This is a genomic window from Peptoanaerobacter stomatis (genome assembly GCF_000238115.1).
Lineage (GTDB): Bacteria > Bacillota > Clostridia > Peptostreptococcales > Filifactoraceae > Peptoanaerobacter > Peptoanaerobacter stomatis.
In genome coordinates this window covers 1-57,671 of record NZ_JH414554.1, presented here as the reverse complement: position 1 = coordinate 57,671, position 57,671 = coordinate 1, and the positions used below count along the sequence as shown (strand labels likewise).

General features: G+C 29.9%; 53 protein-coding genes and 1 pseudogene. 39 read left to right on the top strand and 15 right to left on the bottom strand.

Features of this window, described 5'->3' with window-relative positions:
* The first annotated feature begins 203 nt into the window (after positions 1-203).
* The 9 genes from HMPREF9629_RS06960 (at position 204) to HMPREF9629_RS06920 (ending at position 10,009) form a co-directional block, all read left to right on the top strand.
* The gene (locus tag HMPREF9629_RS06960) at positions 204-1,307 is read left to right on the top strand and encodes a metallophosphoesterase (protein ID WP_009525672.1); all 1,104 of its coding nucleotides are present in this window, start codon (positions 204-206) and stop codon (positions 1,305-1,307) included.
* Positions 1,308-2,008: 701 nt separating this feature from the next.
* Positions 2,009-3,079, top strand: a complete 1,071-nt coding sequence (locus tag HMPREF9629_RS06955) for a YcjF family protein (RefSeq protein ID WP_009525671.1) — start codon at positions 2,009-2,011, stop codon at positions 3,077-3,079.
* Positions 3,080-3,342: 263 nt separating this feature from the next.
* Complete coding sequence (locus tag HMPREF9629_RS06950; RefSeq protein WP_009525670.1) at positions 3,343-4,293, top strand: helix-turn-helix transcriptional regulator; 951 nt, start codon at positions 3,343-3,345, stop codon at positions 4,291-4,293.
* 223 nt (positions 4,294-4,516) lie between these two features.
* Positions 4,517-5,026 (top strand): hypothetical protein, encoded by a 510-nt coding sequence (locus HMPREF9629_RS06945; RefSeq protein WP_009525669.1) that lies wholly within the window; start codon positions 4,517-4,519, stop codon positions 5,024-5,026.
* Positions 5,027-5,554: 528 nt separating this feature from the next.
* Positions 5,555-6,409, top strand: a complete 855-nt coding sequence (locus tag HMPREF9629_RS06940; protein ID WP_009525668.1) for a hypothetical protein — start codon at positions 5,555-5,557, stop codon at positions 6,407-6,409.
* 11 nt (positions 6,410-6,420) lie between these two features.
* Positions 6,421-7,875, top strand: a complete 1,455-nt coding sequence (locus HMPREF9629_RS06935; protein ID WP_009525667.1) for a hypothetical protein — start codon at positions 6,421-6,423, stop codon at positions 7,873-7,875.
* 19 nt (positions 7,876-7,894) lie between these two features.
* On the top strand, positions 7,895-8,395 hold the full coding sequence (locus HMPREF9629_RS06930) for a YcjF family protein (RefSeq protein WP_009525666.1): 501 nt from the start codon (positions 7,895-7,897) through the stop codon (positions 8,393-8,395).
* Positions 8,396-8,597: 202 nt separating this feature from the next.
* Positions 8,598-8,912 carry a hypothetical protein gene (locus tag HMPREF9629_RS06925; protein ID WP_009525665.1) on the top strand — a complete coding sequence of 105 codons (315 nt, stop codon included), beginning with the start codon at positions 8,598-8,600 and terminating at the stop codon, positions 8,910-8,912.
* A gap of 89 nt (positions 8,913-9,001) precedes the next feature.
* Positions 9,002-10,009 (top strand): YARHG domain-containing protein, encoded by a 1,008-nt coding sequence (locus HMPREF9629_RS06920; protein ID WP_242822025.1) that lies wholly within the window; start codon positions 9,002-9,004, stop codon positions 10,007-10,009.
* A 420-nt stretch (positions 10,010-10,429) separates the two neighbouring features.
* On the opposite strand, the gene HMPREF9629_RS06915 is transcribed toward HMPREF9629_RS06920, so the two are convergent.
* Genes HMPREF9629_RS06915 through HMPREF9629_RS06895 form a run of 5 tightly spaced genes read right to left on the bottom strand, consistent with a single transcriptional unit; the run spans position 10,430 to position 14,893 of the window.
* Positions 10,430-11,530 carry a pyridoxal phosphate-dependent aminotransferase gene (locus HMPREF9629_RS06915; RefSeq protein ID WP_009525663.1) on the bottom strand — a complete coding sequence of 367 codons (1,101 nt, stop codon included), beginning with the start codon at positions 11,528-11,530 and terminating at the stop codon, positions 10,430-10,432.
* A 12-nt stretch (positions 11,531-11,542) separates the two neighbouring features.
* Complete coding sequence (locus tag HMPREF9629_RS06910) at positions 11,543-12,673, bottom strand: THUMP domain-containing class I SAM-dependent RNA methyltransferase (protein ID WP_009525662.1); 1,131 nt, start codon at positions 12,671-12,673, stop codon at positions 11,543-11,545.
* Complete coding sequence (locus HMPREF9629_RS06905) at positions 12,666-13,394, bottom strand: hypothetical protein (protein ID WP_009525661.1); 729 nt, start codon at positions 13,392-13,394, stop codon at positions 12,666-12,668. Before HMPREF9629_RS06905 ends, HMPREF9629_RS06910 begins: the two co-directional genes overlap by 8 nt.
* On the bottom strand, positions 13,387-14,193 hold the full coding sequence (locus HMPREF9629_RS06900; protein ID WP_009525660.1) for a Nif3-like dinuclear metal center hexameric protein: 807 nt from the start codon (positions 14,191-14,193) through the stop codon (positions 13,387-13,389). Before HMPREF9629_RS06900 ends, HMPREF9629_RS06905 begins: the two co-directional genes overlap by 8 nt.
* Positions 14,162-14,893 (bottom strand): tRNA (adenine(22)-N(1))-methyltransferase, encoded by a 732-nt coding sequence (locus tag HMPREF9629_RS06895; protein ID WP_009525659.1) that lies wholly within the window; start codon positions 14,891-14,893, stop codon positions 14,162-14,164. Before HMPREF9629_RS06895 ends, HMPREF9629_RS06900 begins: the two co-directional genes overlap by 32 nt.
* 626 nt (positions 14,894-15,519) lie before the next feature.
* Between HMPREF9629_RS06895 and HMPREF9629_RS06890 the strand changes: the two genes are divergently transcribed.
* From HMPREF9629_RS06890 to HMPREF9629_RS06845, 11 genes are all read left to right on the top strand, one after another.
* On the top strand, positions 15,520-15,828 hold the full coding sequence (locus HMPREF9629_RS06890) for a hypothetical protein (RefSeq protein WP_009525658.1): 309 nt from the start codon (positions 15,520-15,522) through the stop codon (positions 15,826-15,828).
* Between the two features lie 39 nt (positions 15,829-15,867).
* The gene (locus HMPREF9629_RS06885) at positions 15,868-17,946 is read left to right on the top strand and encodes a V-type ATP synthase subunit I (RefSeq protein WP_009525657.1); all 2,079 of its coding nucleotides are present in this window, start codon (positions 15,868-15,870) and stop codon (positions 17,944-17,946) included.
* A complete protein-coding gene (locus tag HMPREF9629_RS06880; RefSeq protein WP_009525656.1) occupies positions 17,939-18,430 on the top strand; it encodes a V-type ATP synthase subunit K in 492 nt (163 codons plus the stop codon). Before HMPREF9629_RS06885 ends, HMPREF9629_RS06880 begins: the two co-directional genes overlap by 8 nt.
* Before the next feature lie 48 nt (positions 18,431-18,478).
* Positions 18,479-18,625 (top strand): hypothetical protein, encoded by a 147-nt coding sequence (locus HMPREF9629_RS12230; protein WP_009525655.1) that lies wholly within the window; start codon positions 18,479-18,481, stop codon positions 18,623-18,625.
* A 31-nt stretch (positions 18,626-18,656) separates the two neighbouring features.
* Positions 18,657-19,076, top strand: coding sequence for a hypothetical protein (locus HMPREF9629_RS06875; protein ID WP_009525654.1), 420 nt, complete (start codon positions 18,657-18,659; stop codon positions 19,074-19,076).
* Between the two features lie 14 nt (positions 19,077-19,090).
* Positions 19,091-20,056, top strand: a complete 966-nt coding sequence (locus tag HMPREF9629_RS06870) for a V0D/AC39 family V-type ATPase subunit (RefSeq protein ID WP_009525653.1) — start codon at positions 19,091-19,093, stop codon at positions 20,054-20,056.
* Positions 20,049-20,369 carry a V-type ATP synthase subunit F gene (locus HMPREF9629_RS06865; RefSeq protein WP_009525652.1) on the top strand — a complete coding sequence of 107 codons (321 nt, stop codon included), beginning with the start codon at positions 20,049-20,051 and terminating at the stop codon, positions 20,367-20,369. Before HMPREF9629_RS06870 ends, HMPREF9629_RS06865 begins: the two co-directional genes overlap by 8 nt.
* A 25-nt stretch (positions 20,370-20,394) precedes the next feature.
* The gene (locus HMPREF9629_RS06860) at positions 20,395-22,167 is read left to right on the top strand and encodes a V-type ATP synthase subunit A (protein ID WP_009525651.1); all 1,773 of its coding nucleotides are present in this window, start codon (positions 20,395-20,397) and stop codon (positions 22,165-22,167) included.
* Complete coding sequence (locus HMPREF9629_RS06855; RefSeq protein WP_009525650.1) at positions 22,167-23,537, top strand: V-type ATP synthase subunit B; 1,371 nt, start codon at positions 22,167-22,169, stop codon at positions 23,535-23,537. Before HMPREF9629_RS06860 ends, HMPREF9629_RS06855 begins: the two co-directional genes overlap by 1 nt.
* Positions 23,538-23,576: 39 nt before the next feature.
* On the top strand, positions 23,577-24,233 hold the full coding sequence (locus HMPREF9629_RS06850; RefSeq protein ID WP_009525649.1) for a V-type ATP synthase subunit D: 657 nt from the start codon (positions 23,577-23,579) through the stop codon (positions 24,231-24,233).
* Positions 24,234-24,491: 258 nt separating this feature from the next.
* Positions 24,492-25,907, top strand: coding sequence for a diguanylate cyclase domain-containing protein (locus HMPREF9629_RS06845; RefSeq protein WP_009525648.1), 1,416 nt, complete (start codon positions 24,492-24,494; stop codon positions 25,905-25,907).
* A gap of 109 nt (positions 25,908-26,016) precedes the next feature.
* Here HMPREF9629_RS06845 and tnpA read toward each other — a convergent pair whose 3' ends face one another.
* From tnpA to HMPREF9629_RS06800, 9 genes are all read right to left on the bottom strand, one after another.
* Positions 26,017-26,475 (bottom strand): IS200/IS605 family transposase, encoded by a 459-nt coding sequence (gene tnpA, locus HMPREF9629_RS06840; RefSeq protein WP_009525647.1) that lies wholly within the window; start codon positions 26,473-26,475, stop codon positions 26,017-26,019.
* A 321-nt stretch (positions 26,476-26,796) separates the two neighbouring features.
* Positions 26,797-28,185 (bottom strand): NAD(P)/FAD-dependent oxidoreductase, encoded by a 1,389-nt coding sequence (locus HMPREF9629_RS06835; RefSeq protein ID WP_009525646.1) that lies wholly within the window; start codon positions 28,183-28,185, stop codon positions 26,797-26,799.
* Positions 28,186-28,478: 293 nt separating this feature from the next.
* Positions 28,479-29,177 (bottom strand): acylneuraminate cytidylyltransferase family protein, encoded by a 699-nt coding sequence (locus HMPREF9629_RS06830; protein WP_009525645.1) that lies wholly within the window; start codon positions 29,175-29,177, stop codon positions 28,479-28,481.
* A complete protein-coding gene (neuC, locus tag HMPREF9629_RS06825; protein ID WP_009525644.1) occupies positions 29,174-30,346 on the bottom strand; it encodes a UDP-N-acetylglucosamine 2-epimerase in 1,173 nt (390 codons plus the stop codon). Before neuC ends, HMPREF9629_RS06830 begins: the two co-directional genes overlap by 4 nt.
* Complete coding sequence (gene neuB, locus HMPREF9629_RS06820) at positions 30,343-31,341, bottom strand: N-acetylneuraminate synthase (protein WP_009525643.1); 999 nt, start codon at positions 31,339-31,341, stop codon at positions 30,343-30,345. The genes neuC and neuB overlap by 4 nt, the downstream gene beginning before the upstream one ends.
* A 98-nt stretch (positions 31,342-31,439) precedes the next feature.
* Positions 31,440-32,081 (bottom strand): acetyltransferase, encoded by a 642-nt coding sequence (locus HMPREF9629_RS06815; protein WP_009525642.1) that lies wholly within the window; start codon positions 32,079-32,081, stop codon positions 31,440-31,442.
* Positions 32,074-33,120 (bottom strand): sugar phosphate nucleotidyltransferase, encoded by a 1,047-nt coding sequence (locus tag HMPREF9629_RS06810; protein ID WP_009525641.1) that lies wholly within the window; start codon positions 33,118-33,120, stop codon positions 32,074-32,076. The genes HMPREF9629_RS06815 and HMPREF9629_RS06810 overlap by 8 nt, the downstream gene beginning before the upstream one ends.
* A gap of 33 nt (positions 33,121-33,153) precedes the next feature.
* Positions 33,154-34,320, bottom strand: a complete 1,167-nt coding sequence (locus tag HMPREF9629_RS06805; protein WP_009525640.1) for a LegC family aminotransferase — start codon at positions 34,318-34,320, stop codon at positions 33,154-33,156.
* 12 nt (positions 34,321-34,332) lie between these two features.
* The gene (locus HMPREF9629_RS06800) at positions 34,333-35,313 is read right to left on the bottom strand and encodes an NAD-dependent 4,6-dehydratase LegB (protein WP_009525639.1); all 981 of its coding nucleotides are present in this window, start codon (positions 35,311-35,313) and stop codon (positions 34,333-34,335) included.
* 678 nt (positions 35,314-35,991) lie between these two features.
* Between HMPREF9629_RS06800 and HMPREF9629_RS06795 the strand changes: the two genes are divergently transcribed.
* The 12 genes and pseudogenes from HMPREF9629_RS06795 to HMPREF9629_RS06745 all read left to right on the top strand — a co-directional run bounded on the left by HMPREF9629_RS06795 (position 35,992) and on the right by HMPREF9629_RS06745 (position 46,691).
* On the top strand, positions 35,992-36,492 hold the full coding sequence (locus HMPREF9629_RS06795; protein ID WP_009525638.1) for a GNAT family N-acetyltransferase: 501 nt from the start codon (positions 35,992-35,994) through the stop codon (positions 36,490-36,492).
* 306 nt (positions 36,493-36,798) lie between these two features.
* The gene (locus HMPREF9629_RS06790) at positions 36,799-37,203 is read left to right on the top strand and encodes a YbgA family protein (RefSeq protein ID WP_009525637.1); all 405 of its coding nucleotides are present in this window, start codon (positions 36,799-36,801) and stop codon (positions 37,201-37,203) included.
* The gene (locus HMPREF9629_RS06785) at positions 37,187-37,555 is read left to right on the top strand and encodes a TIGR02328 family protein (protein WP_009525636.1); all 369 of its coding nucleotides are present in this window, start codon (positions 37,187-37,189) and stop codon (positions 37,553-37,555) included. Before HMPREF9629_RS06790 ends, HMPREF9629_RS06785 begins: the two co-directional genes overlap by 17 nt.
* 17 nt (positions 37,556-37,572) lie before the next feature.
* A complete protein-coding gene (locus HMPREF9629_RS06780; protein WP_009525635.1) occupies positions 37,573-38,043 on the top strand; it encodes a GNAT family N-acetyltransferase in 471 nt (156 codons plus the stop codon).
* 73 nt (positions 38,044-38,116) lie between these two features.
* Positions 38,117-38,389, top strand: a pseudogene (locus tag HMPREF9629_RS12670) (Lsa family ABC-F type ribosomal protection protein); the annotation flags it as partial.
* Between the two features lie 103 nt (positions 38,390-38,492).
* Positions 38,493-39,119 carry a class I SAM-dependent methyltransferase gene (locus tag HMPREF9629_RS06775; RefSeq protein WP_009525634.1) on the top strand — a complete coding sequence of 209 codons (627 nt, stop codon included), beginning with the start codon at positions 38,493-38,495 and terminating at the stop codon, positions 39,117-39,119.
* Positions 39,120-39,125: 6 nt separating this feature from the next.
* Positions 39,126-40,499, top strand: coding sequence for a B12-binding domain-containing radical SAM protein (locus HMPREF9629_RS06770; RefSeq protein ID WP_009525633.1), 1,374 nt, complete (start codon positions 39,126-39,128; stop codon positions 40,497-40,499).
* A 1-nt stretch (position 40,500) separates the two neighbouring features.
* Positions 40,501-41,823, top strand: a complete 1,323-nt coding sequence (locus HMPREF9629_RS06765) for a B12-binding domain-containing radical SAM protein (RefSeq protein ID WP_009525632.1) — start codon at positions 40,501-40,503, stop codon at positions 41,821-41,823.
* 53 nt (positions 41,824-41,876) lie between these two features.
* On the top strand, positions 41,877-42,953 hold the full coding sequence (locus HMPREF9629_RS06760; protein ID WP_009525631.1) for a hypothetical protein: 1,077 nt from the start codon (positions 41,877-41,879) through the stop codon (positions 42,951-42,953).
* Positions 42,950-43,897 carry a hypothetical protein gene (locus HMPREF9629_RS06755; protein WP_009525630.1) on the top strand — a complete coding sequence of 316 codons (948 nt, stop codon included), beginning with the start codon at positions 42,950-42,952 and terminating at the stop codon, positions 43,895-43,897. Before HMPREF9629_RS06760 ends, HMPREF9629_RS06755 begins: the two co-directional genes overlap by 4 nt.
* Positions 43,897-45,297 (top strand): B12-binding domain-containing radical SAM protein, encoded by a 1,401-nt coding sequence (locus HMPREF9629_RS06750; protein ID WP_009525629.1) that lies wholly within the window; start codon positions 43,897-43,899, stop codon positions 45,295-45,297. Before HMPREF9629_RS06755 ends, HMPREF9629_RS06750 begins: the two co-directional genes overlap by 1 nt.
* The gene (locus HMPREF9629_RS06745; RefSeq protein ID WP_009525628.1) at positions 45,294-46,691 is read left to right on the top strand and encodes a B12-binding domain-containing radical SAM protein; all 1,398 of its coding nucleotides are present in this window, start codon (positions 45,294-45,296) and stop codon (positions 46,689-46,691) included. The genes HMPREF9629_RS06750 and HMPREF9629_RS06745 overlap by 4 nt, the downstream gene beginning before the upstream one ends.
* 128 nt (positions 46,692-46,819) lie before the next feature.
* Here the strand turns inward: HMPREF9629_RS06745 and htpG are convergent, their stop codons facing one another.
* Positions 46,820-48,703, bottom strand: a complete 1,884-nt coding sequence (gene htpG / locus HMPREF9629_RS06740) for a molecular chaperone HtpG (protein ID WP_009525627.1) — start codon at positions 48,701-48,703, stop codon at positions 46,820-46,822.
* Between the two features lie 387 nt (positions 48,704-49,090).
* Here htpG and cbiE point away from each other — a divergent pair, with 387 nt between their 5' ends.
* From cbiE to miaA, 7 genes are all read left to right on the top strand, one after another.
* Positions 49,091-49,702 (top strand): precorrin-6y C5,15-methyltransferase (decarboxylating) subunit CbiE, encoded by a 612-nt coding sequence (gene cbiE / locus HMPREF9629_RS06735; RefSeq protein ID WP_009525626.1) that lies wholly within the window; start codon positions 49,091-49,093, stop codon positions 49,700-49,702.
* A 277-nt stretch (positions 49,703-49,979) separates the two neighbouring features.
* Complete coding sequence (gene hrcA, locus HMPREF9629_RS06730; RefSeq protein WP_009525625.1) at positions 49,980-51,014, top strand: heat-inducible transcriptional repressor HrcA; 1,035 nt, start codon at positions 49,980-49,982, stop codon at positions 51,012-51,014.
* 76 nt (positions 51,015-51,090) lie between these two features.
* A complete protein-coding gene (grpE, locus tag HMPREF9629_RS06725; RefSeq protein WP_009525624.1) occupies positions 51,091-51,648 on the top strand; it encodes a nucleotide exchange factor GrpE in 558 nt (185 codons plus the stop codon).
* 77 nt (positions 51,649-51,725) lie between these two features.
* Positions 51,726-53,573: a molecular chaperone DnaK gene (gene dnaK, locus HMPREF9629_RS06720; RefSeq protein ID WP_009525623.1), complete on the top strand. Its 1,848-nt coding sequence runs from the start codon at positions 51,726-51,728 to the stop codon at positions 53,571-53,573.
* 213 nt (positions 53,574-53,786) lie between these two features.
* Positions 53,787-54,947: a molecular chaperone DnaJ gene (gene dnaJ, locus HMPREF9629_RS06715; RefSeq protein ID WP_009525622.1), complete on the top strand. Its 1,161-nt coding sequence runs from the start codon at positions 53,787-53,789 to the stop codon at positions 54,945-54,947.
* A gap of 366 nt (positions 54,948-55,313) precedes the next feature.
* Positions 55,314-56,645, top strand: coding sequence for a magnesium transporter (mgtE, locus tag HMPREF9629_RS06710; protein WP_009525621.1), 1,332 nt, complete (start codon positions 55,314-55,316; stop codon positions 56,643-56,645).
* 65 nt (positions 56,646-56,710) lie between these two features.
* A complete protein-coding gene (gene miaA / locus HMPREF9629_RS06705; RefSeq protein WP_009525620.1) occupies positions 56,711-57,625 on the top strand; it encodes a tRNA (adenosine(37)-N6)-dimethylallyltransferase MiaA in 915 nt (304 codons plus the stop codon).
* Positions 57,626-57,671 lie beyond the last annotated feature (46 nt).

The following is a 57,671-nucleotide window of genomic DNA, read 5'->3' as shown; positions in this document are numbered from 1 at the left end:
GAGAAATTTTAAAATTTTTTAATATCTTTCAGGAAAAATAAAAAAAATTTTTTTAAATGACAAAATCTGTCCAATTTAAAAGGTATAATAAAAATATAAGCGATATTGAACAACATTACAAAATATAAATGCTTTTATAATAGATTGTAAATTGATTTTTGATATTGCAGTAATATTATAAAAATAATAGAGAGGTGCTCAAAATGTTCAACATAACATCAGATATACACATAGATATGTATTATCATACAAATATTCCAAAATTTAAACAATATGATTATATCATGGGCAATACGGACGCATTGTCTGAAAAATTGAAAGATACAGTACGAATGAATGTAGATAATTATATTTACAGTATGATAAAAAACACAGATGAGATTGAAGACACTCTAATAATATCAGGAGATATAGCAAACAACAACACATATTCAAAAGAATTTTTAATAAAAGCGTCAAGCATATGGAAAAATGTTTGGTATACAGACGGAAATCACGAATATTATTTTCAAGATAAAGATTCAGGTGACAACAGACTGTACAAATTAATAGAAGACTTAAAAGATTATCCTAATATAAAGTATGTGGCAAATACCGTGCAAGAGATAAAAAATAAAGAAAAAACGCTTAAAATAGGTTTTTTACCTTTAATGTACAATATGAACAATCCCAAAGTAAGATATGCTTTCAATCATTTCATGAACGATGAACATTTTATAACAGAAGACTATCTATATGAATCGTATAGAAAAGGATATTCATTTTACACAAAAGAAATCTACGGCAAATGTGATATATGCGTAAGCCATGTACCTGTTTTAAAATTAGAAGGAACAAGAGGAAAGGAAACAACATATTTTACAAAATTAAAACTTGACCCCAATATAATATATTTTTTCGGACACACACATGAAAATGAAGAAGTTACGAATTATATAACACAAGAAGACGGAACGAAAGCAAGTGTAAAAGGATATAATATAGGTGTAGGCTATCCGCCTGATTATGGCAGAGGAGTAGGTATTCCGCATCTAAGAACATTTAAATGGCTTGAAAAAGAAAATAAACTTACAGAAATAAGCTGCAATATAGAACAAAATAAAACAGATTTAGAACGAGAGAACAATGAACTTATGAAAAAGTATGCAAGAAAATTTATACGCCTTTATAATTTGGAATACGACGGAGATGTAAATTATTCTCATGTCTATCGTAATAAAACAGATTTAGAACGAGAGATTAAAGAACTTGTGAAAAAGTATGTAGGAAAAATTAAGGCTTTTGACATTTTAAACAAAAGAAAATAAAAATACTATAAAAACTGTAAATTATAGAAATATCTAATTAAATTAGTCATATAAATAAAAAGCACTAAATTAAATGTATTTTGATTAGGATTACTTTTAACTACGATATCGTTAGCAATCGCCTTAATCAAACAACATTAAAATACTTTTTTGTATTTTAGTGCTGTATCTTATTTTAAATAGCTTACGGTATGAATTTACATTTTACTTAATGATATGATTTATCTATAGAAAATAATAAAATTATTAATAAGTGTTGATTTCTATAGGGGGGGGGGTGATATAATAGACCTACTATATGAGTGACATCGCTTCGCCCTAACTAAAAAAATCAGCACTTACATTTTCTTTAGATTGTATGATTTTTTATATTATTTATTTTTACAATCAACAGAAATTTAAGGCATTAAGTGTTTTTCAAGAATATAAAAACAGCAAATATTTGAAAATTATTGGGTTATTTATCAATGCGATGTAAATCAAATTATGGGAAAATGACATTTTTTTGAAATTATATTTTACTTGTTGGAATATGATTAAGGCTAAATTTGACAGTATTTTTAACATAGAATTTTGAATTTTTAATTAAGAGAAGTATGGTGTAAAAGCCTTTATCATAGAAACAATCAGTTTTATTGAAATTAGGCTAATTTTAAGTATATTTATTTAATACTGCCGTATTTTTAATGGAGGTTATTGATATGATTAACTATTATAAAAAAATAAATGAAGAAAAAAGTAAAGAAGCAAGGGGTATTATGTCTGAATATGAATTTGATAAGTGCAGAGAAATTATACATGATGCAAGTATTTTGGCAGGAGTTGCCGGGGCAATTCCTATACCGATTGCAGATGCTATACCGATATCGGCAGCACAAATTACGATGGTTATATCTCTTGGGAATGTATTTGGAGAAAAAATTGAAGAATCGGTTGCAAAATCTATGGTTACAGTAGTAGCAACTACATTTATCGGCAGACAAATAGTAAAATTTATTCCCATAATAGGATGGGGATTTTCCGGTATTGTTGCAGCAGGTATAACTGAAGCTGTAGGCTGGATTATTGCTATGGATTTAGTAAAATCGAAAAAAATGAAATACGATAAAGAAATAAATGAAATTAAAAAAGGAGTATATTTAAATAATAAACATGAAGATATAGAAGAATCGCTTAAAGAATGCCTAAATAGACCTATGTACATTCGAAAAGAAATAAGAAATATAGAAGAAAATGTGTTAGATTTAAGCGAACAGGATTTATTGGATGGAGAAGTTTGTGCACATGTATTCGAGATTGGCTGTTACAAAATTCGTAGTGCACGAAGATTGTATTTAAGAGGTGTAGACGGAAGGGTACCGGCTGGTGAAGAATTAGTTAAAAATTATAAAGAAAAAAATTTTAGATATAACTTACTTGGCAACGAAGTATTTGAAGGATTTGGATATATAAGTGATGAAGTTTTTAGTGTTAATGAAATATCAGCTAAACCTATTAATAATACCACTGACGAATGGAAAACAGTTTGTTCAGTCGAGAGTGGAGGAGGCTGGGTAGAAACACTTAAAATTATAGCTACTGTAAGTGAAAACTCGTCTACTGATGAATCAGATGACAGTCTTGTTATATTAAAAGAATGGGTTGGAATTACTTATACATCTTATTATTGGCATATTTTAAAATCAGACGGAACTTTTAAAGTATATAGTAAAGGTGCTTTTGATGACACTTTTAAAGAGTGTGATGGAATTATACATAGTGTTCATTTTTAAATTTCCAAATTAAAAAAACTTATGTATTTATATAATTACTATAAATTATTTTTCTACATGAAAAGAATATTTAAAACATTGATATTTTAGTATAGTTGATAGATATAATATCATACTTGATATAGTTTTTTTGTTATCTTAATTTTTTTATAAAGATAGATTGTCAAGTTAAGTGCAACACTTTTATAAAATTACTTATAAATTATCTATTATTCTATGTTGAATCAATATAAAAAATATAGTAAATAAATGGAGATGATGAATTGGAAAAAAGTACAGCCAAAGTTTTGAGAGTATTGGAAATATATACCAAACTTATGGACGGAAAAATTGTGAACAAGAGTGAAGAAGCACAAAATCATAACGTAAACGAGCGAAGCATAGACAGAGATATAGGAGATATAAGATATTTTTTTGACAGAGATACCTCATCATCTGCATATGCAAACACAATAGTGTACGATAGAGAGAAAAAAGGTTATAAATTAGAACAAATATATAATATAAAACTTACAAATCCTGAAGTTTTGTCAATATGCAAAATATTATTGGAAAGCAGAGCCTTTATCAAAGAAGAAATGCAACAAATTTTGGACAAGCTCATATCATGCTGTGTACCAAAAGAAGATAGGATGATGATTAAAGAGCTTATACAAAATGAAGAATTTCACTACATAGAGCTGAAACATAAAACATCATTTATGGATAATTTATGGACTATAGCACAAGCCATAAAAAAAGGAAAAATTATAAACATAGACTACTTTCGTCTCAAAGACAAATCAGTAGTTACAAGAAAAATAAAACCGTTGGCAATAATGTTTTCAGAGTATTATTTTTATATTACGGCATTTATTGATGACGAAAAATTAAGAGAAAAATTTGACATAATAAACGATTCATTTCCTACAATATATAGGATAGATCGCATCAAAAAAATAGAAATATTGGATGAAGATATGTACATACCTTATGCAAACAGATTTCAAGAAGGTGAATTCAGGAAAAGAGTGCAATTTATGTATGGAGGCAAGCTCCAAAAAATCAAGTTTAAGTATAACGGAGCAGATATAGATGCAATACTCGACCGCTTACCCACAGCACAAATACTGTCGGAAGAAGACGGAGTATATACAGTGCAAGCCGAGGTATTCGGAAAAGGCATAGATATGTGGATAAGAAGCCAAGGAGATATGATAGAGATGATAAGTTGAGTAAAAATGTATTTTTATAAAAAATTAATAGAAATTATTCTTTATGTTAATTATTCATTTAATTGTACTAAACAGCAATTAAAATTTAATATATGGCTAAAAAATTATATTTCTTAAAGTAGTAAGTATATAAAAGTTTTATATTTTGTAATAGCGTTTAGTATAGGCCTATATATTGACCAATAATTTTAAAATTAAAGAAAATTGAAAGGAGAATTTTGAAATGTTAAATGAATTTAATGAAAAACAAAAAGAAATGGAACTATCAGAAATGAACAAAAAAGCTGAAGATGTTGTTGAAGCAGCTGTTAAACGGACTAAAATTAATAGAGCTCTTCTTATTTGTCCCAATATGTCATTGATTAATGAACAAATAGATTTGATGATTTCAATTTGCGGAATATATGGAATAGATATAGAAAAAAATAAATTGGAAATACTTATAAATAAAGCGCTTAGTGAATGTAATTCTGAAATTATTTATAAAATTTATGGTATTCCGATGTTGATTAATAGTATTTATGTAGAGACTTCTGGAATTATAACATTATCTATGGGAAAGGCATTTATTGAGGTTTGCAAGAAAGTAAAGCTTTTTATTGAGGTTTGTGAGAAAGTAAACTTTGGAGATATAAGAGAATCAGATATTATCTCTTCAGTAGGTGAGAAAATAATGAAAGAACGGTTTAAAGAAGAAATGAAAAGAAATAATATGGACTGTTATATAAAATAAAAATATTTTTGTAATATTAACATAACAAATGTTGACATAAGAAGACTGAGTATTCGGAAAAGTATCAATGTGTGAATAAAAAGTAAAGCAGATATTACAGAGATGATAAGTTGAGTAAAAATTGATTTTAAAAGTAATTTTATAAAAAATGGAGAGATTTTTGAAATATAAATATTATAAATGAATAAAAAAATTCAAAATGCTATTGAAGTAACCGTGACATATATTATTGAAAAAGGAGTATTATTTTTTATTTAGTGTTGTACTTATATTGTAAACCTAAAATTTGAGCTATTTACAGTTATTAGTAGGTAATAGAATAGATATAATACAAAAAAGTTGTATAAAAAAATTATTTTTTCTTATACTAATTTCTAATAAAACAGTAGATAATTCATAAAATCAATAAATCTTTAAATGGTCTTTTATTTTATTGGATTTATGTAAAGTTATTTTCTATTATTATATTAGATTTTAGTATTATTTTGAACACCTTTATAGTTAAAAATATTTTAAGGAGGAAGTATTATGTTTAATAATAATTTGAAGAATGAAGCTTTAAAAATTCATGAGGATATTGTAAAAAAGTATAATGATTCATATTCTAATATGTTGGAAAATAGTGAAAAATTATATGTCATAAGAAAAAAATCGATAGAATTGATCAATTTAGTTGAGATGGTTATTAATAGTATAGCACATACACCTAAAGAGTTTGATACAAACATAGGGAAAATAGTAAAGGATATTTCACAATTCAGGGAAACAGAAGAATATGTACAAGAGGCGTATAAAAAAACAGTTAAAGTAGCTGAAAATATTGGAAAAAATACAGCATTTGCATTAGGAATAGCATCCATGGCGCCAAATGCATTTATGGCTATGGCGACTACTTTTGGTACAGCATCTACAGGAACAGCTATAAGCGCTCTTAGTGGGGCAGCTGCACAAAAAGCTGCAATAGCGTGGATAGGCAGAACATTTGCAGGTTTTTTGGTAAAAGAAGGAGCAGGAATGCTTGTAGGTAATATGTTTTTAGGCTTGATAGGTCCTATTGGTTGGGGAATTGGTGTTATAGGGATTAGTAGATCAATTTTTTCATTATCAGAAGATAATAAGAAAATAGCAGATGAAGCTGTTAAAGAAGCAAAAGAAATCTTAAAATTAAAAGAATCTCTTGATGAAACTAATGAAACAATCAGAGATTTTATTACAAAAACAAATGATTTATATAACAATTTGAGTTCACAAAAAAATATGATTTTAAGTTTTATGAATTTAGACTATAACATTATAGACGATAATGAAAAACTATTTTTAGGAACACTAGTTAACAACACTCTTAGTCTGTCAGCATTATTGAATAAAAATATAGGCAATTAAGGAGTTTATTAATGCTAAAAGATACTAAAAGAACATTAAAAAGTAGTCAAGAACAAGCAGTTGCTGCTTGGATTACACATATAAATCAGCTTAGACTAAATGAACTTATTGATAAATTAAATAGACAAGATATTAATTTAGAAGATGCATTGAAAGAACTAGCGGAAATTAAGCAATTTATAGCTGTTCCTAAGAATATTTTAGGAAGTTTAAAAACAAAACATGGCGAAATAGCAGAACATATGCAAGTTAACTTTTCCAATGCTAGAAGATTAATTAATGGATTAGATAAAAATCATACTTTTGAAGGTGTTGGAAGAACAGCGCCTGAAGATTATCTAAGAAATGGTAATCAAGTTCAATCTAAGTTTTATAATGGTCTCAAAAATACATTTTTTGGAAAAGATGCTCTGCAAGAACATATGAAAAAATATCCAAATTTTTTGAAAAATGGTGGTTCCTATGATATTCCTAAAGATCAATATAATAAAATGATTGATATTCTGGATAAATATAAGAATAATCCATCGCAGTTAAGTACTGAAGATTATAATTTAGCTAAGAAAATAGATGAATTTTTAACTAGCAAAGGTTTAGAGTTAGGAAAGGATATTAATTCGTCTATTGTAGATTATTCAGAAGTTCAGCAAGGAGTAGCAGAGGAAACTGTTAATAATGAGGAAAAGAATATAAGAAAGGAGGATAAAGAACAAAGAAAGAAAGCTTACGAGCAAGCTAAACCTAGCTTAAAAGAAGGGTTAAAAGTAGCCGGATTTAGTGCTGCTATTGAAGGTGGATTAGCATTTTGTATGTCTGTTGTAAACAAGAGAAAAGAAAAAAATTTTTCCCAATTTACTTCACAAGATTGGAAAGATATAGGCATTGATACTGGAAAATCTGCGCTGAAAGGAGGAGTAAGAGGTGGTTCCATATATATTATGACAAACTTTACAGCCACTCCTGCAAATGTAGCATCAGCATATGTAACAGCAGCTTTTGGAATAGCATTACAAGCGAAAGCACTTGAAGAAGGAAAAATAACTAAGGAAGATTTTGTGATTAATTGCGAAACTTTATGTTTAGATGTTACAGTAAGTACTATAGCATCATTAACAGGACAAGTATTAATTCCAATACCGGTACTTGGTGCTATTATTGGCAATGTAGCAGGAGAATTTGTATATAGCTTATGCAAGAAATATGGCAGTGAAAAAACTCAAGAAATAGTTACAAGATATTATGATGAAGTACGAGAATTAAATCAACAATTAGATATAAAATTCCAAAAGTTTCTCACTGAACTAAATAAAGCCTTAAAGAAATTTAAGAATCTTAAAGAATTAGCATTTGATAAAGATGTTAATATAGCGTTTACCGGATCAATAAAATTAGCTGTAGAGCTTGGAGTTTCAGCAGATAGTATATTAATATCTACAAAAAATATAGATGATTTTTTTATAAAATAATTTAGGAGGAGTTTATAATATGGAAAGAGAATTTAATGACGAATTTAAAAAAATACCGTTAGCAGAATTAAATGATAAAGCTGAAAACGCAGTAGCAGTAGCAGTAGCAGCAGCAGGAGCTACTGCATTTATCCCAATTCCATTTGCTGATGCACCAGCACTTATAGCAGAACAAGTAGTTTTGATGGGTTCAATCTGTTCAATATATGAAATAGATCTAGGAAAAGATGGTTTAAAGATGCTAGTTACTACAGCACTAATGGCAGGTGGTGCAACTATAGTAGGAAAAACGATATTTGGTAATTTATTAAAAATAATACCAGTAATAGGAACGATATCTGGCAGTTTGCTTTCAGGTGCAACTGCTGGAACTGTAACATATGCTATGGGGATGGCATTTATAGAACTGTGCAAGATGGTAAAGCTAGGAAAGTTAAGTGAATATGATATGGTATCTAACAAGGGGAAAAATGTAATGAATGAGCAATTTAAAGCTTGGATGAACAGTAGTAAGAAATAGTGTAGTGTATATATTCTAAAAAAATTAAATGTGTAGAACATAGATTGTTGCCTTTATATAATAAATTGTAATTTGAAAATTAATTATTATATATTTCAGGTATTATAATATTTTGGTGGGCAAGTAAAAAATATGGAGAATTCAATTAAAAAAATGTATAATAATTTTGGACAAAAAAATACAATTAAAAGAGATTCTCCATATGAGTAGTTATAACACAAATAAAAGATATTTTGAAACAGTTTTATCAAAAAAAGAAAATATATGTAAAATGGAAATAACACTAGATATAGCTAATATCATTAGAATACAGTGTTATCATGATATTAGCTATATAGGATATGAAGGAAAATCCACAACAAAAAGCACAATATGTAAACACTGCTTAAAAGAAATAACAAGATTTAAACAATATAAAACAACATACACAATATACGCAAAATACAACAGCAAAATAATACTACTGAAACTATCAAGTAAACCATACAAGACAGTATATAAGGAATTAATATTATGAAATTCATTAAAAAACTATCTCTTATAATTATATTTGTATTTTCATTAATTTTATTGTGTTCCTGTTCTAATAAAGATATAGGCAGTCATATGGAAAACAATATTAAAGCGGACACTCAAGTCAGTAAAACTGAAATTAAAGATTTCTTTAATGAAAATTTTTCAAAAAACGGAAAATTGGATGAAAATCAGTTAGAAATTTTTAAAGCTGAAATAAAAAATGCTGAATATGAAAAATCGTTAGAAAGAGAATTACTTGATTATATAAAACAAATACAATTGTGTAATATTGAAAATTACGCTATACAACAAAAATATGATTTTGATATATTATCAAAACCGATATTAAGTAAAACTTTTTATGTAACTCAAAAATTTAAATATGATAATATGATAGGTGAAGCGGTTAATTTTTTATCTGAAGAAATTGAAGACAGCAAAGGAAATACAAAGATAGACTGGGTAGCTTATGATGCAGTTTATGATAATTATTTAGGAATGTATCCAAATATCAAGGGTCAAGCATATATATTAAGAACAAGCAAAAAATTTGCAAATGTCGGAGCATATAGTTTAGACTATATAGATAATGGAGATAAGATTATGACTACAGATGCAAACGGTTTTGAAAAAGAATTGCCGGTATATGAGATATTGGGAGATTTGGGGAGATATACGTTTGAAGAATTAGATTATGATAGAAGTGTTTTAATGTATAATGACAGTATGAAATTCCAGATATATGAAAATATATCATTGATGTTGGAAAATGAAAAAACTATAGAATCAATGGAGAAATTAAGAGATAGAAATTATATTTTACCCACGAATACACTATATGTAAGTAAAAAAGAAATTGTAGAGCTTGCAGACTTAAAAGGGAAAGATATAATCAGATATGCTATAAATGAAATATATGCAAGATATGGGTATTCATTCAAAATGGAAGAATTCAAAAATTATTTCGAGTCAAAGCCATGGTATAAAAAATCGGACAACTTGACGCAAGAATATATACAAAATAATCTTATGAATGAATATGAAAAGAAAAACTTGGAAACACTGTTATTCTTAGAAGATGCTTTAAAAGATTTTTAAAAAAACTTGTTGGGATATATAAATAATGTAAATGTAACACAATACGCCAATTATAAACACATAAAAATAAATAATAACGATAGGATTTAAAAATGAAATTTATAAAATATTAAAAGGTTAATAAAAGTCGTATATTTTTTATCATATGTGCTAAGCATAATCTTTTAATAGGTGATTAATTAATACTAAATACCGGAACGTATCTGAAAAGTCAAAATTAAATTTATTTAAAAGATATATATAATAGTAGCTGTAGGTTAATTCGTTTCTTACTTTAATACAAGTGTAATTATTTAAGTCAATAGAAAATTTCTATACTTTTCAAATACGCCTTAATTACAAAATATAAAATTCTGATTTTTATATATTTACTACTTAATAATATAATTTTGCAGCTATATAATTATAATACAGTATTAATTAGTGTTTAGTATTAAAATATTCACTCAAAATATCAAACAACATATCATTAGTATGTTGTTCTTTTATTGCTATGCGTATTGAGTTTTTTGATATGTTTTTGTAATTGTTAAGTGTTCTTATCAATATGTTTTTTTCAAGCAATAATTTTTTTTGCAATTCTTGTGAGTTTTTATCGTGGATTGATATTGTGAAAAAAGGTGCTGATGAGTTTGTTATAGATATATTTTTTATACTTGAATATTTGTCATATAATCTTTTGCTTTCATTTGTGAAATAATTTTTAGTTTTTTCATAAAAATAGGGGTCTATATTGAGAATTTGTTTGACAACTTCTTCTGCCAATATGTTTATGCTCCAAGGTTTTTTTATTTTTTCTAAAGATTTATTTATATCTTTATTTGAGCAAAATGTATATCCGAGTCTTGCGCCTGTCATTGCAAAAAATTTTGTAATGGCATTTAATATTATTAAATTATCATACTGTTCTATCTTTGTAATAAGCGAAAAATTTTTATTATACATAAAGTCTATGAAGGTTTCATCTACAAGTAAAAATATATTATTTTTTTTACAGAATTTTATGAGATTTTGCAGATTTTTTATTATTCCGGTAGGATTGTTTGGGTTGCATAATATAAGTATGTCGGGAATATTAATATTTTCTTGCAGATATAAGTTTTTAAAGTCTTTTATATTTGTATTTTCGTCTATTTGATCAATTTTATTTATGTCTAAATCTATAACATTTTTTTTATTTATCAGGCTTGCTCTTTCATATTCACTAAAAGTAGGATTAAAAATGCCTATATTTTTGAATTCATCTAAAATAAGCAGATCATATATGAGTTCTGTTGCACCGTTTCCGATGTGTATATATTTTTTGTCTATTTTATATATATATGATATATTTTCTTTCAGTTCGCTGTAATCTATATCCGGATATCTGTTTATTGAAAAACTTATATTTTTAGCTAATAATTCATAGTTTATATGAGGTTTAAATATATTTATATTTGAGCTGAAGTCTGTTATCTTATCTTCGTTTAGATTATATTTAATACATAGTTGTTTTACATTTGCACCGTGTGTTGAGAGCATAGTTTTCCTTTTTTAGATTTTTTTCTTTGGAGCTAAATATTGATAAAAATGTGTTTTTATTCTTCCGTTGTATATTTTACGGTTTTTTTGGAACGGTATGCCTATCTTATCGCCGATTTCTTCATCGGATGTGATTATATAATATGAGAAATTATCCAAAGTTTTAAACAGTTTTTTCATATATGAATATAACTGCTGTATTTCTTTTTCTTCGCCTATTCTAACTCCGTAAGGCGGATTTGATATTATAAATCCGTTTGACTCTTTTATGTTTAATTCTTTTACGTCTTTAACTTCAAAGTTTATATGATTTTCAACGCCTGCTATTTTGGCGTTATTTTTGGCTATTTCTATTGCATTTTTGTCTTTATCGTATGCATTTATGATAAAATCTTCGTCTTTTTCTTGTGATATATAATGTGAACGAATAGTGTTCCAAATTTTTTTGCCTATGAAGGGCAATCTTTCACCTAAAAATTCTCTGTTTATACCTGCTTGTATGTTCAGTCCGATAAGTGCGGCTTCTATCGGTATTGTTCCTGAACCGCAAGTTATATCGTAAAACGGTCTTGATATATTCCAAGGGGTTGCTTCTACCATAAATGCAGCTATTGTTTCTCTTATAGGTGCTTCAACTGTTAATTCTCTGTATCCTCTTTTATGCAGTGATGCTCCTGATGTATCTATATATAAATTAGCTATGTCGTTTTGCAACAAAATATTAAACGGTATTTCTATGTTGGAAGTTTCCGGTAATATGTCTGTGTCAAACAATAATTTAAGTCTTTCCGCCATTGCTTTTTTTGCTATTGATTGTATTGTAGGTATTGATGTCAATTTTGATTTTACGCTTTTGGCTTTTGCTATTGTAAATTTGTAGTCTTTTTTTATATATTTTGAATAATTTATTGATTTTATGCCTTGAAACAATTCTTCAAATGTGGATGCTTTAAATTGTCCTAATTGTATCAGCACTCTTTGTGCTGTTCTAAGGCATATATTGGATTTTACAATCATGATATCATCGCCTTTGAAGTGGACTCTTCCGTCTGTTATTTTTATGTCTTCCGCTCCGATTTTCTTTAATTCGTAGGCGACTGTTTTTTCTAATCCGAAAAGGCAGGGTGCTACCAAATCATACATCTTTTTCTTCCTCAATTTCTTCAGTTTCTATATAGAGTATCTTGCCACAATGTGGACATTCTATTATTTCGTCTTGAGCAATTTTTTGAATAATATCTTCGTCCAATTCCAAACCGCAGGATTTGCATTTGTTTTGGTCTATTTTGGACATTACTAATATGCTTTTTTGTCTTTTTTTATCGTATATGCTTAATGCTACTGAATCTATTCCTTTTCTTATTTTTCTTATCTTTTTTTCTATAAAGGTTATTTTATCTTCATATTTTACTATTTTTGCATTTTGTAAAGACAGTTTTTTCAAAAAATTTTTTTCCATTTCATTGTAATTTATCTTGTAGTCATTCATCTCTTCTTTCAAAGCATCCACTTTTAGGAAAAATTCCGAAATTTCTTTTTTTAAGATATTTCTCTCTTCTTCTATTTCTTTTTGCCTTTTCTTTTTGTCTTTTATATCTTTTGTTTCTTTTTTTGAGTTGGAGTACAAATATTTTATTATTTGATTTAATTCATTTTCTTTTTTTAAGAGTTTTTCTTCGTTTTCAAAAATTTTATTTTTTAATTGATTAGTGTTTTCGGTTATTTCATCTTCTGTTGTTTTCATATCTTGGAGTTTTTTTCTCTCGTCTTGGATATCTTTGTTTTCTGAAAGCACTCTTATTTTGTTTTTTGCTTTTTCTATCAACAAGTAACCTTTTTGTATTCTTATTAATTCTTTATTCATTACAAAAGCCCTCGCTCACTTGCTTAAAAGGATTATCAAGTGATGTTGAAATATAAATTTCAATATTTTCAGACAAATTTTTATTTAAAAAAATTCGCATTGCATCACCGAAATGTTTTTCTGTACCATAATGTCCGGCATCTATCACAGACAGACCTGATTGATATAAATCTTGTGATTCATGATATTTTAGATCGCCTGTTATATATAAATCCGCTTTTTTTGTGGCTATATCTATAAATTCTGAACCTGAACCTGTAACTAATGCTATTTTTGTTATTAATTTATTGTTTTTTGATATAAGTCTTGCATCGTTTATCTTAAGTTTTTCTTGTAAATATTTTAACAAATCTAATGCATACATAGGCTTGTTAAGTGTTGCGATACGTCCGAATTCGCTGTAATAATCTTCAAAGTTTTCGCCAAGTGGAAGTATGTCTTTAACATCTAATAAAGAAATCACATGGTCATTAAGTCCGCCTCGTATCAAATCGAAGTTGGTATGTGCTGTATACAAAGCTATATTATTTTTTATAAGTTTTATTATCCATTTTTGTTTTAATTCGCCGGATATAACTGTTTTTATAGGAGAAAATATCAACGGGTGATGTGTTATTATAAGATTTGAACCATTTTTTATTGCATCGTCTATGACATTATCGCACAGTTCTAATGATAATGTGATTTTTGTAACTTCGCTATCAAGTTCTCCTATTAATAAACCTACATTGTCCCAGTTGCAAGCTATATCTTTTCTTAAAATAATATCAAGCTTTTGGGCAAGCTCCCCAAGTTTCATAATATATATCCTCCATATTTTTAAGTCTGTCTTTAAGCAAGTCTATATGCTGTTGTTCGACTGATTTTTTACTTAGTTCGTTTATCAAAAGTTTTATTTTTTCGATATTGTTTTTTACAATTTTTGATAATAACTCAGATTTTTTTTCTATATTTATAAGTCCGAATTCCATATATATATCTTTATTTTTAGTGATTTTATTGTATTTGTCATCTGTTTTATGATGTTTTTCAGCTATTATTATATGGTATATTTTATTGTTTTCTTGCATTACATATTCATCTGTTATTTTAAAATTATTTTCATATAGATAATATCTTAACTCTTTTGCTTGTTGTACAGGTTGTAAAATCAAAACAGGTTTTTTATTTATAAATTTATTTGAGTAGGAGGTTTCAAGTATTTTGGATATAAGTATTCCTCCCATGCCGGCTATTATAATGCCGTCTGTTTCATCTATATCAAGAATGTCTATACCGTTTCCTAATCTTGTATCTATTAAATTTTCAAAATGGTTTTTAATAATTATGTCTTTAGCTTTTTGCAAAGATTGTTTGGAGATGTCGCTTGCTATTATTTTTTTTGCTTTTGATTTTTTTATTAAATTAACAGGTATGTAACCATGGTCAGTACCTATGTCTGCTATTGTGTCCAAAATAGGTACAACATCTATTATATATTGTAATCTTTCGCTTATCATATGAAATCCTCGAAATCTCGAAATATAGATTAATATTTCAGTAAACTGAGTTTATGAGTAAAATTGTTTATAATTTATGAAGTGTTATAAAATTTGGTAAGTAAATATAAATTACTATAGTTAATATAAAATTATTATTTTGAAAATTTAATTTTTTAATAATTTTATTTACAAAAATATTAATATCAATTATACCACTAAATAATCTTTTTTTCAATTTATAAAATATTGATATTGCATAATATATGGGCTTTAGATTGTTATTTTATCAAATAAGTTATATGTTCTCATTAAAAAGCCTATTAAAAAAAGAGAATATTTTATGAAATAATTATATATATTTTTATTAATGTGATTTTAAATTAATAATTTGGATAAAAGATAAAAAGTAAAGTATAGTAATATTATATTTTTTCTGTAAAAAAAATAAAAAACTGTTAAATTTTCTTTAAATTAATATTAAATTATGATATAATTCAAATGTATAACCTTGTGCAAGTTTTTGTAATATTTGCACAATTTTATAGACAGCTCTTTGAATTTAGCCATAAAATTCTTTGAGCTTTGATTTTGCTCAATTTTGGGGCAATAATTATATTTTTTATGTTAAGGGGGAGGAGTTTGTATTGGAAAATGCTATTATCAAAGCTGTCACACAAGCTGAAGATGAATGCAGCAAGCTTCAAGAAGATGCACTTGTAGAAAAAGAACGCATTATACATGAAGCTAAAGAAAAGACAAAAAGCATGGAAGCAGATTTTGAAAATTTCAAGAAAGACAAACGAAGACAGTTAAATGACGACTCTAAATTAAAAAATGACGAAGAGATGAAAAAAGCAGTTGAAGATGCAAAAAAAGAGATTGAAGAGCTTAGAAATATTGTAAAGGAAAAAGAGCAAGGAGCAATTTCCTTAGTAATATCTTGCGTAGCTTAATTCTAACTCAAAACAAGAAAGTTTGGGAGGTGTTATTTTATGGCTAAGCTGCAAATGCAGCGTGTATATTTATGTGCATTGAAAAAAGATAAAAAAGATATTTTAGAAACTCTTCAAAGATTGGAAATGGTTGAAGTAAGACATTTTTCTCAAGAGTATGTTGAAAATAATGCAGATGATGAAGATGTTTTATCTACAAAAGAGCAAGTGAGAAAAAATATAGATAATGCGAAAGATGCTATGGAGATTTTAAAAACATTTGCTAAAAACAGCATATCTGAGCCATTTTTTCTAAATGGAAGAAAAGAAATGTCTGAAGAGGAATATAGCAATTATTTTTTAACGGAATATGAAAATGATGCAAAATTGGCAAGAAATATTGTTAGTTCCAACAAGACAATAAAAGAGAAAAAGAGTGAGATATCTCAATTAAATGCTAAACTTGAGTCTTTAAAGCCATGGGAAAATTTGAATGTACCTTTGGATTTTGAAGGGACAAAGACAACAAAATTTTTTATAGGAACACTTCCTAATAATTTATCTAAAATTCATATAGAAGAGATGATTATAGATAAATTGTCCGGTTCTCAAAAAAAGGTGGATGATATACCTTTTGAACTTGAAGTGGTATCGTCTATAGATGTGCTTACGTATTTCACGCTAATATGTTTAAAAAGAGATGAAAATTCAGTATATGAAGCACTTAGAATGTCAGGATTTATACCACCTGTGGTAGATGGCGATAAGACCGTATCTGAAATGAAAAAAGATATTTTAGAAAAAATTGAGCATTGTCAAAATGAAGTATCTTCTTTGGAAAAGGAGATTATTTCAAAAGTAGATAAAGTGGACAATATCAGATTTTTGATGGATTATGAAAGTTTGAGAGCTGACAGCTTGGATACATTTTCTAAGTTACATCAGTTAAATAAAACTTTTGTATTAAAGGGATATATACCTAAAAAATATATTGATGATTTAAAACATGCACTTACTTCAAAGTATATGGTAGATTTGCAATTTGAAGATGTATCTCAGGATGACGAAGATGCTCCTGTACTCCTTCAAAATTCAGTTTTAGCTTCTCCGGTAGAGGGTGTACTTGAGTCTTATTCTTTACCATCAGCTAAAGATATAGATCCTACTTCTGCTGTGGCTATATTTTACTATTTCATGTTCGGACTTATGCTTTCAGATGCAGGATATGGATTGGTAATATTTATTGCGTCTGTTCTTGGACTTGTAAAATTCAAGGATACGCTCGAAGAGGGATGGAGAAAAACGCTTAGAATGTATGCTTTGGCAGGTGCATTTACAATATTCTGGGGAGTTCTGTTTGGAAGTTACTTTGGAGATTTATTTGATGTAATAGCTATAAAATTCTTTAATATGGATTTAGGTGGAAGGCATATATTGGCTCCTACTTGGTTTGAACCTGTTAAAGAGCCTATGAGATTGCTTACATTCTCTCTTATAGTAGGTATAATACATCTTTTTGCAGGTATGTTCTTAAAAGCTGTACAATATGCGAAACAAAAAAATTATATGGGAATAATATCAGATGTAGTACTTTGGTATGTTCTGCTTGTAGGCTGTATAGCGTTGTTGGTAAGAACAGATATGTTGGGCAATATATTTGGTTATAATTACGAATCTATACCTGTTGTAGTGGGTATTGTAGGGAAATATCTTGCTATAATAGGAGCTATAGGAATAGTAGTAACAAATGGAGACTCAAAAAATATAGGAGCAAGATTAGGTCAAGGTTTATATGCTTTATATGGTATATCAAGCTATTTAAGCGATGTGCTTTCATATTCAAGACTTCTTGCCTTAGGACTTGCAACAGGTGTAATAGCATCTGTAATAAATATGATGGCCGGTATGGTAGTGGATGCATCAGGAAAAGTAGTAGGCGGAGTATTATTTGCTATAATAATATTGGGCGGACATATATTTAACTTAGGAATAAATGCACTTGGTGCATATGTTCATACAAACAGATTACAATATGTAGAATTTTTTGGCAAATTCTATGAAGGTGGAGGTTCAAAATTTAATCCACTAAGAATGAATACAAAATATTTTAAATTTAAGGAGAGTAGAAAAAATGTCTAATTTACAAAATATGGGAGTAGTTTATGCATTATTAGGAGCAGCACTTGCAACATTGTTGGCAGGTATAGGTTCAGCTATAGGGGTAAGAAAAGCAGGACAAGCGGCAGCAGGAGTAGTATCTGAAGATCCTTCACAATTCAGTAAAGTTTTGGTATTGCAACTTTTACCCGGTACACAAGGTATATATGGTCTACTTATAGCGTTTATAACACTTACACAAATAGGTATATTAGGTGGAAGTGCAGAAATGTCAACTGCAAAAGGTCTTTTATATTTGGCAGCTTGTTTACCTATAGCTATAGTTGGTCTTATGTCAGGTAAATACCAAGGTGAAGTGTCAGTAGCAAGTATAATGCTTGTGGCTAAAAAACCGGATCAATTCGGTAAAGCGATGATATTCCCGGCAATGGTTGAAACATATGCGGTTCTTGCACTTCTTGTATCAATACTTGCAGTAAACGGAGTTGGAGCATTAACTATATAATAATAGTTAATCACAATTTAGATAAAAAAATTGTTGGGAGGATATAAGATGACTGGATTGGAAAAAATCCTCGATGAAATAAAAGCGCAAAGCAGACAAACTGTTGAACAGATAGAGTCTGAGGGAAGAAAAATTGCTGATGATATGATAAAAGAGCAGGAAGAAAAGATTAATTCAAAAAAAAGCTGTTTTTGAAAAAGAGCTCGAACAAATTTCCAAGCTTGATTTGGAAAAAGGTATATCATCCGCTATATCTCAAAAGAAAAAAATGATACTTGAAGAGAAACAAAATATTATATCCGATATAATAGAAAAATCTAAAAATTATATAAAGAATCTTTCAAAAGATGAGTATATAACATTCCTTGAAAAAATAGCATTAAAATACGCTCATAAAGAAGAAGGAAAAATTAGATTGACAGCATCTGATAAGAATAGTATCGGTCAAGAATTAGTTTCAAGATTAAATTCAAAGTTATCTGAAAATTCAAAAGGAACTCTTGTATTAGATGATCAAGTTTCTAATGAAAAATCAGGATTTGTGATAATATATAAAGATGTAGAAGAAAATTGTTCACTTGAAGCCATTTTTTCTGAGAAAAGAGAGTTACTTGAAGATAAGATAAATTCATTTTTATTTAATTAAGAAGGAGGCTATAAATGTCTAATAATGAGCATATATATGCCGTTGCAAGAATAAGGGCAAAAGAAGTGAACCTTCTTGATTCATCAGTAATAGAACAATTAATATCATCTAATTCCGTTGAATCTATGAACAGAATACTTGTGGATAAGGGATGGGGAGACGGAAGCGAGAAATTGGATAATATACTTTCCGTTGAAAGTGACAAGATATGGTCATTGATGAGAGAAATGTTTGAGGATATGAGTATATTTGATACTCTTAGAGTTGAAAAAGATTTTCATAATTTAAAAGCCGCTATAAAATCTGAATATACTAAAGTAAATGATAGTTCTATATATTTGAAAAACGGTTCAATATCTGTAGACGAAATAATAGATGCGGTAAAAAATAAAAATTTTGCCAATTTACCGGAACAAATAGCAAATTATGCACTTGAAGCTTATGAAATTATGTTTAAAACAGGTGACGGTCAACTTTGTGATATGATTTTGGATAAAGGCTGTTTGGAGTATATAATAGAATTATCTAAGGAAAGTAAAAACTTATTGTTAACAGAATATGCTCAAATGAAGGTGGTAATAGCAGATATCAAGATAGCTATAAGAGGAGCAAAAACAGGAAAAGACAGGAAGTTTTTCGATATGGCATTGGTGTCTTGTGATAAAATAGATATCAACGTGCTTGCCGATATGGCAGTGCAAGGTGTGGAAAATATATATTCATATTTAGAAACTACTGATTTTAAGGAAGCTGTAGACGCTATAAAAACTGATTTTGCAGTCTTTGAATGTTGGTGCGACAATCAGATAATAAGTGCTATAAGAAAAGAAAAATATACACCTATGACAATTTCTCCTATAATAGCATATATTTTAGCAAGAGAAAATGAAATAAAGACGGTAAGGATACTTACAGTAGCTAAAAGAAATGATTTAAAGCAAGAAGAAGTTAAAAAGAGAATGAGGGATATGTATGTATAAAATAGCAGTTATGGGCGATATAGAAAGTGTTCAAGGTTTTGCGACACTTGGTCTTGATACCTATGCGGTAGAAAGTGATGAACAGGCTGTTGAAATATTTAAGAAACTTACCGGAGATAACTATGGAGTAATATATTTGACAGAAGCACTTCAGGAAAAACTTGAAAAATATATAGACAATTATGCCAATGTGTATCTTCCGGCTATAATACCTATTCCGGGAATAACAGGAAATACAGGCAGAGGTATTCTTAATGTCAAAAAATCTGTTGAAAGAGCAGTCGGATCGGATATTATTTTTGGCAATGATTAAAAATATAAGAAGGTGATTTGATAAAATGAGCAAAGGAATCATAAAAAAAGTAGCCGGACCGCTTGTTATAGCATCCGGAATGAGAGATGCCAACATGTATGACGTTGTCCGTGTAAGTAATGAAAGACTTATAGGTGAAATAATAGAAATACATGGTGATGAAGCGTCTGTGCAAGTATATGAAGAAACTTCAGGACTGAAACCGGGAGAGCCGGTAGAGTCTACAGGAGTTCCACTTAGCGTTGAGCTTGCTCCGGGACTTATCGGAGGGATGTTTGACGGTATACAAAGACCACTTGAAGGAATAATGAAAAAGGCCGGAACAAATTTGGCAAGAGGTGTAGAAGTACCGTCACTTGATAGAGAAAAGAAATGGAATTTCAAAGCATCAGTATCAGTAGGAGATTACGTAGAACAAGGTGACATAATAGGTACAGTTCAAGAAACTGAAGTAGTTGAACAAAGAATAATGGTACCTTATAAAATAAAGGGAAAAGTAAAGTCCATAAATTCAGGAAGTTATACAATCGAAGATACTATAGCTGTTTTGGAAGATGAAGATGGAAAAGAAATAAATATAACTATGTTGCAAAAATGGCCTGTTAGAAATGAAAGACCATATAGCAAAAAATTGCCACCACAAATGCCACTTATGACAGGACAAAGAGTAATAGATACATTGTTTCCTGTTGCAAAAGGTGGAGTTGCAGCAGTTCCTGGACCTTTTGGAAGCGGTAAGACTGTTGTTCAGCATCAGCTTGCAAAATGGGCGGACGCAGATATAGTTGTATATATAGGTTGTGGAGAACGTGGAAACGAAATGACAGACGTTCTTAACGAGTTTCCTGAGTTGGTTGACCCTAAAACAGGAAAATCACTTATGGAAAGAACTGTGCTTATAGCAAATACCTCAGATATGCCGGTTGCAGCTCGTGAAGCATCAATATATGTCGGAATAACTATTGCGGAATATTTTAGAGATATGGGATATTCAGTAGCACTTATGGCTGACTCTACATCAAGATGGGCGGAAGCTCTCAGAGAAATGTCAGGTAGACTTGAAGAAATGCCGGGTGAAGAAGGTTACCCTGCATACCTTGGAAGTAGGTTGGCACAATTCTATGAAAGAGCAGGACTTATATATTCACTTGGTCAAAATCCAAGACAAGGTGCATTATCTGCCATAGGGGCTGTTTCACCTCCTGGAGGAGATATATCTGAACCTGTATCACAGGCAACACTTAGAATAGTAAAAGTTTTCTGGGGATTGGATTCAAACTTGGCATATAGAAGACATTTCCCTGCTATAAACTGGCTGACAAGTTATTCATTATATACTGACAGTTTAGGAGAATGGTTTAATACTGAAGTTGATGAAAAATGGATGGAGTTAAGAGCAAGATTTGTTCTTATGCTACATGAAGAGTCAGAATTGGAAGAAATAGTTAAACTTGTCGGTATGGACGCATTGTCATCAATAGATAGATTAAAATTGGAGGCGGCACGTTCAATAAGAGAAGACTATTTGCACCAAGTAGCTTTCCATGAAGTAGACACATATACATCAGCTAAGAAACAGTTTAAAATGATGAAATTGATATTGGAATTCTATGATGAAGCCGTAGAAGCGCTTAACAATAATGTCAAGATAGATAAAATAGTAAAAATGCCTATAAGAGAAAAAATAGGTAGATTTAAATACACTCCTGAATCAGAAGTTGATACAGTATTTGAAAACATATCAAAAGAGCTTAAAGAAGATATCAAAAATCTTATTAGCAATAAGGAGGAAGAATAATGGCAAAAGAATATAGAACGATACAAGAAGTTGCCGGCCCTCTTATGCTGGTAAAAGATGTAGAAAATGTTGCGTATGACGAATTAGGAGAAATAGAGCTTGCTAACGGAGAAAAAAGGCGTTGTAAGGTTTTGGAAATAGACGAAGGAAATGCCTTAGTTCAGTTATTTGAAAGCTCTACAGGAATAAACCTTTCAAACAGTAAAGTTAGATTTTTAGGTAGAAGTATGGAGCTTGCAGTATCTCCTGATATGTTGGGACGTGTTTTTGACGGCTTGGGAAGACCTATAGATGGAGGTCCTGAAATATTGCCTGACAAAAGATTGGATATAAACGGCTTGCCTATAAATCCTGCGGCAAGAGATTATCCGCAAGAATTTATACAAACAGGAGTATCAGCAATAGACGGTCTTAATACGCTTGTTAGAGGACAAAAATTGCCTATATTTTCTGCCAGTGGTCTTCCACACTCAAAATTGGCTGCACAGATAGCAAGACAGGCACAAGTTAGAGGTACTACAGAACCTTTTGCCGTTGTATTTGCTGCCATGGGTATAACATTTGAAGAATCAAACTTCTTCACAGAAAGCTTTAGACAAACAGGTGCGTTGGATAGAACAGTAATGTTTGTGAATCTTGCGAATGACCCGGCTGTTGAGAGAATATCAACACCGAGAATGGCTCTTACAGCAGCAGAATATTTGGCATTTGAGCAAAATATGCACGTTCTTGTAATATTGACAGATATAACTAACTATGCCGATTCACTTCGTGAGGTATCGGCAGCACGTAAAGAAGTACCGGGACGTAGAGGATATCCAGGATATATGTATACAGACCTTGCCACTATGTATGAAAGAGCAGGAAGAAAGAAAGGTTCAAAGGGAAGTATAACAATGATACCTATACTTACAATGCCTGAGGATGACAAAACTCACCCAATTCCTGACCTTACAGGTTATATAACAGAAGGACAAATAATATTAACTCGTGACCTGTATAGACAAAACTTGACGCCTCCTGTAGACGTATTGCCATCATTGTCACGTTTGAAAGATAAAGGTATAGGAGAAGGAAAAACAAGAAAAGATCATGCAGACACTATGAACCAGTTATTTGCCGCATATGCCAGAGGTAAAGAGGCAAAAGAACTGATGGTCGTACTTGGAGAGGCTGCGCTTACAGATATAGACTTGTTATATGCAAAATTTTCAGATGCTTTTGAAAAAGAATATGTATCACAAGGCTATGAAACAAACAGAACAATAGAAGAAACACTTAATTTAGGTTGGAAACTCCTTTCAATACTACCAAGAGCAGAATTAAAAAGAATAAAAGATGAATATCTTGATGAATTCTACGGAAAATAAAACTAATAATATTTAAATTGGTAAAAAGGAGGCGAGATTTTGGCAAGCAAGACCGTAAACCCTACCAGAATGGAACTTACAAGACTCAAAAAAAAGCTGAAAACTGCTACAAGAGGTCATAAGCTTTTAAAAGACAAAAGAGATGAACTTATGAAACAATTTCTTGATTTAGTTAGAGTAAACAAAGTTCTTAGGGAAAATGTTGAAGAAAAAATAAAAAAAGCCAATAAGCAATTCGCACTTGCCTCAGCAAGTATGTCAGAAGAAATATTGAAAGTTGCTATAATGGCTCCAAAACAAGAAGTATATCTTGATGTTAAGAGCAGAAATGCTATGAGCGTCACAATACCTGTATTTGAAACGAAAACTAAAACTGCGGATTCAAATGACGTGTACTCATACGGTTATGCTTTTACATCAGCGGAATTGGATGATTCTGTAAAAGAATTATCAGATATTTTACCGGATTTGCTCAAATTGGCTGAATGTGAAAAATCTTGTCAGCTGATGGCAAGCGAGATAGAAAAAACAAGAAGAAGAGTAAATGCATTAGAGCATGTTATGATACCGGAAATGCAAAGAAATATCAAGTATATAGTTATGAAACTTGATGAAAACGAGAGAAGTACACAGATAAGACTTATGAAAGTCAAAGATATGGTGCTTGAGGATAAACACCATTATAAAGATAAATAAAAAAACTGTATTTTTGTACAATGTTATTAAGTCGGCAAAATCAAAAAGATCTTTACACAAAATAGAAGTGTAAGGATCTTTTTTGTAATTTTTTTTACAGATCAGAAAAATTTTATAATAATTTCTATTGTAATTTATTGTGATTTAGTGTATTATAAGAAACAGTATTTAATTTATTAATAAAAATAATACAATATATTTAAAAAAAATAGTATAAATGATTTATGTATTTATTTTGATTTAAGGTGAAAGATATAGATGAAATCTGAAAAATTTATAAAAATTAAAGATTTTTTGTTGCTTAAAACAATGTATTCTAAAATAATTTTAACATATATGGTATTTTCATTAGTTTTATTCTTATTTATGAATTTGGCGATTACTTCTGCAATAACAAGATTAGAAGAAAACTTGATGTCTCAGAGATTGCAGTCCGATATAAATTATATAGAAGATTTGATCAGTAATAATAGTAAATTTGAATGGCAAATAAAAGGCGATAAAATATATTTCGGAGATGTTTTAATAGGAGACGGAACTGAAGAAAAAGCTAATCTTGAACCTTTTTTGGAACATGAAAGGAAAACAGGAACTTTTGCCTATGTTTTTATGCTGGATAAAAATGCCGAGCTTGGGTATGTTGAAGAAACTGAGACATCAGCAGGATATGAAGAAGGACATTATTTAAGAGTTGCAGGAAGTACGAAAAGTCCTGAGGGTAAATCAATAGTAGGGACTTATATAACGAAAAATGTGGCTGATTCATTAGATAATATAGGCACTTATTCAGGAGAGGCAAATGTTGCAGGAGGTATGATATATTGTCTTTACAACAGATTGTCAGATAAAAACGGAAATACTGTCGGGGCTATAGTTGTAGGAAGAAATATAACGGAGCTTAAATCACAAATATCATATTCTGTGCAAAATATATCTATTATTATGATTCTTACTATATTAATATGTGGTATAATCATAGTGTTTTTAACTTCTAAATGGACATCTGCCATAAAAATTACAACAGATTATTTAAAGCAGATTGAAGATGGAATTATACCGGAAAGACCGTTAAATCTGAAAACAAGAGATGAGATGAGCCTGATTTCCGAGAGTGTAAATAAAATGGTAATTTCTTTGAAAGAAAATACAAATCTGCGTAAAAAATCTGAAACGGATGCACTTACAAATATACCTAACAGATTTGCATATGAAGATTATTCTAAAAATATATACAATCAGCTGCTTAAAAATCATCAAACGTTGAGCATAGAGATAGTTGATATAGATTTTTTCAAAGAATATAATGATAACTACGGCCATACGGCAGGAGACAGATGTATAAAGACGATAGCAAAAGAAATTCAATCATTGGTAAATATAAAAGAAAATATGTTTGCATTCAGATACGGCGGAGATGAATTTGTAATAATATATAACGGATATTTAAAAGATGAAGTTGAAGAGATAGTTAATACTCTTAAAGAAAAAATTATAAACTGTAATATAGAGCATAAATATTCCAAAATTTCCGACAAAGTGACAATAACACAAGGGGTATGTTTCGGCTTTTTTGACAATCGACACAGTATAGAAGACTTTTTTGATATGGCTGATAAGGCATTATATGATGTAAAAAATATTACGAGAAATGATTATAATATAGTAGATATATAATAAATATCCACCAGCATAGCTGGTGGTTTTTCATATACGCCTATAAGGCTCTATTTCCAGCAACGCCCTAACAGGCGTACATACTTTCTGACATTTGCATTATACTTCTTTACTTGCTACCCATAAATGGGTCTTCTTTATAATTTATTTTCATCTGTTCTCCTATTTTATCTTCTTCTAATTGATTCTTTATATATTCTGCTATCTTTTTTGCATTCTTTCCTACTGTATCTACATAATATCCTCTGCACCAAAATTCTCTATTTCTATATTTGAATTTCAAGCTCCCAAATTTTTCATATATCATCAAACTACTTTTGCCTTTCAAATAACCCATTATACTTGATACGCTATATTTAGGTGGTATTTCTACAAACATATGAATGTGGTCCGGACAACACTCTGCTTCTATTATTGTTATTCCTTTATACTCACATAATTTCCTCAATATTATTCCTATCTCTCTTCTTTTTTCTCCATAGAATACTTTTCTTCTATATTTTGGTGCAAATACTATGTGGTATTTGCAATTATACTTTGTATGTGATAAACTCTTATTGTCATTCATTTTTATGACCTCCCTTTGATTTTATTTTGTTATTGTCAGAAAGTAACTTTATTTTAATCAAAGGGAGTTTTTTTGTCCACTCATAGGCTTAGCCTTTTTTGAACTCCCCCGCATAGCGGGGGGTTTTCTTTACACAAAAAAGACTGTATATTAACACGATATTCTAATATACAGTCTTTTATGTCTTATATCAAAAATCTTTTAAAAAACCGTATAGATTAAGAAATAGTACATAAGTATTACGTAAAATATATACATATGGAAATTAAAATTATACGGTATTTTAAATGTGTAAATAGTATTATAAATTATATATTATTACTAATTTTCTGCTTGAATTTTTTCGTGTATTTTTTTTGCTACATGTACACCGCTGGCTGATGCTTGTGATAGTGAATGTGTTACTCCGGAACCGTCACCTACAACGTATAGATTTTTTATTTTTGTTTCTAAATTACTGTCTACTTCTACATTTGAATTATAGAATTTTACTTCAACTCCATATAATAATGTATCGTTGTTAGCTGTTCCCGGAGCAATTTTATCAAGTGCTTCTATCATTTCTATTATTGAGTCGAGTTGTCTTTTTGGTATTACAAGGCTTAAATCTCCAGGTGTGGCATTAAGTGTAGGTACTATAAAACTTTTTTCTATTGAGCGTTGTGTACTTCTCTTACCTCTTTTTAAATCACCGAATCTTTGTAAAAGAACACCACCACCTAACATATTTGAAAGGCGTGCTATGGATTCTCCATATTCGTTGCTGTTTTTGAACGGCTCGGTAAATGTATTGCTTACAAGTAATGCAAAATTTGTATTTTCTGTGTGAAGTGAAGGATCTGAATATGAATGTCCATTTACAGTTACAACTCCGTTAGTATTTTCGGCCACTACTTCTCCGTATGGATTCATACAAAATGTTCTTACAAGGTCATTGTATTTTCTTGTTTGATATACTATTTTGCTTTCATAAACTTCGTCAGTTATATGTTTGAATACTTCTGCAGGCAATTCCACTCTAACTCCGATATCAACTTTGTTTTTTGTAGTAGGTATTTTCATCTTGTCACATATGTTTCCTATCCATTTTGAACCGGAGCGACCTGCAGCAAGTATCACATATTTTGATGTAAATTCTTGTTTTTTGTCAGTTTGTATATAGAACTCATTATCTTTGTATTCTATGTTTTCAGCTGTTGTATTATAAAGCATATCAACCTTTTTGCTTATATATGCTGATATTTTTTCCAATATCTTTACATTTCTGTCTGTTCCGAAATGTCTTACTTTTGCTTCCAATAGATGTAAGTCATTTTTTATAGCCATAGTCTTTATATTGGTTTTTGATGTTGAATATAATTTTGACCCGTGACCGTCAATACTACATAGCACTTCATCTACATATTCCATATAATCAAGTGCTTCTTTTTTTCCTATATATTTATATAAATCTCCCCCAAAATTGTTAGTTATATTATATTTGCCGTCTGATAAACTGCCTGCACCACCAAAGCCTTTCATTATGTTACAAGGCGTACACTTAATACAGTTTTTAACCTTTCCTTCAGAGATAGGACAGGTTCTTTTTTCTATAGGATTACCTGAATCAATCATAAGAATTTTTGCATTCGTATCCATTTTTGTAAATTCATATGATGCAAACACACCGCTTGCACCTGCACCTATTATAACAATATCATAACGTTCCAAGTGAAACCTCCAAATAATATTTATAGTTTAATATTTTTTAAATGTAATACTAATACCTGATCAGATAATGGATACTTTCAATTTATAATCATTAAAAAACTAATTATTATTTTTTATAATGTCCATTAATCAAATAGGTATTAGTATAATGCTATTATGCAAAAAATATACACTTATATTTAAAATACATTGTTTCTAAATATAAGTGTATATCAAAAAACTGATTTGTTCAAGTTTTTACAGGAAAAACAAGAATTATTTTTTAAAATTTTTATGAAAAAGTTCATTATTTTTTAATTGTTTTGAATTGAATCATTCATAAGAATGCTTGCAAGCTTGAAATCAAATATATCATCTATATCTATGGAATGCATCTTTGGCATTATATGTGCGTAGCTTTTATCTGAGTATATGTCAGATACGCTGAAAAGATGAGAAATTTTTATTATATATAATGCACCGTTTATTCTGTAATAAGTAGGTATTTCCTGTCTTGGAATTTTGACAACAGAAGGATTGATAAAATTTTCCATAGAGTTATCATGGGGTAATGTATTTGACCATAATGGACTGTGGTCCATTTCGCATACACCTGTTACTAAATTTGCATTTTTTTCTTGCATTATTTTATAGCCGTTTTTTATATCTTCTGCTGTTCTAAGAGGGGATGTTGGTTGAAGTAATGTTGCTGTATCAAAAGTTTTTCCCATTTTCTTATAATGCAAAATCACATCTTTTACTACGTCCCAAGATGAAGCATTGTCGTTTGAAAGTAAATCATTTCGTAGAAAGGGTACGCTTGCACCGAATGACATTGCGATATCGGCATATTTTTGAGAATCTGTGCTAACCATTATTTCATCGAACATTTTTGATTTTATGGCTACATTTATTGAATAATATAATAGGGGTTTTCCGTTTAAAAGCTTTATATTTTTATCTTTAAGACCTTTTGAACCGGATCTTGCCGGTATGATAGCTATATTTTTCACTCATTTACCTCACAATCATAAAAACTTTTTTTAAGGTCTATATTTTCTTTTAGCAGATATTTTTTTAGAATTTTTATTATTTTATCTGATGAATTTCCATCTCCGTATGGATTTACTGTATTTTTGGAAATATCAATAAATTCATTTTCTGTTGCTTTATCTATTGCTTTTTGTATGGATGATTTATCGGGTAAACAATCTATAACGCTACTTGCTTTTTGCCTACCTTTTTGCCTGTCTCCTATATTTATTGTGGGTATTTTGAATGTAGGTGCTTCTAAAAGTCCGCTCGATGAATTTCCTATTACAAATGAGCAATATTTTAAAGCGCTTAAATATCTGAGCATACCAAGTGATGTGAATACATATATGTTATCTACTTTTTTTTCGTATTCGTCTAATATTTTGTTTATCATTCTTCCGTTTGCGTCAGCATTTGATTTTGTGAAGATGAAATTTATATTTTCGTATTCACTGCACACATCAAGTAAATTTGTAATCTGTGCTTTTGCAGTTTTATCTTCGAGTGTTACAGGATGAAAAGTGGCTATTGCATATTTTTTATCCAAGCTTATATTTAATGAAGCTTCCAATTCTTTTTTTGTGAGGAGTTTTTCGTTGAGTATGTTTTCTATGCCGAGTGCACCTACATTAAATACTCTGTTTGGATGTTCACCGAGTTGTATAACTCTTTTTCTATATTCATCTGTGCTTGTAAAATGAAGGTAGCTAAGTTTAGTTATTGAATGGCGTATTACGTCGTCTATTGCTCCTTCGGTTTTTTCTCCTCCATAAAGATGTGCGATTGGAATTTTTTCATTCATTGCTACAAGTGATACAGCTAAAGTTTCATATCTGTCACCTAAGACTATCAACAAATTTGGTTTAAGAGATGAAAAATAATCTGCAAAGCTAATCATGGCAAGCCCCATAGATTTTGAAACGGACGAAGATGTGTCAGAGCTTAGAAGTATTTCTATTTTTTTGTCTATGATAAATCCGTCTTGCTCTATCTCTTTGTAAGTTAGTCCGAATTCTTGTGATAAGTGCATACCTGTAGCGACTATTCTTATATCAAATTCTTCTATTTTACTGAGTTTTTTTATAAGGGGTTTTAAAAGTCCGTATTCTGCTCTTGTTGCAGTAAGTACACTTATTATTTTTTTCATATTTCTATCAACTCATCTTCTTTAAAATCTTTTATGGCTTCTTGACCTAATATTTCAAACCATTTCATAGGACTTATACCGTTTCCAGGTCGTTTAACGGTCAAATTTTCTTGTGTAAATATTTCGCCTTTTTTTATATCTTTTTTTGCAATAATACTTTTTCTTGCAATTGATATATTTTTTTTCTCGCTTTCAGCTAATCTTTTTATACCGTCACCTAATGCAGACTCTACATTTCTTATGGATTCAACCATTTTTTTCAGTTCATAAGGCTCTAAGCTGGCTTTATGGTCAGGTCCTTGCATATTTTTATCAAGGGTGAAGTGTTTTTCTATTACGGTAGCACCTAATGCGACTGCGGATATCGGTATTTCTATGCCTTTTGTGTGATCTGAATAACCTATATTCACATTAAATTCATCTTTTATTGTCAGCATAGCTTTTAAGTTTACATCTGTGAATGGAGCAGGGTATTCTGTTGTGCAGTGCAAGACGGTTATATTGCCGGCTCCGTTTGTTTTTAAAACTGAAAGAGCATTTTGTATGTCTTCCATGGTGCTCATCCCTGTCGATAGAATTACATCTTTTTCTAAATTTGCTATTTTTATAAGATAAGGCAGGTTAGTTATCTCTCCGGATGGTATTTTCCATACATTCATATCGAGTGAGCTAAGAAAATCTATGCTGTCAAAATCAAAAGCTGTTGATAAAAATTGTATGTTTTTTGCTTTACAATAATTATTTAATTCTATAAAATCTGAAAAAGAAAGCTCGAGTTTTTTGAGCATATTATATTGGGATTCGCTTGCATTATTTGTATTTTGTTTTTGATATTCGGCTTTTACTGCTGTTTTTGAAACTATATTTTCTGCCATAAATGTCTGAAATTTTATACAATCTACACCTGCATTTTTTGCTTCATCTACTAATTTTTTTGCAAGCTTTAAACTTCCGTTGTGATTTACACCTGCTTCTGCAATTATAAATACGCCCATATTACCTCCGTTTTTTGCATTTATAGTAGTTAACTTTCAAATTTATTTATAAAACTGTATTAATCTAAATATTTTTTTTAAAATTGTATTAATTAGTTCTATATATTTTTTATTTCCTTACAGGGATTACCGTATGCCAACTTATTATCTTCCATGTTTTTTGTTATGACACTCGCTATTCCTATAATAGTATTTTTTCCTATTGTCAAATTGTTTCGTATCGTGGAGTTAGAACCTATATGTGTATTTTTATTAATAGTTACATTTCCGCCTAAAACCGTACCTGAAGCAATATGAACAAATTCTTTGATTACACAGTCATGCTCTATTATTGCGCCTGTGTTTATTATACATCCGTTTTCTATTATGCTTCCTGAGTTTATAACAGATTTTTTACCGACAAATATACCTTTTTGCAGTTTTGCATATCTGCTTATTACGGCGGATTTATCTATTATATTTGGAATTTCAAAACCTATTTTATCTATCATATCAAATAATTTTATTCTTATTTTAGGATTTCCGATACTTCCTAAAGATATAAAGGCATATTTATATCCTTGAGAGTATAGTCTTGCAATATCATCGTCTGAACCTATTATTTTTATGCCCATTATGGATTTTCCTATATTTTCTTTTTTATCTATTATGGAAATATCATAATCTTCATATTGTAATAAGCTGTCCAATATTACTTTACAGTGACCTCCGCCACCTATGAGAAGAATTTTTTTATTCATTGTCTTCTAACCTTTTTCTCATTTTTTCCATTTCATCGAATTGTCCCATATCCATCCAATTTTTTTCACCTATAGGGAATATTCCTATTTTTTCGCCTTGTTTTCTGTATTTATCTACAACATCGGGAAAACCTATGGATTTATTTTGCTCCAATTCTTCTATAACTCTCGGCTCCACGATATACATACCTGTATTTGTAAAAAATAATATTTCCGGTTTTTCTTTTATGTTGTCAATTTCGCCATTTTCATTTATTTCTACAACTCCATATGGTATTTTAATATTTTTCAATGAGCATACCATTGTTATGAGATTGTTTTTTTCTTTGTGATAATTATATATAGTTTCATAGTTTTCTTCTATGAGTATATCGCAGTTTGACAGTATAAAAGTAGAGTTTATTTTGCCTTTTAACAGGCTGAGACCTCCACCTGTACCGAGCGGAATATCCTCGTCTATATAGTTTACGTTATAATTTTTATTTATTTCATTAAAATATGCTTTGATCATATTTTTTTTGTGATTTACGATTAGATAGAAATTATTCATACCGTAGCTGTTAAATTTATTTATGATATGTTCGACTATTGGTATTTCACCTATTGGAATTAGTGGTTTTGGGAGTATTTTTGTATATGGATACAGTCTTGTACCTTTTCCACCTGCCATAATAACCACAGGTATATTTAACTTGTGTTCCAAGCCTATCTTTTCATCATTCCAAAATACTATGGATACTATGTTTTTGTTATCATCTACTATTGGAAGTGCATCAACTTTATATTTTTTGAGATATTTTCTTGAATCAACTTCATCTTTAATATAAATATATTTTGGATTATAGTTTGCTATGTCTTTTACTTTGGCTACCAAATTACCTTTTTTCAGTATCCATCTTCTTATGTCCCCATCTGTTATGACTGCGACAAATTTATTATCTCTTACCACAAACAGATTTTTTTTTGCAACTTCATCCAACTGTGCCATGGCTTCAAGCATAGTGGCATTTTCATCTATTAAAAATTCTTGAACATTCATTGCGATAACCTCTTATCTTATATTTGAGATTTTTTATTCTACTGTTTTTAGACATTCTATAACATATTCGATGTCTTGTTTATCAAGATTTGAACTGCATGGTATGTTTACAATGTGATTGATATATTTTTTTGCTGTTTCTATTTTGTATGATATGCTTTTCTTATATGGTAATTGCTCATTTATAAGTCCCCATATAGGTCTTGTTTGTATATTTTTGCTTAACAGGTATTTTATTACACCGTCTTTATCAAGTGGATAAGTGTCATCTACATAAAGTGAATAAAACCAGTAGTTAGGTCTTATATTTTGTTTGAAATCAAGTATTTTTAACCCTTTAATATTTTTTATGGAGTTTTTATAAAATTCATAGTTGTCTTTTTTTGTTTGAATAAATTTTTCAAGCTGTTCTAATTGTGCTAAACCAAGTGCTGCCTGTAAGTTAGTCATACGATAATTGTATCCTATTTCATCGTGAGTATAATACAATTCGTCACTTTTTGCCTGTGTTGTCAAATGTTTTGCTCTTTTCAACAAATCTTCATCATCAGATATAATCATACCTCCACCGCCTGTAGTCATTATCTTATTTCCGTTGAATGAGTATATTCCGATATTTCCTATAGTTCCTGCATATTTTCCTGCATATCTTCCTGATGTATAGTATGTGCCTATTGCCTCTGTTGCATCTTCAACAACTTTGAGGTTGTATTTGTTTGCAATATCCATTATTTTTTCCATATCTGCCATATTTCCGAATACATGCACAACTACCAATGCTTTTATAATTTTTTTTGTATTTTTATTTATGAGTGCGCCGTTTTCAAATACACATTCATTTTTACAAAAATTTTCCAATTTGTCAGGGTCTAATGTCAAAGAATCGTCGCAATCCATAAAAATAGGCTCTGCTCCTAAATATTTTACAGGGTTTACAGCTGCTATGAATGTAAGTGTAGGAACTATGACTTCATCGCCATTTTTTACATTACAAAGTTTAAGAGCTATGTGTATACCTGAAGTTCCGTTTTGACAAGATACTGCACCTTTACATTTTACATACTTTGCGATTTTTTCTTCAAAATCGTTAACAAAAGGTCCGCCTGTAGATACCCATTCTTCTTTTACTGCTTTTGTTACATAATCAAGCTCATTTCCCTTTAAATTGGGAACTGACAAAGGAATAAATTTATTACTCATAAAAAGCCTCCACTAAATATTATAAATATCTGTTTTATATTTATTCAAATTGTTTTTAAAAAATTCTATCGTTTCTGACAGTCCTTGTTCAAATGTATATTTAGGTGTCCAATCGGTGAGATTTTTAATTTTTTCATTTGAACCGAGTAATCTGTTTACTTCACTTTTTTGAGGTCTTAATCTTTGTTCATCACAAACTATTTTCACATTTGGATTGATTTGTCTGATTAACTCATTTGCCAAAGTACCTATAGATATTTCGTTTTGTGTTGCAATATTTATTTCTTCTCCAATTGTATTTTTAGCTTTTGAAATGGAAATAAAACCGTTAACAGTATCTTTTACATAATTAAAATCTCTTGTAGGCGTCAAAGAGCCTATTTCAAGTTGTTCTTTTCCGGATAATAATTGTGTTATTATAGTAGGTATTATTGCTCTTGCAGATTGTCGCGGACCATATGTGTTGAATGGGCGAACTATTGTTATGGGCATATCAAAACTTCTGTAAAAAGATTCTGCCAATCTGTCAGCACCTATTTTTGTAGCTGAATATGGAGATTGACCTTGATAAGGATGTTTTTCATCAATAGGTACATACATAGCCGTACCGTATACCTCAGATGTGGAAGTTACAAGTATTCTTGATGTGTCTAATGCCCTACCTGCTTGTAAAACATTAAGTGTACCTTTTATATTTGTATCAACATATGCGTCCGGAGAGTGATAGCTGAAAGGTATAGCTATCAGTGCAGCAAGATGAAATACTTCGTCAATTCCTTTCATAGATTCTCTTACGCCGTTAGGATCTCGTATGTCTCCAGTAAAAACATCTATTTCATTTAATATATCTTTGGGCAGGCTATCAAGCCATCCCCATGAATTGAACGAATTGTAATATGCGAAAGCTCTAACTTTATATCCTTGCTTTACCAATTCTTCTGTCAAATGACTTCCTATAAAACCGTCAGCTCCTGTAACTAACACATTTTTCATAAATATCACCTATATTCTATATTTTTAATGTATTAAATAAAATTTTGAAACATAATATTATTCGGTCTAATGTTAATTTTTAAATTTATAATTAATAATAAATTCATTTATAAAATTAAGTCGTATATTTTTTTAAAGATATAAATCAATTAAAATTAATTGAGAGGGTAATAAAATTTCACTATAACACTAAATCATTATTGAAATATTAATTTTAACAACAATATTAATAGCTGTTACTTTAGTATCTTTTATATATATTTTTAAAAAAGTATAAGTATAAAGATATACTCTATTTATAAGTCGGCAAATCGTAAGCTTTTATTTAATATATTGTAATTTTATTATATCATAAAATATTATATATTTTTTTAAAATGAAGAATTTTTAAAAGTAGGATTATATGTCATTATAAATACCCATTAGTATGATAAGTAAAGCGAGTTTTGAATATATTTAAAAGATAAACATCTATTAATCTATTTGCATCAGGAAAAAAGAGAGGATAAAAAACAATAAAGGTTTAAATTTATAACCAATAATCAAGATAAATAGAGCATCTGAGGACAAATAGACAATTAAACGGTAGAAGATATAACTTAAAAATGATATAATAATTATGTTTAAGATAGATAAATTCTAAGTTGATGATCAATTTTTAGTTTATGGAGGGATTAAATGGATGTTTCATTATTATCAGATAGATACATTGTTCAAATGATGGGAGAGTCTGATGTTGAGAGAATATATGAATTGTGTAGAAAAAATTCCTTGTACTATCAATATTGTCCTCCATTAGTATCTGAGGAGAGCATTATTTGCGATATGAATGCACTACCTCAGAACAAGGATATGCAGGACAAATACTATATTGGATATTATGATGGGGAAAGATTGATTGCAGTAATGGATTTAATCATGGATTTCCCTGATGAAACAACGGCTTTTATAGGGTTCTTTATGACAGATGTGGCTATACAAAACACAGGGATTGGTAGCGGAATAATAGAGGATTTATGTGTTTGTCTTGCTAAGATAGGAATTTCAAAAGTTCGTCTTGGATGGGTAAAAGATAACCCTCAGGCAGAGCACTTCTGGCATAAGAATAAGTTTGTAGAAGTAGGGGATTTTTATGATACGGATAAATATACAGTAATTGTTGCTCAAAGATATTTATAAAATCGGAATTTGAAGAGGTTATAGTAATTAAAATTCTTTGTATCTAAGCCCACTTTAACATATGGTAATGTAGGATATTCATGTATACCTTACCTAAATAAAAATTTAAAAGCTATTAATAAGGCCTTATACTAAAATCTTATAGAATAATGGAAAAACGTAATAATTAATTTTTTCAATAAACTATGTATATTAATCTTATGTAATTATATAAGTTATCCATAATTTTATTAGAAAACTGTATTAAATGGTGATACATTATATGGGATTTGTTTTAAGTTTGAATATTTTGAAAGAGGCGTCAATATGAGAAACAAAGATATAAGAAGAGAATGTGAAGAATTATGGGCAAAAAATAAATATTTTGTACTAAGCAAATCGCATAAAGCATATCTGGAGATAAGGGGATACTTGAAAGGAACAGAACTGGATGTTTTATGGCTAAATGAAAAAATACAGGAAACAAGAGATATGAAGGAGAGTAAAAAAGATTTTAGTAATTCCGTTTTTCACATATGGGGATATTTCAAAAAAGACGCAAGTACAATTGAAAAACAGGCATTATTTGATATATTAAATGAATATATGGAAGGGAAAAATAATCAGAAAGTTGTAATTGAATGCATTAACACTTTACTAAAGAAATATCCTAATGAATATTTAGAAAAATCAACCTTGTTAACAGGAGAAGAGTATGAGACTATGGCATGAAAAACTTATCCACTTATTGCCCAAAAATCAGCTTCTTGGACAACATAGGGAATGTTGTGCTCTGAGGGGCAATGGATGGAAAAAGAAACATAAAACTGTGGATTATGTGTTTACATATTCCCCATATCATCTTTTTATTTACCATGTATTGGTTATGGAGGAGATGGAAAAAAGGGGATATAATGTTTCTGCGGAATGGAAAGATAAAAATTATAGAGGAAGGACAGCAGAAAAGTACGATAATCTTAAAGAGGAAATTGTAGACAGTCCAATTTACAAAGAGCATAATATTGAATATCTGTATGATTGTATAGAAAATTTAAGAAATAAAGGTATACATTTAAAAGTATAGAAGTTGTGGAGGAGTAAATGGATATAAAAATAAAAGAAGTTGAAGATAAACTGGAAAAGGAAGCTGTATCTAGAGAAATATTATATGACCTTTCAGAATGGTTTGGAATACCGGAAAGCACAGAAGAGTATATTCGTGATTCACAGGAAAAGCCTTTTCTCGCTTGTTATATGAATGATGAGTCGGTTGGTTTTGTTGTATTAAACGCAACCAGCAAGGATTGTGCAGATATTTTTGTAATTGGCATAAAAAAGAAATTCCATCGAATGGGTATTGGATCAGTACTTAATGAAGCTTACGAAACTATGGCAAGGAAGCTGGGCTACACATACTCACAAGTAAAAACGATACAGATGGGTCACTACAAAGAATATGATATTACCAATAATTTTTATATAGCTATGGGATATAAAGAATTGGAATGTTTCCCAACTTTATGGGATGAATGGAACCCATGTCCAATATATATTAAATATCTTGGAGCGTAACAACTCCCAGTTTGACATTATAAAATTTAAAATACGGAAAATGGTGTAAAAGTACTCTGTGCAAAATTGGATAAAACTAAACTTATTAAAAGATATTGAGACAAAGAAAAAGTTACTACTTAATTTGTTATATAATCATAAAGATAGTTTAATATCCGTCAGCAATTTATCATCATATTATGAAAAAAATAAATATTGAGTTATGTGAGCTTAGAAATAAAACAAGGTGACATAGTAGCTATATATGTTCGCAATGGTAGTGGAAAATTAATTCTGATTAAAATTTTTATTAGGGTTAAATCATGACTATACGTTAGAAATAAAATTAGCTAATAATTTGAAAATAAAGTAGAATATCCAAATTTATTTTATGCCATATAAAATATCAAAAAATAGAGAAGAGTATTATATTATCAAGAAGATGGTATTGGACAGGAAGGTATACATATATGAAAGGTATATGGGATTTTTGGGCAAATTATTACAATAGACTCTGGGTGCAAAAGTATTCATTAAAACCAAGTAGAGATAGAGTAATAAGTATTATTAAAAAGACAGATATAGATAATGGGAGTTTGCTTGATATTGGGTGTGGAACAGGACAACTTTTAGAGCAGGTGCACTCAAAATTTGGCATGACTTTTTCTATTACTGGAGCAGATTATTCAAAAAATATGTTGAAGCATGCAGAAAGAACTTTTAAAATAGAGGGCATTAGAGCAAAACTTATAAATACAGATATAAGTGATATAAGAGAGAATATAAAAGACAAATTTGACATAATTACCTGTACACATTCCTTACCATATTATAAGAATCAGGCAAAAGCAATTACGGATATGGCGTATTTATTAAAAGAAAATGGATACATTATAGTTGTATGTGCTTCAGTAAATAACTTTTATGATGCCATTGTATGTAGCATATTAAAATTGACAACAGGCAAGGCACACTATCCTTCTATAACAGAACTTAAAAGTTTTGCAGGAGATAATCTTAACTTTATGGGTTTTAGTCGTATTAAAAAGGCATTTTTTATGCCGAATATAATAGCTGTAGTGTATAAAAGAAAGTGAGAAATTGTGAGTAAAAGACTAAGTATATTATTGGTTCGTCCAAAACCTCCAAAAGAAACCATAGGGTTGCAACATGTGATGATATGTGAACCATTAGAGCTTGAATATTTGGTAGGGAATATAGATAAAAATAAAGCAAGTGTAGAAATTATAGATATGATACTTGAAAAAAAGCCTATTGAGTTTTTTATAAAAAAATATAAACCTAATATTATAGGAATGACAGCGTATATTACTCACGTAGGAGTAGTAAAGGAAATGTCAAAAGTAATAAAATATGTATCAAAGGATATTATAACTGTTGTGGGAGGGGTTCATGCAGAAGTAGTACCTGAAGATTTTGTTTCAAATTACATAGATTACATAATATGTTCAAAGCCTATAGAGACCTTTCTTAAAATAATAGATAAAGTGATATCAGGAGAAGACACTAAAGACATAGAAGGAACTTACATAGAAGGTAAAAAATACATAAGAAGTTCTTCTTTTAATATTTTTCATCCTGACAGAGAGGCTGTTTCAAAATACAGAAAAAGATATTATTATATGTTTCATAATCCTTGTGCACTTATAAAAACGTCATTGGGTTGTCCTTACAAATGTAACTTTTGTTTTTGCAAGGAAATAACCGGAGGAAAGTACTATGCAAGACAGCTTGATGATGTTATGAAGGAGCTTGAGAGCATAAAGGAGAGGGAAGTATATATAGTAGATGATGATTTTTTGTTTGATGAAGACAGACTGAATGGCTTTTGTGATGGATTAAAAGAAAGGAATATAAATAAAAGATTTTTGGTCTACGGAAGGGCAGACTTTATAGCAAGCCATGAAAGAATTATAAAAAGACTGTCAAGGTACGGGCTGAGTGCAGTAATTGTGGGAATAGAGTCGGTAAGAGAGAAAGACCTTAAGGATTTTAATAAGAGAAGTTCTCTTGAAAATAATGAGAAAGCTATAAAGATTCTACAAAAATACGGAATAGAGTTGTATGCAACTATGATTTTAAAACCTGATTTTACTAAACAGGATTTTAAACAAATAGAGGATTACATAATAGGTTTGAAAGTAAGTTTTGTTAACTTACAACCTCTTACCCCATTACCGGGAACAGAGATTTATAATGATTATAAGGATAAAATATTGGTATCACGCCAAAACTATGCCATGTGGGATTTAGCACACATAGTGCTTAAGCCGGAATATATGAGTATAAGGCAGTATTATTATCAAATTATTAAAACATATGCAAGAATAGTTTTAAGAGGGGATAATATAATTAAGATGCTAAAAAAATATGGAATAAAAGAAGTGGTTAAGATGTGGTGGGGAAGTCAATTTGTTACTATGCAGTATATAAAAAAAATTATAAGAGGTAGATAGTATGCAAAAGAAGAAACTTGTATTGATACAATCCTCTCCTTATGACCATGAAAGAAAGCCTATAAAAAAATCAAAACTTTATTTTGTAGGACTTGCAATGCCACTACTTGCTGCAATGACACCGGATGAATTTGATGTTAAAATAATTTTAGAAACAATAGACGATATAGATTTCGATATGGAAGTAGATATAGTCGGCATAGGCAGTATGGGACATGCTGTTATAAGAAGTATAGATATTGCAAAAGAATTTAAAAAAAGAGGCAAGACAGTATTTATGGGCGGATATATGGTAAGTCTTATGCCTGAAGAAGCAAAAAAATACTGCGACAGTGTAATAGTAGGAGACGGAGAATTAGCGTATCCGGCATTGCTTAAAGACTATCTTAATGGTGAGCTTAAAAGTTTTTATAATATGCCCATAAATATTATAGAAACTCCTTTACCAAGGTTTGATTTGATTCTTAATAAAAAAATAGGAGATATGTTGCCTGTACAGGCGGGAAGGGGATGTCCGAAATCCTGTAGCTTTTGCTCCATATACTGTCTCTACAAGAATCGTTATATAAGAAGACCTATAGAAGATGTTGTCAGAGACATAAAACAGATAAAGGCTTTGGGGTTTAATAAATTTATGCTTTTGGATGACAATATTATGTCGAACAGGGAATATATGATGGAACTTTTGGATTATATTATTCCTATGAAAATGACATGGATAAGCCAATGTTCAATAGATATAGGAGATGATAGAGAATTACTTGAGAAGTTGGCAAAGAGTGGTTGTATGACACTCAGCTTTGGGCTTGAAAGTATAGTTCAGGAAAGTCTCGACAGTATGAATAAATCGTGGGCAAAGGTTTCAGAATATAAAAGGCTTATTAAAAATATACAATCTGTAGGTATAGATATTTCAACAGAAATGGTAGTAGGAGCAGATGCTGATACAATAGAGTCTATAAGAAAAACTGCTGATTTCATAAAGGAATGTAAGATAGTTGTACCAAGGTTTTATATACTTACACCTATTCCGGGTACAATGTATCATAAGAAGATGCTTGAAGAAAACAGGATTTATATAGAGGATATGTACAGTTATGACGGAAGTCAGGCTGTGCATATTCCTATTAATATGAGTCCGGAAGAACTTACAGAGGAATATTGGTCGTTGTATGAGAAGGTATTTAAAATTGGCAATATAATGCAGAGAACTATATTTAGAAAAGAGTTTTTTAAATTTCCGGGAAGATATTTATTTTATATGGCAATCAATCTTTATTACAGATATCACATAAAAAAAAGATTGACTCCTAATATTATTTGACATAACTTTTTTAAGAATAATTTATATAAATTTAAAAATAGAAAAGAGAAACTATGTATATAGTAAATGCTAAAAAGAAAGACTATAAGAAATTTATAGATTTTCAGAAAGATATTTATAAATATGATGAACAATTTAGGGATTTACAGTCTGTTTCACTACCTAATATATTGGAGCAAAAAGCACAGATTACAAAAGGTAGCTATATAGAACCATATTTAGTGTATTCTGATGAGTTTAAAATCGAAGCGACATTTATTTTAGCAGTAATTGATAGAATGCCTGATACCATGCAAATAGCATTTCTTGATTTTGTAGATAAAGAAGAAGTTTTTGGAGAAATTTATAAATTTGCTAAGCAAAAAGCTAAGGAAATGTCGACTTCCAAGATTTTGATTGGATTAAACCTACATGTAAATTATGGACTTGGTCTATTAGCAGATTCGTTTGGAAGTATTCCAAGCTTTGGAAGTGCATATAACAAAGAATACTATATAAAGCATATTGAAAAATATATGAAACCTACTGATATATTGTATAGCTATAAAATAAAAATTTCAGAGATAGATGTAAACTTATCAGATAGATTAAGAAAATATATATCAAAGAATTTTATCATAAGACAAGCAGATTTTAAAAACATTAAAGAAACAGCAGCCATATACACACAAATAAATAACAGAGCTTTTGTAAATCACAAATATTATTATACAGCAAGAGAAGAAGAGGATATAGAGTTGCTCTCTTCATTTAGATATCTAATAAAAGAAGAAAATCTGCTATTCGTTTACTATAATGAAAAACCTGTGGGCTTTATGTTGTGGTATCCTGATTTTAATCAGCTTTTGGGTATCGGTAAAAGACTTGGAATATTTTCAGTATTGAAATATAAACTGGGCTTAAAGAAAATAGATACTGTAAAAATAACAGAATTTGGAGTATTGCCGGAATATAAAAATAGTGGGGCTGTAATAGCTTTACTTGATTATTTTTATAAGCTTAGAGGAAATGATTATGTATATTTGGAGTCTGGTTGGATAATGAAAAGTAATAAAGCCTCTACGGCAATTACAAGTAGATTTATGAAAAATAAGTATAAAACTTTTAAGGTTTATGAGGAATTACTATGAATAGCAGCTTTACGGTTTATAACAGTGCAAAAAAACTTCCGTATATATGGGATAAGATAGCAGGAGATAATATATTTATAAAAAGGGATTTTCTGATATTTTTAGAAGAGGTGAATTACTGTAAGCAAGATTATCATATTAATGAAGAAGAAAATATTATTATGGTAACTTATAGGCTTAAACTTAATTTATTTACTTTCAGTAGTAAGTTAAAGCTTGAGTTTAATATAAGAGTATTAGGTATTCCTTTGTCAATAGCTTGTGCTGGTTTTGTATGTAGAGATAATAACCTTGAGTCTCTTTCTTTATATTTAAAGAGTTTTCGTTTGATGTTAATACTTAATACAGACGGAAAACTTCCATTACCAAAAGCTTATACTTTGGGAACCTATACTATGGAGCTCAAAGGAGACTTTGAATTATTTTTTACAAGCTTAAGAAGTAGGCATAGAAGAAGATTAAAACGGGCAATTGACAAGTCAAATGATTTGAACATTACAAAACTGTCAAAGCAAAATTTTCAAAAAGAGCATTATAGTTTATATGAACAAGTATATGAGCGTTCAGAGGGAAGGCTTGAAAAATTGAACATGGAATATTTTCAAAAAATGAATGCCGAAATTTATGAAGTTCGTGGAACTAATAATGAATTAGTAGCTTTTTTCCAAATAAAGCAGATTGAAAAAGAATTGATATTTTTATTTTGCGGAATAGATAAAGCAAGTAACAGAAAGTATGATACCTATTTGAATATGCTTTTATACATAGTAAAACTGGCTTATAGAAAGCAATGTTTAAGGCTTCATCTGGGACAAACTACAGGATATAGTAAATCCAGGCTCGGAGCAAAAAAGGATATAAGATATATGCATTTGACAAGCAGTTTCATACCAAGTGCTGTGTGTAAAATGCTTTTAGATATGCTGGGGTATAAGGAGGACTAATGAGAATATTGCTTGTAAGACCATGGGTGAATAAAAAGATAACTACAGTAAAAAATTTTCTTTTCGGAGAGCCACTTGGAGTTGAATGTGTAGCTACAATCTTAAAGGAGCAGGGGCATAAGGTGGTATTAGCTGATTTTATGGCAGAACCTAAAGGAAACTTGATGCACTATATGAAAAGGATTAAACCTCAGGTAATAGGAATAACTTCTCAATGTACTGATGTGGAAAATGTCTTAAAAATTGCTGAGATGGCAAAAAGATATGATAAGGATATAAAGGTTATAGTCGGGGGAGTACAGGCTATGGTATATCCGAATTCTTTTTTTAATTCTTATGTTGATCATGTATTTAAGTCAACAACAAGAGAAAATTACAAAGAATTAATGGAACTTATAGTCTCCGGAGAGAAACAGGAAAAAGAAATAGTTGGGATATTTTCTAAAGAACTCAGCTTTAAAAATTCGGTTGAAGGTTGTTATAATGAATATATAAAACCAGATAGAGATTGTAGCAAGCGCTATAGGCATTTGTATAGATATGTTGGATTTCAGCCTTGTGCTATAATTCAGACATCGTTCGGTTGCAGAAACAGATGCAGATTCTGTGTGCGTTGGAAATTGGAAGGACCTATACTAAGAGAGGTGGAGCTGGAAAAAATAATTGAGCAGTTGGAAGAGCTTGAAGAACCTTATATAATGATTTGCGATAATGATTTTTTGATAAATAGAAAAAGGCTTGAGAACTTTTGCAATCTTTTGGAAAAAAGAAAAATTAAAAAGAAGTACATATGCTATGGCTCCGTAAATTCAATACTTGAAAAAGAAGATTTATTTAAAAGACTTGCAAGAAATGGATTAATTGCCGTAATAGTAGGATATGAAAGCTTTGATAACAAGCAGCTTAAAGAGTATAATAAGGCGGCCAATACAGATGAGAATTTGAGAGCAACAAGAGTACTTCAAAAAAATAAAATTGCATGTTGGGGTTCATTTATCTTACATCCGGATTGGGATAAAGGAGATTTTAGAAAGCTTTTGCAGTATAAAAAACTTTTAAAACCAGAACTTGTCAGCTTTTCTCCACTTAATCCTCATCCGCTTACCCCTCTTTTTGAAGAATACAGAGACAGGCTTTTGTATGATGAAACTGATTATGAAAAGTGGAATTTTGGAGATGTACTTATTATGCCGTCTAAAATGAGTCTTAACGCATATTATTTAGAAGTGCTTAAATTTACATTTGCGGTAAATATGAACTTACATTCTGTGTTTTATACTCTCAGAGCTTTTCCTATCAGTAATACACTTAAGATGACATTTGGATTTAATACATTGATAAGTGTGTATATAAAGAACTTTTTTAAAGCTATTTTGATTAATAAAAGGAGAAGGGCATGAAAATTTTACTTGTAAGACCCGGTGCCCCAAATGTATTAAGCTTTACAAATATTTTGGATTCTGAACCTTTGGAACTTGAATATTTGCATACAGGATTAAAAGATGCAGGATATGATGATATGATCTATGATTATATTTGTCAAAAAAAACCTTTTAGGCAGGTATTAAAAGGATATGAGCCTGATATAGTGGCTATAACAGGTTATATAACACAGGAAAATATGATGAAGAAGTTTTGTCGGCAGGTAAAAAAATATAACTCACAGATAGCTACCATAGTCGGCGGTGTTCATGCACAGATTAATACCAAAGTTTTTTATACGGATTCTATAGACTATATAGCAAGGAGCGAGTCTGTGGATGCATTTGTTGAGATAGTTACTTATATAGGAATTGAAAAGGGAATTCTTGATAAAGCAGATATTATAAATACAAACTTGATTAAAAATCTTAGTGATATAAACGGACTTTGTTATAAAACATGTACAGGAGAGTGGAAAAATAATCCCATGATACCTATTGATATAAATGGTCTGCCGATACCGGACAGAAGTTTTTTTTATGAAAACAGAAAACATTTCAGGTATTTGGATCTTATTGAAACTGCTAATATAAAGACATCTTTAAGTTGTCCGTATGATTGCAAGTTTTGTTATTGCACTTTACTTAATCATGGAAAATATCGAGAAAGGGACTTAAATCTGGTTATAGAAGAGTTAAAAGGTATAGAGGTTCAGAATATAACCATATCTGATGATGATTTTTTGGTAAATGAAAAAAGATTAAGGGATTTTGTAAGACTTGTAAGAGAAAATAATATAAAAAAGACATATGTGTGTTATGGAAGAGCAGATTTTATTGCAAGTCATCCGGATATCATAAAAGAACTTGCAGATATAGGATTTAAGTATTTTCTTGTAGGTTTGGAAGCCATAAATGATGATGAACTTAATGATTACAATAAAGGAACAAAAGAAGAACATAATGCTAAGGCGATAGAGGTAATAAATGCTACATCAGCGCAGTGTATAGGTTTGATGATAATAGGGCTTTCTGCCACAAAAAAAGATTTTGATGACCTTTACAATTGGATAGTAAGACATGAACTTATACATGTAACTATTTCCATATTCACTCCTATACCAGGAACGCAATTGTACGAAGAATATAAGGATAAATTGATTACCAATAAAGTAGAGCATTGGGATTTTTTGCATTTGGTGGTGGAGCCGGATAATATAAGCAAGCATAAGTTTTATTTGTATTACAGAAAATTGATTTTGAAGCTTTACAAAAGGGCAAGAAAAGCAGGTATGTATGAATATCTGGATTTGGAATATTATAAGAAAATGATGTCTAAATTTTTATTGAGAAAGGCATATATGGATTGGTAAATACTGCATTGGATACTTTATAAGGATTGTAAAACAAGTATTATAAAAATACCGCCGGTTTAACTGGTGGTTTATTTTAGTTAAATCTACAAAATTAAACCCCCATTTTAAATGGGGGTTAGATAGTTTTATCCGAATAGTAAATCTGATATATTATTTGCAAATTTTATCGGATCTTGAACTTGTAAACCTTCTATTAAAAGTGCCTGATTGTATAATACTTCTGTAAGTTTTGTAAATTTATCTTTGTCTTGTTCATAGTATTTTTTCAAATTGTCGAATGATTTATTTTCAGGATTTATTTCTAACACTTTTTCTGCTTTTACATGTGTGTCTGTAGGCATTGCATTGAGTGTTTTTTCCATCTCAACGCTGACAGAACCTTTTGCAGATATGCAGACTGGATAGCTTTTTAGTCTGTTTGATATTACGACATCACTTATATTTGATTTTAGGATTTCTTTCATTTCATCCAACATAGATTTTGACTCTTTTGCTTTTTCTTCATTTTTTTCTTTTTCTGTGTTATCGATATTGATATCTGAGCTTGATACAGATTTGAATTCTTTTTCTTTATAAGTTCTAAGCACTTGTATTGCAAATTCGTCTACTTCATCAGTGAAATATAATATTTCAAACCCTTTATCCAATAAAAATTCTGTTTGAGGCATTTTTTCGATTTTTTCTACGCTTTCTCCGGTTGCGTAATATATTTCTTTTTGGTCATCTTTCATTCTTGAAACATATTCTTCAAGTGTTGTATATTTTTCTTTGTCTAAGGATGATTTAAACATAATTAAATCCTGTAATTCGTCTTTGTTCATTCCCCAGTTGTCATATATGCCGAATTTTAGGCTTCTTGAAAAAGTATCATAGAATTTGTCATAATCTTCTCTTTTATTTTTAAGCATATTTGAAAGTTCATTTTTGATTTTTTCGTTAAGTCTTTTTGCGATTAATTTGAGTTGTCTGTCATGTTGCAATGTTTCTCTTGATATATTAAGCGATAAATCTTCTGAATCAACCATACCTACTACAAATCCGAAGTAGTCGGGTAATAATTCACTACATTTATCCATTATAAGAACACCGTTTGAGTAAAGTTCCAAGCCTTTTTTGAATTCTTTGCTGTAATAGTTGAACGGTAACATTGACGGTATATACATTATGCTTGTGTAACGGATAACTCCGTCTGCGGATGTGTGTATATATTTAAGCGGTTTGTCAAAACCGTAGTGTTTTTCATTATAGAAGTTGATATAATCTTCTTCTTTAAGCTCATTTTTATTTTTTCTCCAGATAGGCACCATTGAGTTTAAAGTTTCTATTTCTATATAATCTTCATAGCTGTCTTTGTCATCTTCTTTTGGTCTTGATTTTGTAACTTCCATTTTAATCGGATATCTTATAAAATCTGAATATTTTTTTACAAGTGAGCGTAGTTTATATTCTTCCAGATATTCATCGTATTTTTCTTCATCTGTGTTGTCTTTCAGATAGATAGTTATTATTGTACCGTTTGATGATTTTTCGCTTTCTGATATTTCATATCCGTCTATTCCTTCGCTCTCCCATAGATAGGCTTTATCATCATCTATTGATTTTGACAATACTTTTACTTTTTTTGCAACCATAAAAGCTGAGTAAAATCCTACACCGAATTGACCTATTATATCAAAACCGTCTTTTATTTCATTGTCTTTTTTAAATTGTAAAGAACCGCTTTTTGCTATTATACCGAGATTATCTTCCATATCGGATTTGTTCATACCTATACCTGTATCTTCAACAGTTATTGTTCTGTTTGCTTTATCTACAGATATTTGTATATAATAATCTTCTTTGTTGAAGTTTTTATTTTCATCAGCCAAAGTTTTGTAATATACTTTGTCTATTGCATCGCTTGCGTTTGAAATCAATTCTCTTAAAAATATATCTCTATTAGTATAGATAGAATTTATCATAAGGTCCAATAATCTTTTGGATTCTGCTTTAAATTCCTGTTTTGCCATAAAAAACCTCCATTTATATTCATAAAAATTAAAATTTTACATATATTAGCACTCTTTAGTAATGAGTGCTAATATAAATTTATCACATTTTTTATATTTGTCAATATATAATTACAAATTATATAAAGTTTTTTTGTATTTTTATATAATATTAAGCTATCTATTTTACACCAATATCAGTATATAAAAAAGTATGTATATTGACCTCAAATATATTAGTATATATAATAATTAATATTTATTTAATTTTTTATACTAAAATCTGATTAGACGACCATATTTGTTAATTTTATAATCTATATTTTTTTGAAATTTACATGGTGATTTAAATAGGATTTAGTATTAGATTTGGTATATTATATTTTTTAGCATATCGGAGAAATGAGTATGATAAATATAGTAGGTATAGGACTTGGAGATAGAGAAAATATAACTTTAAAAGCTATTGATACGATAAAAAACTCTACGCTTATAATAGGTGCAAAAAGACAGATACAAGCAGTGAATTACTTGAATAAAAATGCCAAGTATATTGAGTATGTAAAACTTGAGGATATTATCAAAAATATTAAATATAATATAGATAAGGATATGTGTGTATTAGCGTCAGGTGAGCCGAATTTGTACGGGATAAGCAACTATATTATAGAAAATATGAAACCATATGAAGATATAAATATAATATCAGGCATAAGCAGCGTTGCATATTTGTTTGCCAAGATGAAGATAAATATGAATGATGTGTATATAACATCATTTCACGGCAGACAGATGAATGAAGAGATGATATTGATGTCGAAAAAAACTGCTTTTTTCACAGACAGCAAGACATCTGTTTATGATATAGCACAGATTTATTTGAAAAATAATAAAAATCCTAAGTTTATAATAGGAGAAAATCTGTCATATAATAACGAAAAGATAACTATAAAATATGCAAATGAGATAACAAAACAGGAAATATACAAAATGTATATACTTATTTCAATTTTAAACTAATGCTTTTATATAAAATTAATTTTTTAGTTTATTATAGTTTTTTTGTTTTCAAATATTTTTAAACTGAAAAAATAAAGCACCTTTCTATGTGCATAAAAATAAATTAAAAAAATTTTTAAACCTATTGACAAACAGAATTAAAAGTAGTAGTATAGTAAATGTAGTTAGCACTCTATTAATAAGAGTGCTAACAAAAAATAGTAAAAATATTTGAATATCAAGAAAAAGTTTAGATTTTTAAAATTTATGTTTGAATGTTTAGGAATAAGGGATAATTATGAACAGCAAATTAAGTGAAAGGAAACTGAAAATACTTCAATTTATAGTTGAAGAATATATAAATACTGCAGAACCTGTCGGTTCGAGGACAATTTCTAAAAACAAAGAGCTTTCGATAAGTGCTGCTACAATAAGAAATGAAATGTCAGATCTTGAAGAGATGGGATTTTTGTTGCAACCTCACGTTTCATCAGGTAGAGTGCCGTCACCGCTTGCTTATTCCTTATATGTTGATGAACTCATGAAAGGTGGTTCGCTTGATATAAGAGAGCGTGAACTCATTAAAACAGCACTTGATTCAAATATAAATCAAATACAGTCATTATTGGATGAAACGGTAAATCTGTTAAGCAGTCTTACTAATTATACTTCTATAGCAATTATGAAGAACGATGAGGATAAAAAAGAAAAGATAAGCCATTTTGAGCTTGTCAAACTTAACGAGCATCAAATAATTATGATAATTGTAATGGAAGATGGAAGAGTAAACAGCAAAAATATTTATATAGACAGATTTATAGAGTCTGATAAATTACAAATAATATCACAAACTATAAAAGAAGAGATAATTGGAAAAGACATAAAATCACTGGGAGATAAATTTGTAAATTATGTGAAATCAGAAATAATGCAATATGATGAGTTGCTTGATAATATGCTTGAAACTATAAACAGCAATTTATCTCAAGATGTGCCGTTCAGTATAATGCTCAAGGGTACAAAAAATATATTCAACTATCCTGAGTTCAATGATATAGATACGGTAAAATCATTTTTGACGTTGTTCGACAACAAAGATGAACTCGTAGAGCTTGTACAAAATCAAGGTGTGAAAAAAGATAATATAAACATTATAATAGGAGATAAGTCTATGGGAGACTTGCTTGACAACTGTTCCATTATTACTGCAAATTTTGAGTTAAAAGGCAATAATATTGGAAAATTCGGAATAATAGGACCAAAGAGAATGGATTATGGAAAGGCATATTCACTGATGAAATATATCACTAAATATATAAGTGAGGTATTTTGACTATAAAATAAAAAATAGATTAAGCAAACTTTAAGTGTAGTATTGTATAATTATTAGATGCTTGAAAGGAGAAAAAATGCCGGAAGATTTTAAAACGGAAGATACTATCAAAACAGAGATTGAAAATCAAGAAACATCTGACAATAAAGATGAACAATTAGAGGAAGATACAATAGTTAATGAAATAGATGACAATCTTGAAAAGATAAAACAACTTGAAAAGCAAGTTGATGAGATGAAAGACTTAGCACAAAGAACTCAAGCTGAATTTATGAACTATAAGAGAAGAGTTACAAAAGAGAAACAGGATTTGACAACATTTGCAAATGAAAAAATAGTAACCGAATTACTTGCAGTGCTTGATAATTTTCAAAGAGCCTTAGATAGTGAAAAAGAAAATACAACAGGTTTCTATCAAGGTGTGGATATGATAAAAAAGCAACTTGAAGATGTGCTCAATAAAAACGGTTTGGAAGAAATTGAATGCTTAAATGAACCGTTCGACCCTAATTATCATCATGCAGTAATGCAGGTAGAAGGAGATGAACCCGACAAAGTATTAGAGATATTGCAAAAAGGATATAAATTAAAAGAAAAAGTGATAAGACCGGCTATGGTAAAAGTATCAAAATAAATAAAAATTATTTTAAAAAATACTTGATTTAATTATAAATTTAAATATAACATTTACAAAATCGGAGGTAAATAATTATGGCAAAAACAATAGGAATAGATTTAGGTACAACAAACTCTTGCGTAGCAGTAATGGAAGGTGGAGAAGCAGTCGTAATAGCCAATACAGAAGGAATGAGAACAACACCTTCAGTAGTGGCATTTTCAAAAGATGGAGAAAGAATAGTAGGAGAACCTGCAAAAAGACAAGCAGTTACAAATCCTGACAGAACAATATCATCAATTAAAAGAGAAATGGGTAGAGACTATAAAGTAACAATAGACGATAAAAATTACTCACCACAAGAAATATCAGCAATCATATTACAAAAATTAAAAGCGGATGCGGAAAGTTATTTGGGAGAAAAGGTAACAGAAGCTGTAATAACAGTACCGGCATATTTTACAGATGCACAAAGACAGGCAACTAAAGATGCAGGTAAAATAGCAGGATTAGATGTAAAAAGAATAATAAACGAGCCTACAGCGGCAGCTCTTGCATACGGAGTTGACAAAGACGGAGTAGAAGAAAAAATATTGGTATTCGACCTTGGTGGAGGAACATTTGACGTAAGTATTCTTGAAATAGCAGACGGAACATTTGAAGTTCTTGCAACAAGCGGTAATAATAAATTGGGTGGAGATGACTTCGACAACGTTTTAGTTGATTATATAGCTAACGAATTTATTAAAACAGACGGAGTTGATTTGAGAAAAGATAAGATGTCAGCTCAAAGATTGAAAGACGCTGCTGAAAAAGCTAAAAAAGAATTATCATCAACACTTACAACAAATATCAATCTTCCTTTTATAACAGCAACAGCAGAAGGTCCAAAACACCTTAATATGGATATAACAAGAGCAAAATTCAACGAACTTACAGCACATCTTGTAGAGCAAACAATGGAGCCTACAAGAAAAGCACTTCAAGATTCAGGACTTTCAGTGAATGACTTGGCTAAAATATTATTGGTAGGCGGTTCTACAAGAATACCTGCAGTTCAAGAGGCAATCAAAAAATTCACAGGAAAAGATCCTTCAAAAGGAATAAATCCTGACGAATGTGTTGCACTTGGAGCAGCTATACAAGCCGGAGTACTTGCAGGAGATGTAAAAGATGTATTACTTCTTGACGTAACACCGTTATCACTTGGTATAGAAACATTAGGTGGAGTATTTACGAAGATAATCGAAAGAAATACAACAATACCTACAAAGAAATCACAAGTTTTCTCAACTGCAGAAGACAATCAAACAGCCGTTGACATTCATGTATTACAAGGTGAAAGAGAATTTGCAGACGCAAACGTGACATTAGGAAGATTCAGATTGGATGAAATACCTCCTGCAAGACGTGGTCTTCCACAAATAGAAGTAACATTTGATATAGACTCAAACGGTATAGTACACGTTACAGCAAAAGACTTGGGAACAGGAAAAGAAAATAAAATAACAATAACATCATCTACTAATCTTTCAGAAGATGAAATCAATAAAAAAGTACAAGAAGCAAAAATGCACGAAGAAGAAGATAAGAAGAGAAAAGAAAGAGTGGAAGCTGTAAATCACGCTGAAAATACTATATATCAAATGGAAAAATCATTAAAAGATTTGGGTGATAAAGTTACAGAGGGAGAAAAAACAGCAGTAGAAGGTGCAATAGAAGATGTTAAAAAAGTGAAAGATGATGTAAACTCAACAGCAGAGCAAATAAGAGCAGAAATAGAAAAACTAATGAAAGCATTCGAGCCTATATCTCAAAAATTATATGAACAAGCTCAACAAGCACAAGCAGGAAATGAACAGCAAGGAGCACCGGAACAACCGAAAGAAGATGACGGAGTAGTTGATGCCGACTTCACAGAAGTAAAAGATGACGAAAAATAATATAAGTTAAAACAATAGTTAGGTGTATTTGCATATCAATATATTGCTATTGCATCTAACTTTGTTTTGTGTAACGAGCAGTTTACTTTTAATAATAAAATTCAATAGAAATATATAAAAAATAGTTCTTTAGTAAATTTAATAAAATATGACATTATTATTATATTGTAAATTACTATAAAATAGGTTGAATAAGGTGGTGAGAGAAGAAATATGGCAGGAAAAAAAGATTTTTATGAATTGCTTGGTGTGAATAAGGATGCAACAGATCAAGAAATAAAAAAAGCGTATAGAAAATTGGCAATGAAGTATCATCCTGATAAAAATCAAGGAGATAAAGACGCAGAAGAAAAATTCAAAGAGATAAATGAGGCGTACGAAGTCCTCTCAGATAAAGAAAAAAGAGCAAATTATGACAGATTTGGACCTGATGCCTATAACTCTGCCGGCGGATTTGGAGGTGGAGGTTTTTCAAGTGCAAGTTTCGATTTTGACGATATATTTGATATGTTTTCCGGTTTCGGCGGTGGAGGCGGATTTGGAGGCTTCTCATCAAGAAGTAGCAGAAATACTGCAAAAATGCCTCGAAAAGGTCAAGATGTGCGAATAAAATTATCAATAACATTTGAAGAAGCCGCATTCGGAATAAAAAAAGAAGTAGAAATTCCTATAGAAGACAGTTGTCAGTTCTGTAAAGGAACAGGTGCAAAAAACGGAACAAGCAAAGAGAAATGTAAGACTTGTAACGGAGAAGGTGTAATTACAAAAACAGTCAGAACACCACTCGGCTCTATGATGAATCAAAGCGTATGTACAGATTGTAACGGAACAGGTGAAAGAATAATCGAAAAATGCGACCATTGTAGTGGTACAGGAAGAATTAAGGGCAAGAAAAAAATATCCATAGAAATACCAGGAGGAATAGACGATCAAAACATCTTAAGAGTATCCGGTCAAGGTCAAGCAGGATATAACGGCGGTCCGAGAGGGGATTTACAAGTAGTTGTTACAGTTAAACCACATCAAATATTTAAAAGAGACGGTTATGATGTGAGATTGGATATGCCTATAACATTTGTACAGGCGGCACTCGGTGATGAAGTGGAAGTGCCTACTTTGGACGGTAAGGTCAAATATAAAATACCGGAAGGAACTCAAAGCGGTACAACATTCAGACTGAAAGGCAAGGGTATAAATGTGCTTCATTCAAAATCAAGAGGAGATCAGCTTATAACAGTTATAGTAGAAGTTCCTAAATCATTGTCTGAAAAACAAAAAGAGGCACTTAGAGAATATGCGAAAATCACAGGCAATGAGGTGAATGAACAAAGCAAGAATTTTTTAGACAAGTTAAGAGATTTCTTTAAAGATTGATAAAATATTTAGAGTATTTATTTAGAGTGTGTTTGAAAAGTAAAATATTGAAAAAATAACAAAATTATAGTAGAATAAAATCTGTGATTAAAAACTACTTTATTTTTGTAGAAATTTTCTTTATTTTAATTTTTATACACACTCTATTTTTTTATAAAACTATGATATTATACTAATCTGATAGATAATTTATATTGAAGTGTAAATAAATATTTTTAATGGCAGGTGATATATTATGCCTGATGGGCATGTTATTGAAAAGATTTATAGGAGTTTACAAAAAAATACTTAGCGATTATGTTTGAAAGCGAATAGAGTTGTTATCCTCTTTTAGACATTTTGCTATTTGTATGAAAGGGGATTTCAATGCAATTTATTGTAGATTTGGTAAAAGAAGGCAGAGTCGTACAAGCCAGAAATGAGCTTTTAAATTACAATGTTGTTGATATAGCGGAGTTTTTTGACGAACTTGAAAAAATGGATTTAATGTTGTTGTTTAGAATTCTTCCTAAAAATCTTGCGGCAGAAGTATTTTCGTATATGAATATAGAAGGGCAGCAATACATAGTAGAGAGTATGAGCGATGAGGAAGTAGGAGCAATGCTGTCAAAATTGTATTTGGATGATACTGTTGATTTCATAGAAGAGTTGCCTGCAAATGTAGTAAAAAAGGTGCTTAAAAATACATCTCCGGACAGACGACAATTGATAAATCATTTGCTTTCTTATCCTGAATTTTCTGCCGGAAGTATTATGACCACAGAATTTGTGGATTTGAAAAAAGAACTTACCGTAAAACAGGCGATAGAGCGTATAAGAAAAATAGGTTTTGATCGTGAAACCATAAACACTATGTATGTTATTGACGATAACAGAATATTGGAAGGAATTATAGAAATAAGACAGTTGTTATTGACAAAAGAAGATGTGATTTTAGATAAGATTATGGATACAAATTATGTTTTTGTCAAAACAACAGATGACAGAGAAGAGGTTGCTGCACTTTTTAAAAAGTATGGATATCTGTCTATGCCGGTAGTTGATAAAGAACATAGACTTGTAGGGATTATTACAGTAGACGATATATTGGATGTAATTGAAGAAGAAAATGAAGAGGACTTTGCAAAGATGAACGCCTTAAGTCCATCTAATGAAGAATATTTGGAAACAGGAGTAGTTGAATTAGCTAAAAAGAGAATTTATTGGTTGTTGTTTTTGATGGTTTCAGCAACTTTTACAGGTATAATAATAAATAAATATGAAAATGTCTTAAGTTCTGTTGTTGTTTTAGCATCATTTATTCCAATGCTAATGGATACAGGAGGAAATGCCGGCTCACAATCCTCTACGCTAATTATTCGTGGACTTGCACTTGGTGAGTTGCAATTAAATGATATAGGAAAAATAATTTGGAAAGAGTTTCGTATAAGTTTATTGGTAGGTTTCATTTTAGCTGCTTTAAACTTTGTAAGACTATATTTTTTTCAACACACACCGCTTAATATATCTGTAACTGTATGTGGAAGTATACTGATGATTGTGGTTTTGGCAAAAATTATCGGCGGAACGTTACCTGTTTTAGCAAAAAAAATGAAGCTTGACCCTGCTATTATGGCAGGACCACTTATTACTACAATAGTTGATATATTTGCGCTTATGGTTTATTTCAAAATAGCCTCTGTTTTAGTTTTAAAATAGATTATTATATTTGCATTTTTAAATATTTTTAAAGAGTATGATATACATTATGAAGTGAGTTTGATATGAATAAGATTATAATAATTTGTGGACCTACAGCAGTTGGAAAAACAGCAACATCAATAAAACTTGCCCAAAAACTTAATACGGAAATAATATCTGCGGATTCAATGCAGATATATAAATCTATGGATATAGGGACTGCCAAAGTCACATCAGATGAAATGTCAGGTATAAAACATCATATGATAGATATAGCCAAACCAAATGAAAATTTTAGTGTTAGTGATTTCTATAATAGGAGTTCAAAGATAATAGACAGGTTATTTTCCGAGAAAAAAATACCTATAATAGCAGGTGGAACAGGGCTGTATATAAATTCGCTAATATATAAAATGGATTTTAACAAAACTTCATTTGATGAAAATATAAGGGATAAATATTGGAAAATGTATTATGAGTACGGCTCTGATTATTTATATGAGCTACTTTTAAATAAAGATAAAAATATGGCACAAAGTATAGAAAAAAACAATGTAAAACGGGTTATAAGAGCACTGGAAATATTTGAAAATAACGATGCTATGAGAGTGTTTTCAAAAGTTGATGAGTTTCAAGACTACAAAACTTATATGTACGTATTGAAATTGGATAGAAGCATATTGTACGAAAGAATAAACAAACGTGTAGATATGATGATTGAAAATGGCTTAATAGAAGAAGTAAAAACTTTGTTGAAAAATGGAACAGATAGTGATGCTCAATCTATGAAGGCAATAGGGTATAGGCAGATAATATCATATCTTCAAGGAGAAATAGATGAAAATACGGCAATAGAGCTTATAAAAAGAGATAGCAGACGCTATGCAAAAAGACAGTATACTTGGTTTAGGAGATATGATTTTGCAAAATGGATAGATGTTGAGCTAAAAAACATAGATGAGATAGCAGAATATATAATGGATGACATAAAAAAATAACACTACTACTATAGTAGTTATTTATTTATTATTATTATTATTATTA

Excerpts from the sequence above, each read along its gene's own strand:
- HMPREF9629_RS06870 (WP_009525653.1), top strand. The coding sequence starts at position 19,091 with ATGTCTAATAATGAGCATATATATGCCGTTGCAAGAATAAGGGCAAAA.
- HMPREF9629_RS06895 (WP_009525659.1), bottom strand. The coding sequence starts at position 14,893 with ATGATAAGCGAAAGATTACAATATATAATAGATGTTGTACCTATTTTG.
- HMPREF9629_RS06905 (WP_009525661.1), bottom strand. The coding sequence starts at position 13,394 with ATGAATAAAGAATTAATAAGAATACAAAAAGGTTACTTGTTGATAGAA.
- HMPREF9629_RS06925 (WP_009525665.1), top strand. The coding sequence starts at position 8,598 with ATGAGTAGTTATAACACAAATAAAAGATATTTTGAAACAGTTTTATCA.
- hrcA (WP_009525625.1), top strand. The coding sequence starts at position 49,980 with ATGAACAGCAAATTAAGTGAAAGGAAACTGAAAATACTTCAATTTATA.
- HMPREF9629_RS06755 (WP_009525630.1), top strand. The coding sequence starts at position 42,950 with ATGAATAGCAGCTTTACGGTTTATAACAGTGCAAAAAAACTTCCGTAT.
- HMPREF9629_RS06805 (WP_009525640.1), bottom strand. The coding sequence starts at position 34,320 with ATGAGTAATAAATTTATTCCTTTGTCAGTTCCCAATTTAAAGGGAAAT.
- HMPREF9629_RS06910 (WP_009525662.1), bottom strand. The coding sequence starts at position 12,673 with ATGTATGATTTGGTAGCACCCTGCCTTTTCGGATTAGAAAAAACAGTC.
- HMPREF9629_RS06865 (WP_009525652.1), top strand. The coding sequence starts at position 20,049 with ATGTATAAAATAGCAGTTATGGGCGATATAGAAAGTGTTCAAGGTTTT.
- HMPREF9629_RS06795 (WP_009525638.1), top strand. The coding sequence starts at position 35,992 with ATGGATGTTTCATTATTATCAGATAGATACATTGTTCAAATGATGGGA.
- HMPREF9629_RS06880 (WP_009525656.1), top strand. The coding sequence starts at position 17,939 with ATGTCTAATTTACAAAATATGGGAGTAGTTTATGCATTATTAGGAGCA.
- HMPREF9629_RS06920 (WP_242822025.1), top strand. The coding sequence starts at position 9,002 with ATGGAAAACAATATTAAAGCGGACACTCAAGTCAGTAAAACTGAAATT.
- HMPREF9629_RS06940 (WP_009525668.1), top strand. The coding sequence starts at position 5,555 with ATGTTTAATAATAATTTGAAGAATGAAGCTTTAAAAATTCATGAGGAT.
- HMPREF9629_RS06845 (WP_009525648.1), top strand. The coding sequence starts at position 24,492 with ATGAAATCTGAAAAATTTATAAAAATTAAAGATTTTTTGTTGCTTAAA.
- HMPREF9629_RS06935 (WP_009525667.1), top strand. The coding sequence starts at position 6,421 with ATGCTAAAAGATACTAAAAGAACATTAAAAAGTAGTCAAGAACAAGCA.
- HMPREF9629_RS06775 (WP_009525634.1), top strand. The coding sequence starts at position 38,493 with ATGAAAGGTATATGGGATTTTTGGGCAAATTATTACAATAGACTCTGG.
- HMPREF9629_RS06815 (WP_009525642.1), bottom strand. The coding sequence starts at position 32,081 with ATGAATAAAAAAATTCTTCTCATAGGTGGCGGAGGTCACTGTAAAGTA.
- HMPREF9629_RS06800 (WP_009525639.1), bottom strand. The coding sequence starts at position 35,313 with ATGAAAAATGTGTTAGTTACAGGAGCTGACGGTTTTATAGGAAGTCAT.
- HMPREF9629_RS06790 (WP_009525637.1), top strand. The coding sequence starts at position 36,799 with ATGAGAAACAAAGATATAAGAAGAGAATGTGAAGAATTATGGGCAAAA.
- mgtE (WP_009525621.1), top strand. The coding sequence starts at position 55,314 with ATGCAATTTATTGTAGATTTGGTAAAAGAAGGCAGAGTCGTACAAGCC.
- htpG (WP_009525627.1), bottom strand. The coding sequence starts at position 48,703 with ATGGCAAAACAGGAATTTAAAGCAGAATCCAAAAGATTATTGGACCTT.
- HMPREF9629_RS06885 (WP_009525657.1), top strand. The coding sequence starts at position 15,868 with ATGGCTAAGCTGCAAATGCAGCGTGTATATTTATGTGCATTGAAAAAA.
- HMPREF9629_RS06855 (WP_009525650.1), top strand. The coding sequence starts at position 22,167 with ATGGCAAAAGAATATAGAACGATACAAGAAGTTGCCGGCCCTCTTATG.
- HMPREF9629_RS06765 (WP_009525632.1), top strand. The coding sequence starts at position 40,501 with ATGCAAAAGAAGAAACTTGTATTGATACAATCCTCTCCTTATGACCAT.
- HMPREF9629_RS06960 (WP_009525672.1), top strand. The coding sequence starts at position 204 with ATGTTCAACATAACATCAGATATACACATAGATATGTATTATCATACA.
- HMPREF9629_RS06810 (WP_009525641.1), bottom strand. The coding sequence starts at position 33,120 with ATGAATGTTCAAGAATTTTTAATAGATGAAAATGCCACTATGCTTGAA.
- HMPREF9629_RS06745 (WP_009525628.1), top strand. The coding sequence starts at position 45,294 with ATGAAAATTTTACTTGTAAGACCCGGTGCCCCAAATGTATTAAGCTTT.
- neuC (WP_009525644.1), bottom strand. The coding sequence starts at position 30,346 with ATGAAAAAAATAATAAGTGTACTTACTGCAACAAGAGCAGAATACGGA.
- HMPREF9629_RS06860 (WP_009525651.1), top strand. The coding sequence starts at position 20,395 with ATGAGCAAAGGAATCATAAAAAAAGTAGCCGGACCGCTTGTTATAGCA.
- dnaK (WP_009525623.1), top strand. The coding sequence starts at position 51,726 with ATGGCAAAAACAATAGGAATAGATTTAGGTACAACAAACTCTTGCGTA.
- tnpA (WP_009525647.1), bottom strand. The coding sequence starts at position 26,475 with ATGAATGACAATAAGAGTTTATCACATACAAAGTATAATTGCAAATAC.
- HMPREF9629_RS06900 (WP_009525660.1), bottom strand. The coding sequence starts at position 14,193 with ATGAAACTTGGGGAGCTTGCCCAAAAGCTTGATATTATTTTAAGAAAA.
- neuB (WP_009525643.1), bottom strand. The coding sequence starts at position 31,341 with ATGGGCGTATTTATAATTGCAGAAGCAGGTGTAAATCACAACGGAAGT.
- cbiE (WP_009525626.1), top strand. The coding sequence starts at position 49,091 with ATGATAAATATAGTAGGTATAGGACTTGGAGATAGAGAAAATATAACT.
- HMPREF9629_RS06915 (WP_009525663.1), bottom strand. The coding sequence starts at position 11,530 with ATGCTCTCAACACACGGTGCAAATGTAAAACAACTATGTATTAAATAT.
- HMPREF9629_RS06955 (WP_009525671.1), top strand. The coding sequence starts at position 2,009 with ATGATTAACTATTATAAAAAAATAAATGAAGAAAAAAGTAAAGAAGCA.
- grpE (WP_009525624.1), top strand. The coding sequence starts at position 51,091 with ATGCCGGAAGATTTTAAAACGGAAGATACTATCAAAACAGAGATTGAA.
- HMPREF9629_RS06930 (WP_009525666.1), top strand. The coding sequence starts at position 7,895 with ATGGAAAGAGAATTTAATGACGAATTTAAAAAAATACCGTTAGCAGAA.
- HMPREF9629_RS06785 (WP_009525636.1), top strand. The coding sequence starts at position 37,187 with ATGAGACTATGGCATGAAAAACTTATCCACTTATTGCCCAAAAATCAG.
- dnaJ (WP_009525622.1), top strand. The coding sequence starts at position 53,787 with ATGGCAGGAAAAAAAGATTTTTATGAATTGCTTGGTGTGAATAAGGAT.
- HMPREF9629_RS06750 (WP_009525629.1), top strand. The coding sequence starts at position 43,897 with ATGAGAATATTGCTTGTAAGACCATGGGTGAATAAAAAGATAACTACA.
- HMPREF9629_RS06945 (WP_009525669.1), top strand. The coding sequence starts at position 4,517 with ATGTTAAATGAATTTAATGAAAAACAAAAAGAAATGGAACTATCAGAA.
- miaA (WP_009525620.1), top strand. The coding sequence starts at position 56,711 with ATGAATAAGATTATAATAATTTGTGGACCTACAGCAGTTGGAAAAACA.
- HMPREF9629_RS06780 (WP_009525635.1), top strand. The coding sequence starts at position 37,573 with ATGGATATAAAAATAAAAGAAGTTGAAGATAAACTGGAAAAGGAAGCT.
- HMPREF9629_RS06760 (WP_009525631.1), top strand. The coding sequence starts at position 41,877 with ATGTATATAGTAAATGCTAAAAAGAAAGACTATAAGAAATTTATAGAT.
- HMPREF9629_RS12230 (WP_009525655.1), top strand. The coding sequence starts at position 18,479 with ATGACTGGATTGGAAAAAATCCTCGATGAAATAAAAGCGCAAAGCAGA.